Below are 56,062 nucleotides of genomic sequence, written 5' to 3'. Positions count from 1 at the left end.
GGCCGAGCCCACGATGGCCGGAAGGCTCAGCCCGCCGCCCGCGGCCAGGTTGGCAAGGTAGCCCAGGACGTTCATCGCCATGATCGCGATGAGGCCGAAGCGGGCCCAGCGCCTGCGGGCGGTCAGCTTGACCGTCAGGAAGGCCGTGAGCGCGAGGAGGGCGGCGCTCCACCCCGTGATCAGGTAGATCTGCGAGGTGTCCACCCCGGCCGGGGCGAACCCCGCGAAGAAGAGGATGAGGCCGGCGACCAGGGCCATCACCACGATGTAGATCCAGAGCAGGATCCGAGCGGTCCGAACCGGCCTGGGCATGGGGGTGGCTTCGTCCATGGCATGACCGTAGCCGCCCCCGAGGCTTTGCGAACGCTTCTTCCCTCCTGTCCGCTACCGGAGTCGCCCGGCCCGGCGGGCCGTCACCGCCGAGGCCAGCACCAGAAGGGTGAGCAGCGCCCAGTAGACCAGGCCCTTCCTGCCGTGGTCGGGCAGGTTCGCCGCCAGATAGACCAGACCGGGCGCCACGTAGACGGCCGCGGCCAGCGCCCACCGGCCGTCCCGCACGGCGACCGTGGCCAGCAGGGCCGCCGCCAGCGCCGTCACCTCCACCCCGGCCCAGAACAGCAGCCAGAGGATCTCCTCCCGGTACCCGAAGTTCACGTACTGCAGAGCCCAGCACCCGATCGGCACCAGCGCCCACAGCCACGACCGGGACGGCATCCGCCCGGGACGCACGGCGAGGACCGCCAGCCCGGCCACCACCACCCAGTACGGCGCGGGGTGCTCGGACCAGGGGCCGAAGTCGCCCACCCCGTGGGCCTGCAGCGCGGCCGCCGCGGCCAGCGGCAGCGCGAGCCGCACCCACCCCCGCATGATCGCCAGGACGAGCAGGACGGCGAGGGCCGTCCACACGGGGCGCACCAGATGGGGCAGCACGTGCACCTTGCCCGCGTACGTGCTCGCCGCCACGGCCAGCACGCCCACGTGCAGCCCGTCCGCCCACCAGGCCGTGCGCCCGCCGGCCTCCCTGACCCGGGCCGCGAGCCCGCCGCCGACCAGGTGCAGCACCTCCCGGGCCGGCGGCCACCGCCGCTCCCCGGTCGCCTCCATCAGGGTGGCGACCAGCTCCTCGCCACGCTCCCGGCGGTAGGCGGGCGGATAGGCCACCAGCAGCCGCCGCCAGGTGCGCTCAAGCGGATCGGCGGCCGATCCGGGGGCGGCCGTCATGCTCCGCTCACCGCGATCCTGCTCGTGACGATCGCGGCGGCGCGCTGGAGCCGGAGGGCCTCGGCGCTGACGGCGGCCACGCCCTCGTCGGTGATCCGGTAGTAGCGCCGCGCCCGCCCGTCGACGATCTCCTCGCGGTCGATCGTCACCAGGCCGGCCGCCGACAGCCGGTCCAGCGCCCCGTACAGGGTGCCCACCGCCGGCTTCACCCGCCCGGCAGACTGTTCGGCGGTCCGTTTGATGATCCCGTAGCCGTGCAACGGCTCTTCCAGGAGCGCGGCGAGGATGAAGTACGTCGCCTCGGTCATCTTCATGTCGGACACCATATATCGGCTACCGAAATATATCGGCCTACTTGACGAACCTCGCCGCGATCCGCTTGCCCGCGCGCTGGGCGGGCGCCTCCACCAGCCGGTACGTCAGCGCCGCGCAGCCGAGCAGCGCCCCCAGCACCACCACGCCCAGCCCGGCCCGGTACGGCCACGCGACGGCGGCCGGATCCGCCAGCAGCCCGTCCACGATCTCCAGCAGGATCGGGTGCAGCAGGTAGACCGAGTAGCTCACCATCCCCAGCCACGCCCACCACGCCGGCACCCGCCGCCCGGCCAGCAGCATCCCGGCCGCGAACGTGGCCCACGCCGCCACCACCGCGCTCACCCACGGCCACGGGACGCCGTCGCCGTGCCAGAGCGCCGCGGCCACGGCCGCGACCGGCACGCTCCCCGCCAGCGCCGCCGCCCGCCACGGCGCGACCTGCCCGTCCCGCACCCGGTACAGGGCCGTGCCGGCGAACATGGTGGCCAGGATCGTCAGGCTCTGCCAGGCCGGGATCCGCCCGTTCACCAGGATCAGCCCGAGCACCACCACCCCGAGCACCAGCGCCCCGGCCCGCCGCGCACCAGGACGCCCGCTCAGCACCCCCGCCAGCCCGCACCCCACCAGCGCGATCACGGCGAGCACGGTGCCGAGCGTCGCCCCGGCCCCGCGCGACAGCAGCACCGACGGCAGCACCCCGCCCAGCAGCACGGCCGCGGCCCCGAACCCGAAGGCGACCTCCGCGCTGCGCCGGTGCACCCCGGCCACGTACAGGGCGGTGACCAGGAGGTAGAAGGCCATCTCGTACGAGAGCGTCCAGAGCACGTTGAGCACGTTCGGCACGTTGAGCAGGTCCTGCAGCATGGTCAGATGCCCGAGCACCGCCGACGCCGGCCGGTCGGTGAGCCAGACGTGCATCGGGTCGACGCCGGAGACGGCCAGCAGCAGGGCCGCCGCCACGGCCACCGCCCACAGCGGGTAGAGCCGGAAGAACCGGCCGGCCCAGAACCCGGCCACGCTGCCCCGCCGCTCCAGCGAGGCGGGGATCACGTAACCGCTCACCAGGAAGAACACTATGACGCCATCAGATCTAGCGAGGGGACTGCCGGGTGAACCCGGCAGGGGAATCGCTTCCCTGTTATCGTTTCTTTGTTTGAAACGGGCAGGGCTTGTCCGTCGCCTACCTTGGCAGAGGGAAGCGAGAAGCCGCCTCCTTAAGGGGGGCGGAGGAGTCACAGATCCCGGCGTCGAACCAGGCTCCGGTGACGGCGCGCAGCGCGTCCAGGCAACCCAGGCGGCTCTCGCGCCCCGGAGCGGGCGCGAGCGTCTCCAGTGTCCCCGTGGAATTGGCCATCGCGGGCTGACGCTACCGTGCGATATGCCCCCTATGCCCGAATAACGGAGATCGAGCGAAGGGCGGGAGTTGTCCCGCCCATACCGATCACCCGTTCAGGGTCACATGTTGATCATGTGGCCGGCCAGGCCGTGGATCGCCTCCTTGACCGCCTCGCCCAGCGTCGGGTGGGCGTGCACGTTGCGGGCCACCTCGTGCACCGTCAGGTCCCACTGCTGGGCCAGCGTCAGCTCGGGCAGCAGCTCGGTGACCTCGGGGCCGATCAGGTGGGCGCCGAGCAGCTCGCCGTGCTCGTTGTCGCTGACGATCTTCACGAAGCCGTTCGCGTCGCCCAGGCCGTGCGCCTTGCCGTTGGCGGTGAACGGGAACTTGACCACCTTGACGTCGTGGCCCAGGTCGCGGGCCTGCGCCTCGGTGTAGCCGAAGCTGGCCACCTGCGGCTGGCAGTAGGTGGCGCGCGGGATCATCACGTAGTCGAGCTCCATGGTCTCGGCGCCCGCGATGGTCTCGGCGGCGATCATGCCCATCGACTCGGCGGCGTGCGCCAGCATGAGCTTGGCGGTGACGTCGCCGATCGCGTAGATGTGCGGCACGTTGGTGCGCAGGCGGCCGTCGACCGCGATCGCGCCCCTGTCGGTCAGCTCGACGCCGGTCTTCTCCAGGCCGTAGCCGTCGACGCGCGGCTGGAAGCCGATCGCCTGGAGCACCTTGTCGGCCTCCAGCACCTGCTGCTGCCCGTCGCGCGACACGGTCACCTTGACCGACGAGCCGGTGTCCTCGATGTTCTCCACCCGGGTGGAGGTGTGCAGCTCGATGCCGAGCCGCTTGTAGCGCTTGGCCAGCTCGGCCGAGACCTCCTCGTCCTCCAGCGGCACGATCCGGTCGAGGAACTCCACGATCGTGACCTTGACGCCGTAGTTGTGGAGCACGTAAGCGAACTCCACGCCGATGGCGCCCGCGCCCGCGATGATGACGCTGCCGGGCAGCTCCTCCGAGAGGATCTGCTCCTCGTACGTCACCACCCGCTCCGACAGCGACGTGCCGGGGATCAGCCTGGTGGTCGCGCCGGCGGCGATGATGCAGTTGTCGAAGGTGATCGTCTCGTCGTTCACCTGGATGGTGTTGGCGTCGAGGAACGTGCCTCGGCCGTCGTACTCCGTGATGGAGTTCTTCTTCATCAGGTAGTGGATGCCCTTGACCCGGCCGTCCGCGACCTTGCGGCTGCGCGTGAAGGCGGCGCCGTAGTCGAACGTGACGTCACCCTGGATGCCGAAGGTCTTGGCCTCCTTGGTGAAGATGTGGGCCAGCTCGGCGTTGCGCAGCAGCGCCTTGGACGGGATGCAGCCCACGTTCAGGCAGACGCCACCCCAGTACTTCTCCTCGATGACCGCCGTGCGCAGCCCGAGCTGGGAGGCGCGTACGGCGGCCGTGTATCCTCCCGGACCCGCGCCCAGGACCACGACGTCGTAGTGAGTGCTCATGGTTCGGACCATACCGCTCGCCGGAGGGCTCACCTGACCGTCACCCCCGCGGCTGGACGTCCACCTGGTAGGGCAGTGTCAGCTCGTCGGCGACCTTGCCCCGAATACCCCAGTTGACCTGCGGCATCTCGATGATTGTGATTTCCACGTCTTCTGGCTCGTACGGGAGCCGCTCGTAGATCGTCCGGATGAGCGCGCGCTTGGCGTCGTCGCTGCGGCCGGTGAAGCAGACGATCTCGATGATCAGGTATGAGCCGGAACGCTGGGGACAGACCAGGTCGTCGGCGTCCAGCAGCAGGAACCGGTGGAACCGCTTGTCCTCCGGCAGCCCCCACGCCTCGACCAGGCATCCCTGGAGCAGGTCGGAGACCTCCCGCTGCCGCCCCGCCCACACCTCACGCCGCCCGTAGACCTTCACCTGAGCCATGTCGGTCACTATAGAACCGTGATCCGCATACTGCTGGCCGACGACGAGGCCATGATGCGCGCCGGGGTGCGGGCCATCCTGGCGTCCGACCCGAAGCTCGACGTGGTGGCCGAGGCCGGCGACGGGCGCGAGGCGGTCGACCTGGCGATCAGCCACCACCCGGACGTCGCGCTGCTCGACATCCGCATGCCGGTGCTCGACGGGCTGGCCGCGGCGGCCGAGATGCGCAGGGCGGCGCCGGGCACGGCGGTGGTGATGCTGACCACGTTCGGCGAGGACGACTACATCGCCAAGGCGCTGGAAGTGGGCGCGAGCGGCTTCCTGCTCAAGTCGGGCGACCCACGCGAGCTGATCGCGGGCGTGCACGCGGTGGCCGGCGGCGCGGCCTACCTCTCGCCGAAGGTCGCCCACCGGGTGATCGCCCAGCTCGCCGGCGGCCGGATGGCGCGCGGCGCGCACGCCCGCGACCGGCTGGAGTCGCTGACCGAGCGCGAGCGCGAGGTGCTGGCCCTGGTCGGCGCCGGGCTGTCGAACGCGGAGATCGCCGGCCGCCTGCACATCGTCGAGGGCACGGTGAAGGCGTACGTGAGCGCGATACTCACCCGGCTGGGCGTCCGCAACCGGGTCCAGGCGGCGATCATCGCCTACGAGGCGGGATTGGTAGCCTGACACGTGATGTATCGCCTCGTGTTCACGCAGGTCTTGCGGCGGTTCGACGCCGAGGCCGTGCACCACCGGACCGTCAGGGGGCTGGCGTTGGTCGCCAGACTGCCCCTGCTCAAGCGCCTGCTCCACAGGGCGCTCGCCCCGCACGACCCGGCGCTGCGGATCACCGCGTTCGGCGTGCACTTCCCCGGCCCGCTCGGGCTGGCCGCCGGCTTCGACAAGGACGCCGCCTGCGCGGAGGCCGTGGCCGCGCTCGGCTTCTCGCACGTCGAGGTCGGCACGATCACCGCGCACGCGCAGCCGGGCAACCCGCGCCCGCGGCTGTTCAGGCTCGTACGCGAGCGGGCGGTGGTCAACAGGATGGGCTTCAACAACGCCGGAGCCCCGGCCGCCGCCCGCCGCCTGCGCCGCACCCGTGGGGTGCCCGCCGTGGTCGGCGTCAACATCGGCAAGACCAAGGTCGTGCCCGAGTCCGAGGCGGCCGCCGACTACGTCACCAGCGCCAAGGAGCTCGCGCCCCTGGCCGACTACCTGGTGGTCAACGTCAGCTCGCCCAACACGCCCGGCCTGCGCGACCTCCAGGCGGTGTCGCTGCTGCGGCCCCTGCTGAGCGCGGTCAAGGAGGTCTGCGACAGCACGCCGCGGCGCACCCCGCTGCTCGTGAAGATCGCGCCCGACCTGGCCGACGACGACGTCGACGCCGTCGCGGACCTGGCGCTGGAGCTGGGGCTCGACGGCATCATCGCGACCAACACCACGATCGCGCACGACGGCCCCACCGGCGGGCTGTCCGGCCGCCCCCTCAAGGCCCGCTCGCTGGAGGTGCTGCGGCGGCTGCGCGCCCGTGTCGGCGACCGGCTCACCCTGGTGTCCGTGGGCGGCGTCGAGGACGTCGACGACGTCTGGGAGCGCCTCCTGGCCGGCGCCACCCTGGTCCAGGGCTACACCGGCTGGATCTACGGCGGCCCGCTGTGGGCGTCCCGCATCCACCGCCAGCTCTCCCGCCGCGTCCGCCGCCACCGCCTGACCTCCATCACCGCCATAATCGGCCGCACGGCCCCTGCGGATTCCCGCCGTACGGACCCCGGATCCGGAGAGATCGGCCGCGCGACTTCCGGATCCGCGGCGACCGATCGTACGGACCCTGGATCTGGAGAGATCGGCCGCACGGCCCCCGACTCCGCGGAGGCCGGTCGTACGGTCTCCGACGACTCGCGGTGACCGGTCCGGTGGAGCTCGGCGGCGGGGTCGTGCTGCGTCCGCTGGCGCTCGACGACGCCGAGCCGCTCGCGGACGCGTACCGTCGCAACCGCGACCACCTGCGCCGCTGGGAGCCGAGGCGCACGGAGGAGTTCTTCACCACGGCGGGCCAGGCCGCGCGGGTGGCGGAGATGCTCAAGATCCGCGACGAGCACCGGATGTTCCCGTGGGTGCTCGCCGACGGCCCGCTGATCGTCGGCATCCTCAACGTGAACGACATCGTGCTCGGCGCCTTCCGCAACGGCCACCTGGGCTACTGGGTCGACGCCGCCCGCAACGGCCGCGGCCTGGCCACCGGCGCGGTGCGGGAGGCCTGCCGCGTCGCGGCGGAGTCGCTGGGGCTGCACCGCCTCCAGGCCGGCACCCTCCTCGGCAACCACGGCTCCCAGCGCGTGCTGCGCAAGTGCGGCTTCACCGAGATCGGCGTGGCCGAGAAGTACCTGCACATCGACGGCGAGTGGCGAGACCACCTGCTCTTCGAGAAGATCCTGCATGACGGCCCGCCCGGGTAGGACTGTCGGCACGGGCGGCTAACGTCCGAGCGTCGGATGCCGGACACGACGGCCGGGAGTTGAGTGGTGGCGCGCGCGAGACCCGACGAGGTCGAGGTCACGGTCGAGCAGCTCGTCCACGTCGGCGACGACGACTACACCGTCGCCCGGGTGAGCGCCGACGACATGCCCTCCTTCATCGCCTCCGGCCGGACGCTGGCCGGGGCGCAGCCGGGGGAGCGGCTGCTGCTCGCCGGCGAGTGGGGCGAGCACCCCCGCTTCGGCGCCCGCCTGCAGGTCCGCCGGTGCGAGCGGATCGCGCCCTCGACCGTCCGCGCCATCGCCCTCTACCTCGGCTCCGGTCTCATCCGCGGCGTCGGGCCGCGCCTGGCCCACGCCATCGTCAGCCACTTCGGCGAGGAGACGCTCAAGGTCATCGACACCGAGCCCGGCCGGCTGCGCGAGGTGGTCAACATCGGCGCCATCCGTCAGGCCCAGATCGTCGAGGCGTGGGCCGAGCAGAAGGCCGTCGCCGCCCTCATGGTCGCCCTGCAGGGCTTCGGGGTGAGCCCGCTGCTCGCCGCCAAGATCTACCAGGTGTACGGCGACGAGTCGCTGCGTGTCCTCACCACCGATCCCTACCAGCTCGTGGGCCGGGTGCGCGGCATCGCCTTCCAGAGCGCCGACCGCATCGCGCTGCGCTCCGGCGTCCCCGAGGACAGCCCGCAGCGCGTCAAGGCGGCCGTGGTCGACCGGATCGAGGCGGCCGCGGCCAGCGGCGGCCACTGCTTCGTGCCGCTGCGCGCGCTCGTCGCCCAGGTGGCCGCGCTGGTCGAGCAGGACGAGCCGAAGATCAGGCAGGCCGTCGACGCGCTCCACGCCGACCGCCGGGTGGTCGTCGAGGCGTCACCCTCCGACCCGGGCCGCCTGGTCGTCTACGGCAAGCAGGAACACAGCCGCGAGGTCGCGCTGGCCGCTCACCTCGCCCGGCTCGCCCGCGCCCCGTCCAAGCTGCGGCTGCGGCCCTTCCAGGAGGACGACCGGCTCCACGACGACCAGCGCGCGGCGGTCAACCTGGTGCTGACCAGCACGGTCTCGGTGCTGACCGGCGGTCCGGGCTGCGGCAAGAGCCACACGGTGGCCGCCATCGCCGCCACCGTGCGGGCGATGGGCGGCCGGGTGACGCTCACCGCGCCCACGGGCAAGGCGGCCAAGCGCCTGTCGGAGCTGACCGGGCTGCCCGCGATGACCGTCCACCGCATGCTCGCCCAGCAGCCGGAGGACGACGGCGCGCTGTTCCAGGAGCGGCCCGTCGAGGCCGACCTCATCGTGGTCGACGAGGCGTCCATGCTCGACCTGCAGCTCGCCACCCGGCTGGCGTCGGCCGTCCCGTCCGGCAGCCACCTGCTGCTGGTCGGCGACAGCGACCAGCTGCCCAGCATCGGCCCCGGCCGGGTGCTGGCCGACCTGCTGAGCGTCGAGGAGATCCCGCGCGTCCGGCTCACCCACATCTTCCGCCAGGCGCAGGGCAGCGGCATCGTCAGGGCCGCCCACCACGTGCGGGCCGGCGAGCTGCCCGGGCTGCCCGGCGGCGGCGGGTTCTGGTTCGAGGAGCTCGACGACCCGCAGGCGGTGGCCGACCGGGTCATCCACCTCGCCACCGAGGCCATCCCCCGCAAGCAGGGCATCCGCCCCGACCAGGTGCAGGTGCTCTGCCCGATGCGCAAGGGCGTCACGGGCACCGTCGAGCTGGGCCGCCGCCTGCAGGAGCGGCTCAACCCGCCGGGCGACGGGGTCGACGAGCACTGGTACGGCTCCTCGGTCTACCGGGCGGGCGACCGGGTCCTGCCCATCCGCAACAACTACGACAAGGGCGTCTTCAACGGTGAGACCGCCACGGTCACCGCCGTCGACCAGCGCGAGCGGCTGGTGGAGCTGCGCACCGACGACGGCCGCACGGTCGAGTACGCCTTCGGCGAGCTCGACGAGCTGACCCACGCGTACGCGATCAGCGTGCACCGCTCCCAGGGCAGCGAATACCCGTTCGTGGTCGCCCCGATCGTCGCCGAGTCCGGCGGCATCATGCTGCGCCGCAGCCTCCTCTACACGCTGGTGACCAGGGCCAAGTCGTGGGTGGTGCTGGTGGGCCGGCGCGAGGCCCTGGAGATGGCGGTCCACACCCTCGGCCGCAGACGCAACACCGCGCTGCCGCAGCGGCTGGCCCTCGCGCTGGCCTGACGGGTCAGATGCTGGGCCGGGTCGACTCGGGGTCGTGGGTCATGGCCTCGATGCGGTCCATCACCTCGTCGAGCCGGATGACGCCGGGGAGGTGCGGCCTGCGGCGCTGCCACGGGTGCGGCCCGGCCGGCGGGCGATACTCGACGCCGAGCGCGTCCAGCCGCCCCAGGTGGGCCTCCAGGCGGCCGGGGAAGTCGTCCTGGGCGCCCCAGGCGATGTCGGCCAGCGCGCACGCCCTGGGCCACATCCGGTAGTCGAGGGTGCGCGGGTCGGGCACGCGCTCCGTCCAGAGCTGCGCCTGCACGCCGATGACCCGCTCACGCTCCTGAGGAGCCCAGTCGTCCGGGGCGGGGTCGAACGCGGCCACGTCGGCCACGGTGATCGTCTCGCCGATGGCCAGCGGCTCGTCGGGCGAGGCCGCCTCCGCGTAGTCGAAGTAGAGCGGGAAGACCGAGGTGGCCACCACGTCGTGGCCCGCGGCGGCGGCGCGGCGGGCCACGCCCTGCCCGCGCCACGGCATGACGACCGTGTCCGGCCGCAGCCCGCCGCTCACGAACGCCTCGTCCCACACCACCGCGCGGCTGCCCCGCTCGGCCAGCGCGTCGGCCAGCCGCCGCAGGAACCACGCCTGCAGGTCGTTGACCGTGGCCAGGCCGAGCGACTCGCGGTAGGCGTCGATCTCGGGCGAGGCGGCCCACTGGTCGAGCACCACCTCGTCGCCGCCGATGTGCACGTAGGGGGTCTCGCCAAGCGCCCCCAGCAGCTCGTCGAAGATCGTGGTGAGGAACTCGACCGTCGGCGGCAGCGGCGACAGGATGGCGGGGGAGATGCCCCACCGGTCGAGCACGTCATGCGGCTCGCCCGTGGCGCCCAGCGACGGGTAGGCCGCCAGGATCGCCGAGGCGTGCCCTGGCACGTCGATCTCCGGCACCACGGTCACCGCCCTGTCGCGGGCGTAGGCGGCGATCTCGGCCAGGTCGTCCAGGGTGTAGTAGCCGCCGTGCGGGATGCCGTCGAACGCCTCCGGCTGACCGTACGGGTGCACGGCCGAGCGCGGCCGGTGGGAGGACATCTCGTGCAGCAGCGGGTAGGCCCGGCTCTCCACCCGCCAGCCCTGGTCGTCGGCCAGGTGGAGGTGGAGGCGGTTGAGCTTGTGCAGCGCCATGAGGTCGACCAGCCGCATGACCTCCCGCTTGGGGAAGAAGTGGCGCGCCACGTCCAGGTGGAGCCCGCGCCACGGGAAGCGGGGTTCGTCCTCGATCCGCGCCCCGGGCACGGTCCACGACGTCGCGGCACCGTACCGGAAGGCCTCGTCGGGCAGCAGCTGGCGCAGCGACTGGGCGGCGTAGAACGCGCCCGCCCGGCCGCCGGCGGCGATCTCGACGCCGCGCGAGCCCACCGTCAGCCGGTAGGCCTCGTCGCCGAGCGAGGGGTCGAGCCGCAGGTCGATCGCGCCGTCGTCGCCCGGCAGCAAGTCCAGCCCCGGCATCGCGGTGCGGACGGCGCCGATCAGGTCGGCCGGCCCCGAGACGGCGGCCCCGGCGGTCAGCTCGTAGGAGGCGGACAAGGGACGGCTGAGCTTCGGGCGAGGGATCATGACTTCAGATAGTGCTGCAAGCCGTTCGCCAGCGCCAGCGCGATCTTCTGGCGGAACGCCGGGTCGCGGAACTTCGCCGCCTCACCCGCGTTGCGCATGTTGCCGGCCTCGATGAAGACCTTCGGCACCGTCGACAGGTTGAGCCCGCCCAGGTCGCCGCGGTAGTCGAGCCCCTTCTTGCCGATGTAGGTGGAGTACGGCAGCCCGGTGCCCTCGCGGAAGGCGTCGCGCACGGCCTTGCCCAGCCTGGCCGAGGCGCCCACCACGGGGTCGACCGGGCCGCCGATCTTCTTCGGCATGATGACGTGGAAGCCGCGGTTTCCTGGGCTGGAGCCGTCGGCGTGGACCGAGATCGCGGCGTCGGCCTCGCTGCGGTTGCCGATCGCGGCCCGCTCGGTGATGCACGGGCCGACGCCGGTGTTGCTGGAGCGGGTGAGCTTCACCGTCGCGCCGCGGCTCCTGAGGATCTTGGCCATGCGCGTGGACACGTCCCAGTTGAAGGCCGCCTCGGAGTAGCCGCTGTTGGTGGAGGTGCCGGTGGTGTCGCAGGCCTTCCACTGGGTCAGCACGTTGACCTTGCGGTTGATTTCCTTCGGGGCGCGGGCGTTGCCTCCGTTGTGTCCCGGGTCGATGACGACGACCCTGCCGTCGAGCGGCCGCACGGAGGGGGCCTTCTCGGCGGGCCGGGCCGAGCCGGCCGACCGGGCGGGCTCGGCGGCCGTGGCGCTCGACGTGGGCCCGGCGTCCCGGCGCGCCATCTGGTCCGCCACGGGGGCACCGGGAACGGCGCCGCCGCACGCGGAGGCGACCAGGCCGCAGGCAGCGAGAAGAGAGGCGGGAAGCGCACGCATGCGCTCCAACTTACGGCAACCTCGTCCGCGGGGTGCGGAACGCCGCGAACCCGCTCACCACACGTGCTCGCCGACCTCCTGACGCTGGAGGAGGGCGGCCAGCTCCCGCGCGTCCTCGGCGTCCAGGCCGAGGACGACGCGGGGCCGGCCCCACGGGTGGTCGAGCGAGTGGGCGACGTAGCTGGCGACGGACTCCACGCCGACGTCGGTGCCCCGGCCCCGCCCGGCGCGCCACTGCGCCCAGGCGCGCTCGAGCTCGGCCGCGGCACGCTGGGCGCACGACACCAGTTCCGGATCACGCATGGCTGTCCCCCCGGATCAGATCGTGGCCGGACCGCAAGTCCGGCCACAATTAGCATGACCCTGGCGAGTTAACCGCCGGGCGGGGCGTCACGGAGCGTGTTGACCGACCTTTGACATCCTCTTAGGCAGGACCCGTGCTGCGCCGCACGATCAGCTCCGGTGTCACCTCGCGTAGCCGGGCGGCCTTGGCCGGCTCGGAGATGCGATCGCTCAGCAGCGCCGCGGCCGTCCGCCCCATCGCGCGCCGGGGCTGGTCGACCGAGGTCAGGGAGATGTGGTCCGACGCCGCCAGGTGGGTGTTGTCGTAGCCGATCACCGAGAGGTCTTCCGGCACCCGCAGGCCGAGTTCGGCCGCGGCGATCAGCACGCCGAGCGCGACCACGTCGTTGGCGGCGAATATGGCGGTGGGCCTCGGTTCGCGGGTCAGCAGGGCGAGTGCCGCCGTCCTGCCGCCGTCCTCCGAGGCGTCCGCCGCCTCGACCATGATGTAGGGCGCCAGCGAGTGCCTGCGCATGGCCACGAGGTAGCCCTCGCAGCGGGAGGGGCGCGGGCCCTCGATGTGCGCGATGCGCTTGTGCCCGGCCGCGACCAGGTGGTCGATCGCCAGGCGCGCGCCGTGCTGGTCGTCGTCGACCACGATGTCGACGCCGTCGAGCTCGATGTCACGTTCCCCGACGACCACCGTCGGGGTGTACGAGGTCGCCTCGATCAGGGTTTCGCTGGTGGGCGCGATGCCTAAGAGCACCAGCCCGTCGACCCGGAGTTCCAGGAAGGCCTCCACGGCCTCGTCCTCGAACGCCGGGTCCCACTGGCTGTTGCCGATCAGCATGCGCAGCCCGTCGCCGTGCAGGCTCTCCTGCAGGCCGTCGAGGAACTCGGCGTAGAACGGGTTGTGCAGGTCGGCGACGAGTGCGCCGACGAGGTGCGTGCGGCCTTCCACGAGGCTGCGCGCGACGGCGTTCGGCCGGTAGCCGAGTTCACGGGCCGCCTGCAGCACGGCCTGGCGCCGGTGCTCGCTCACGTGCGGGGATCCGCGCAGCACGAGTGAGACCAGCGATTTCGAGACGCCGGCTCGCTCGGCGACGTTGCGGATGGTGGGCCTTGGTCGAGGCAGCGCGTCTACCTCTCTCAGCTCGGTGATGGTCGATGACTTCACTGGCGGTCCTGGCATGTGTCTCCCCCGCGATGCGGATGTTGGGGCACCTGTACCACCAAACGATCGAGTTCGCCGCAGGGTACGGCCTGGGTTCCGGAAGCCCGTCATTGCCCGGATGTCCGCAGGTCGGCAAGGGATGAGGCCGGAGCGTTCAGAAGCTCGACGGCGTGCGACGACTGCGTTTCGACCGCGCGACGCTCAGTCGCGCATGGGTCCGCGCGCCTCGGCGGGCGGCGCGGGTGGCGTGGGAAGGAAACCGGGGAAGGATGGCGCCGGGCGGGCGGCGCCAACTCCCCTGTATGACGTCCGAGTCGTCACTGGGGTGGACCGGGCCACGCCGACCTGGCCCACCGTGAGAACCCCCCTGAGGTTGGTGACGACCCTGGTCTCACTCCGAGCGCTGCTGCGGAATCCCCGCCAGCAGTGCGCGAACCTCGGTCTCCCGGTAGCGCCGGTGACCGCCGAGGGTGCGGATCGACGTCAACTTGCCCGCCTTGGCCCACCGGGTGACGGTCTTGGGGTCGACCCGGAACATGGTGGCGACCTCGGCGGGCGTGAGCAGCGGCTCGGCCTCGGGTGTACGAGCTGACATTTGTGCGGCCTCTCCTCCGTGTGGACCGGCTTCGCGATCCTGCGACTGCCTTTGCGCGTGTCACGGATGTCCCTCTATGACCCAGAGCGTGCGGCTTTTCTGGGCCATATACGGCATCACCCGATGTGACCATACCGCCACGCAGAGCGATTGGCGAGCCCTTCTTTGACCCAACTGCCCGCCCCTGCGGCGATGTCACGCTCGGTGATTCTAGCGACACGTTTCGTGGTATCGCAGTGAAAACGGCAAACTACTCAGTTCGCAGAAGTGAGCAGCCGCGACTCATGACCTACTCATGCAGGTCAGACGGTCGTATTGGGGTTCAGTTGGAAGATTCCAGGAGTTGCATTGACTTCCAGCGAAGGATGACCCTCTGGTACATGGCATAGGCAAGCTCTTCTTGACCCGTGTCCAGCCCCGTCAGGGCCGCGGAAAGCTCCGCCACCGACTGGTCGGCCTGCAGCGCCTCGTCGTTCATCAGATGCACCAGGCCGCCGTAGTCGAGCTCCACCAGCGAGTGGGGGTGGAACTCCTCCAGCCACCGCGCCACGTCCTCCACGTCGAAGTTGGGCGCGGTGTCGCCGAGGTTGCGCCGCAGCACCTGCAGCGCCCGCGCGGCCCGCCTCCTGGCCTGGGCCATGGACGTGACGTAGATGAGGTTGCGCCCGGTGGCGGTCGTCACGTCCTGTCCGGGCACGGAGGCGCCGAGCACCAGCCAGCGCTCGTTGCCGTCGAACGGCACGAACCACGAGGGTGGCACGTGCCAGGCCGTGGTGCGGATGTGGGTGCGCAGTGCGTCGGAACCGGCGCCGCGCTTGTAGCGGTCGAAGTCGTCGGCCGTCTGCTCGGCGATGGCATTCGGGACGAACCGGTCCATCAGCTTCACAGGGACACTGCCCCGGAGCCTTGAGAAGGCCAGCCACGAGCGCAACCGGGTCTGCCAGGGGCAGACGTACAGACGGTCCTCGACACGCCGCAGGTAGGCGTTGGGGCTCTCCTGCGCGGGTACGACTTGAGGAGGCATGCCAAGCAGGCGCCTGACCGACTCCCCGTGCTCGGCTTGGAGCGCGTTGGCCCGGCGCGGACGGTCGCGAGAATCGGCATAGTCGGCCCAGACCTTGCGCTCGGATTCGGAGAACGCGGTCAGCGGCTCATAGACGCGGAGGTAGGCGGCATAGGGCAGCACGGAGGCATCGTGTCATGAAGCCAACCCGCCGTGCATCGTCGTGCCGACTACGCTTGAGTGATCTCCGCCGCGAAGGGGCGGCGGACCGGACAGGGAGTCACTACCGTGACCGACGTCTTCGGTGCGTCCCACAAGGACGTTCACGAGCAGGTCGTCTTCTGCGCCGACGAGCAGAGCGGCCTTCGCGCCATCATCGCCATCCACAACACCGCACTCGGCCCCGCTCTCGGGGGCACCAGGTTCTACCCGTACGAGAGCGAGCAGGCCGCCCTGGCCGACGTGCTCAACCTCGCCAAGGGCATGGCCTACAAGAACGCGCTGGCCGGCCTCGACCTCGGCGGCGGCAAGGCCGTCATCATCGGCGATCCCGCCCGCGACAAGAGCGAGCCGCTGCTGCGCGCGTACGGGCGCTTCGTCGAGTCGCTCGGCGGCCGCTACATCACGGCCTGCGACGTCGGCACCTACAGCGAGGACATGGACCTCATCGCCCGCGAGTCACGCTTCGTCGTGGGCCGCACCGTCGCCCACGGCGGCGCCGGCGACTCCTCCATCCTGACGGCGTTCGGCGTCTTCCAGGGCATGCGCGCCTCGGCCGAGCGGGTCTTCGGCGCCCCGACGCTGCGCGGCAGGCGGGTCGGCGTCGAGGGCGTCGGCAAGGTCGGCCACCGCCTGGTCAGCCTGCTCCGCGACGACGGCGCCGACGTGGTGATCTGCGACGTCAGCGAGCGGGCGATCGACCGCGTCAAGCGGCTCCACCCCGAGGTCGACGTGGTCGCCGACGCGCGGGAGCTGACCGCGGCGGACATCGACGTGTTCGCGCCGTGCGCGCTGGGCGGGGTGCTCGACGACGCCACGGTGTCCACGCTGCGCGCCAAGGTCGTCTGCGGCGCGGCCAACAACCAGCTCGCCCACTCCGGCGTGGAGAAGCAGCTCGACGAGCGCGGCATCCTCTACGCGCCCGACTACGTCGTCAACTCCGGCGGCGTGATCCAGGTGTCCGACGAGATCGGCGGCTTCGACATGGAGCGCGCCCGCGCCAAGGCGATGGGGATCTACGACACGACCCTGAAGATCTTCGCGATCGCGTCGGAGGAAGGCGTACCCCCGGCGGTGGCAGCGGATAGGCTGGCAGAGCGCAGAATGTCGGAAGTCGGGCGGATTAGGGGCATTTGGCTAGGGCGCTGACGCCCCGCGCTCATACGACGTACCGAGCTGGGCACAAAACAGGTACGGTAATAGGCGAACGATAGGCTGACGCCCGATGCAAGGGCGGCGTCAGCGTGTGGTGCGTTAGCGACGAGGGGTCGGGAGACGACCCCACACGAGGGGGTCGAGCCAATGGGGCGCGGCCGAGCAAAGGCCAAGCAGGTCAAGGTTGCTCGCCAGCTGAAGTACAACAGCGGTGGCACGGATCTCGACCGACTTCGCGACGAACTCGGGGTCGGAGACTCCAGCAACGACGACGCCGACGACCTCAACGACGAGCTGGCGGATCGCTATGCCGATTACGCCGACGACTACGGAGACGACGACGGCGGACGATCGTCCGGCCGCCGCTAGCCGTTCTCACTCTTCCCGTTGACCGTGGCGAGTGCCCGGCATCCGCCGGGCGCCCAGCCCGAAGCGCGCAAGCCCCACGGGCCACCCGTGGGGCTTCGTCACGCTCGCGTCGTGCCGGGTGAGAGGTGTACGTGTCCGGCGACACGGGATGGCCGGGCGCGATCAACCGGTAGCGCCCGGCACGCCGTGAGGCGTTCAGCGGTAGCGGGCGCGGCCCTCGCCGGGCACGACCTCGCCCAGCACCCACGCGGGCAGCCCGCGCCCTTCCAGCAGGCGGACCGCCTCGTCGGCGACCTCCGCCGGCACGATCGCCGCCATCCCGACACCCAGGTTGAACGTACGGTCGAGGTCGGCCTGCGCGATGCGGCCGTGGCCCGCCAGCACCTGGAAGATGGCCGGAGGCGTCCACGACGAGCGGTCGAGCACCGCGTCGAGATGACCCGGCAGCGAGCGGGACACGTTGCCCTCCAGCCCGCCGCCGGTGATGTGCGCGTAGGCGTGCACCTCGACCGTGCGGGCCAGCTCCAGGCAGTCGAGCGAGTAGATGCGCGTCGGCTCCAGGAGCTCCTCGCCCAGCGGCCGGCCCAGCTCGGGCAGCTCCGCGTCGAGGGAGAGGTCGGCCAGCTTGAGCACGTGGCGCACCAGCGAGTAGCCGTTGGAGTGGACGCCCGACGACGCCAGCCCCAGCACCACGTCGCCCTCGCGGACCCGGTCGGGACCGAGCATCGCGTCGGCCTCGACGACGCCCGTGCCGGCGCCCGCCAGGTCGTACTCGTCGGGCCCCATCGCGCCGGGGTGCTCGGCCGTCTCGCCGCCCACCAGCGCCGCGCCCGCCAGCCGGCAGCCCTCGGCCACCCCGCCGACGATCTCCGCGACCCGCTCGGGCACGACCTTGCCGCAGGCGATGTAGTCGGTCATGAACAGCGGCTCGGCCCCGCACACCACCAGGTCGTCGAGGACCATGCCGACCAGGTCGACGCCGATCGTGTCGTGCTTGCCGTAGCGCTGCGCGATCATGACCTTGGTGCCGACCCCGTCGGTCGACGTGGCCAGCAGCGGCCGCCGGTAACGCAGCAGCGCCGACGCGTCGAACAGCCCGGCGAAGCCGCTGGCGTCGTCGACCACCTCCGGGCGGCGCGAGCGGGCCACCTTGTCCTTCATCAGCGCGACCGCGCGCTCGCCCGCCTCGATGTCGACGCCCGCGGCCTCGTAGGTGGTCACGCCTTGCTCTCCAGGACGAACTTGCCGACGTTGTCTTCGTCGATCGGGATCGGGTAGGAGCCGTCGAAGCAGGCCCGGCAGAGCCGCTCGGCGGGGATCGTGGTGGCCTTGGTGAGCCCTTCGAGCGAGATGTAGCCGAGCGAGTCGGCGCCGAGCGAGGCCCGGATCTCCTCCACCGACAGCGAGCCCGCGATCAGCTCGGCGCGGGTGGCGAAGTCGATGCCGTAGAAGCACGGCCACGCGACCGGCGGCGACGAGATCCGTACGTGCACCTCGCTCGCGCCGGCCTCCCGCAGCATCTTCACGATGGCCCGCTGGGTGTTGCCGCGCACGATCGAGTCGTCGACCACGACCAGGCGCTTGCCCTCCACGACCTCGCGCAGCGGGTTGAGCTTGAGCCGGATGCCGCGCTGGCGGATCGTCTGCGACGGCTGGATGAACGTGCGGCCGACGTAGGAGTTCTTCACCAGGCCCTGGCCGTAGGGGATGCCGCTCTCCTGGGCGTAGCCCACGGCGGCGGGGGTGCCGGACTCGGGCGTCGGGATCACCAGGTCGGCCTCGACCGGATGCTCGCGGGCCAGCACCCGGCCCACCTCGACCCGGGTGACCTGCACGCCGCGCCCGGCGATGGTCGTGTCGGGGCGGGCGAGGTAGACGTACTCGAACAGGCAGCCCTTGGGCTCCGCCAGCGCGAACCTGCGCGAGCGGACGCCGCGCTCGTCGATCGTGAGCAGCTCGCCCGGCTCGATCTCGCGGACGAACGTGGCGCCGACGATGTCGAGCGCCGCCGTCTCCGACGCCACCGCCCAGCCGCGCTCCAGCCTGCCCAGCACGAGCGGGCGGATGCCCTGCGGGTCGCGCGCGGCGTAGAGCGTCGTCTCGTCCATGAACACCAGTGAGTACGCGCCCTTGACCTGCGGCAGCAGCTCGGCGGCGGCGTCCTCGACGGACCGGCTGCGATCCTGCGCGAGGAGCGTGGTGAGCACGTCGGTGTCGGTGGTCGCCCGGGTCGTGCCGGGCTCCAGACGCTGGGCCAGCGCCGGGGTGTTGATCAGGTTGCCGTTGTGGGCCAGCGCGAGCCCGCCCACGTCGGTCGAGCTCAGCGTGGGCTGCGCGTTCTCCCACACGCTGGAACCGGTCGTGGAGTAGCGGCAGTGGCCGATGGCCAGGTGGCCGCGGAGGGTGCCGAGCACGGACTCGTCGAAGACCTGGGCCACCAGGCCCATGTCCTTGTAGACGAGGATGCGGCTGCCCTCGCTGACCGCGATGCCCGCGGACTCCTGGCCGCGGTGCTGCAACGCGTACAGCCCGTAGTAGGTGAGTTTGGACACTTCCTCGCCTGGCGCCCAGACGCCGAACACGCCGCAGGCGTCTTTCGGCGCGCGGTCGTCGGGGTCCAGGTCATGGCCGAGCCGGCCGTCGCCCTTCAGCACGTAGTTCAGTCTAGGTCGGCCGGCTTCGTGCTCGCGCACCCGGGGTGCGTCCTCGCCGGACCGCGCCCGTTTGGACGGAAGATGACCGGGGGGTTACCCGTGTCGTCAGGTTTCAAGTGCCGCTCCTGCGAAAAGGTGAAGTATCCGGCATGCAGACCCCGTCGGGAGAGCGGAACGTGACCACACCTGGCGACCCGAACGACCACCCCGAACCGGACCGCCCCTGGTGGGCCGAAGGCGCCCCGGATGACCCCGCGGACGAGCGTCCTCAGGGGGCCGCCGGCGATGACGGCGGCCGGACGGAGGAGCCCGGCGAGGGTGAGGAACCTCTCGCTCCGAAGCCTCCCGTCGTGCCCGAACCCGACCGGCCCTCCCGCCCCGAACCGGGTCCCATAGAACCGGAACCCTCGCCCGGTCCGGGTCCCGTGGAACCTGAACCCTCTCCGGGGCCCGTTCCTGGGGAACCCTCTCCGGGGCCGGCGCCCGGGGGAGGGCCTGGGGAGCCGCGGCATCCGGACCTGCCCGAATCACCGGAGACGCCGCCACCCGCCCAGGTGCCCGACGAGAGTGACGCCGAGCGGACGGCGGTGTTCGAGGTCCCGCCCCGGGACGATGACAAGGGCCGCGCCTATCCCACCCCCGGCGGCACTCCGCCGTACCCCGGGTGGGAGGGCACCTCCGAGGACCAGCCCACCACCCCCGGTGCCCGGCCCCCGTCCCGCTACGAGGAGCCCGAGGACCGCACCCCGTCCCGCTTCGAGGAGCCCTCCACGGGTGAGCCCCTGCCGTTCGCGGAACCTCCGTACGAGAGCGGTCCCGACGTCCCCCGTCCCGGCCAGCCGGAAGGAGACGAGCCTCACGGCACGCGTCCGGATCGTCCGGAAGGCGAGTCCTACGGCGCGCACCGTCAGCAGCCCGGCAGCGGTCCGCAGGCCTACGGCGCCCACCGTGTCCCGCCGCCCGATGACACTCCCAGGTACGGCGAGGACTGGCCCGAGGGCGAAGCCGGTGCAGCTCCCGGCCAGCGCCCCGCCACCGGCGAGGGGCCGGGCCCACGCGGGGCCGAGCAACCGCCGTACTGGGCGCACGGCGAAGGCCGCGGGGCCTTCGCCGACAGCGGAAAGCATCCCGAGAGCGGAGAACCCACCGGCGGCCGTCCGCCCTCCGAGGGCCGACCCACCGCCCCCGGAGCCACCCCACCACACGAAGGAACTGCAGAAGGGGCCCCCGAGCCGCCCGGCGGACCGGAGCGCGGAGCGCCGCCTCACGGGGGGCCGGAGGGCGCGGAGTCGCCGTACGGCAGACCGGAGGGGGCGGAGTCGCCTCAGGGCGGGCCAGAGGGCACGGAGCCGCCGTACGGCAGACCGGAGGGGGCGGAGTCGCCGTACGGGAGGCCGGAGGGGGCGGAGTCGCCCTACGGGAGGCCGGAGGGTGGGGCGTCGCCTTATGGAGGGCCGGCGTCGCCGTACGGGGGGCCGTCGCCGTACGGGGGAGCCGGGGGCGGGCCGTACGGGGAGCAGGGGCCGGTGCCGGGGACGTCGCCGTCGAGTCCGTACGGGGGGCCGCCGGGTGGGGGACCCGGGTACGGCGAGTGGCAGGCCGCGCAGCCCGGGAGCGGGCTGGCGACCGCGTCGCTGGTGCTCGGGGTGGCGAGCCCGTTCCTGGTGTTCGTGTGCTTCATCGGCCTGCTCACGGCGATCCTGTCGATCGTGTTCGGCATCATGGCGCTGGTCCGGCGGGTGGGCAAGGGCAGGGCGATCACCGGGATCGCCTTCAGTGTGCTGGCGTTGCTGGTGTTCGGCGCGGTGTCCCTCTGGTTCTGGGACATCGTGCAGGATTGCGGCCGGTTGCCCCAGGGCCTCGCGGACCGGTGCTTCGAGGAGCGGATCCCGTGGATGCGGGGCCCGCGCTAGACCGGCAGGTGGGCTGACAGGTCGGCGCGGGCGCCGCTGGCCGAGACGGTGCCGGCGGCCACCGCTTCCGCCCAGGTGAGGCGGCCGGTGGCCAGCTCGATCCAGGTGCGCGGGTCGGTCTCGACGACGTTGGGCGGGGTGCCGCGGGTGTGGCGGGGGCCGGCGATCGCCTGGACGGCAGCGTACGGGGGGACGCGGACCTCGACGGTGCGGCCGGGCGCGGCGGTGACGAGCCGGTCGAGCAGGTGACGCACGACCAGACGGGCCGCTGAGCGGTCGGGCTGGAGGCCGCGGTCGTAGGCGGCGAGCACGGCGGCGACGAGCGCCCCCGTGAGGGCGTCGGCGGGCCCGTCGTAGGGCGGCCGGTCGAGCGCGACGAGCTGGTCGTCGAGGGCGGATCTCAGCTTCTCGGGGTCGATTCTGCGTGGTGGCACCGCCCCATTGTCCTCTGACGGGCAACGGTAAAGCGTTCATCGAGGCGGTGGCGTTCGTTCATCTCGGGTTGGTGCGGTGACCGTAACGTCCCGGCGGGAGAACCGCGCAACCTTGGAGGACCCTGTGGCGAACCTGTCGCCGCGCCGGCTGCTGCCGCTGCTTTCCACCCCGCACAAGGGTGGCCGATCCGCGATGACCTGTCAGTTCCGATGCGGCAACCAGTGCGCGCACGACGTGGCCAACACCAGCGGCAACCCGTACTTCGGCGAGGTGGCCGAGCAGGCGCTGTCCCGCCGGGGCGTGCTGCGCGCCGGTGCGCTGGGCGCGCTGGTGGCCGGCGCCGGCGTGACGATGGGGGCGGCCCCGGCGATGGCCGACCCGGGCAGGTCCGGCCCCCCGCGTGGCAAGGGCGGGCTCGGCTTCGAGCCGGTGGCGCCGAACAAGGCTGACGCGCTGACCGTGCCCAAGGGGTACAGGTCGTCGGCGGTGGTGCGCTGGGGTGACCCGGTGCTGCCGGGCGCGCCCGCGTTCGACTTCGACAACCAGACGGCCGAGGCGCAGGCCATGCAGTTCGGCTACAACTGTGACTACGTGACGCTCTTCGAGATGAACCGCAACCGCGGGCTGCTGTGGGTGAACCACGAGTACACCGACGAGAACCTGATGTTCCGCGGTTACACCGACGGGACGGCGGCCACCGAGGAGCAGATCAAGATTGCGATGGCGGCCCACGGCGGCTCGGTGGTCGAGGTGGAGCGGGTCCGCAACACGGGCGAGTGGAAGCTCGTCACCAACGGGCGCCGCTACAACCGGCGGATCACGGTGTCGACGCCGATGCGGTTCTCCGGTCCGGCCGCCGGCAGCGACCTGCTGAAGACGGCCGCCGACCCCAAGGGCGTCAAGCCGGTCGGCATGCTCAACAACTGCGCCGGCGGCACCACCCCGTGGGGCACGGTGCTGACCGCCGAGGAGAACTTCAACCAGTACTTCGTCAACGGTGACAAGGTCCCCGAGGCGCAGAAGCCGTACATCACCCGCTACAGCATCCCGTCGGGCACCGCGGGCCGCCGGTTCGACCGCGTCGAGGAGCGGTTCGACCTGGAGAAGCACCCGAACGAGGTCAACCGGTTCGGCTGGATCGTGGAGATCGACCCGTTCGACCCGGACTCGACCCCGATCAAGCGGACCGCGCTGGGCCGCTTCGCGCACGAGGCCGCGACGACGACGATCTCCCGTGACGGCCGCCTGGTCGCCTACATGGGCGACGACTCGCGCTTCGAGTACGTCTACAAGTTCGTCTCCAAGGGCCGCTACATCAAGGGCCACGACCGGCACAACCGCACCCTGCTGGACGAGGGCACGCTGTACGTCGCCAGGTTCACCGGCGACAGCCCGAAGGAGGAGCTCGACGGCTCGGGCAAGCTGCCGTCGGACGGCGCCTTCGACGGCTCGGGCGAGTGGATCCCGCTGGTGAGCGGCGACAGGTCGTTCGTCGAGGGCATGACCGCCGCGGAGGTGCTGGTCTACACCCGCGCCGCCGCCGACAAGGTGTCGGCCACCAAGATGGACCGCCCCGAGGACATGGAGCGCAACCCCGTCACCGGCGGCGTCTACATCGCGCTGACCAACAACTCCAACCGCACCCCGGCCCAGGTGGACGAGGCCAACCCGCGCGCCGCCAACAAGCACGGCCACGTGGTGGAGCTGATCGAGCAGCGCGACGACGCGGCGGCCAAGAAGTTCTCCTGGTCGGTCCCGCTGGTCTGCGGCGACCCGAACGACCCCTCGACCTACTTCGCCGGGTTCGACAAGACCAAGGTGTCGCCGATCTCCTGCCCGGACAACCTGGCCTTCGACCCCGACGGCAACCTGTGGATCTCCACTGACGGCAACGCCCTCGGCACCAACGACGGCCTGTTCGTGATGCCGGTCAAGGGCAAGGAGCGCGGTTACGTACGCCAGTTCCTCACCGTGCCGGTCGCCGCGGAGACCTGCGGCCCGCTGATCAGCGACGACCAGCTCAGCGTGTGGGTCGCGGTGCAGCACCCCGGCGAGGCGGACGGCGCGACGCCCGACCGGCCCGCCAGCCGCTGGCCCGACGGCGAGGGCAGCCAGCCGCGGCCGTCGGTGGCCGTGGTCTGGCACGAGCGCGGCAAGAAGATCGGCGCTTGACCTAAAGAGAGGTTCAGGTTTTAGCCTCCATGCCATGAGCATGGAAGTGACTGCCTGGCATCAGCTGTATTCACTGAACAACGAACCGGAGCGTCGCCAGATCTCGAAGGCGACGCTCCGCCGCGTGTGGGGGTTCGCCCGTCCGCACCGCCGGAAACTGACGCTGTTCCTGGGCCTGAGCGTGGTGATGGCGGCGCTGGCGGTGGCCCCGCCGGTGCTGGCCGGCCGGGTGCTCGACGCGATCGGCGCGGGCGAGCCGGTGGGCGTGGTGGTCGGCCTGGCGGGCCTGATCGCCGGTCTGGCCCTGGCCGAGGCGGGGCTGGGGCTGGTGGCCCGCTGGCTGTCGGCCGGCCTCGGCGAGGGCCTGATCCTGGACCTGCGCACGGCGGTCTTCGACCACGTGCAGCGCATGCCCGTCGCGTTCTTCACCAGGACGCGTACGGGCGCGCTGGTGAGCAGGCTGAACAACGACGTGATCGGGGCGCAGCGGGCGTTCACCGACACGCTCTCCGGCGTCGTGGGCAACGTGGTGACGCTGGTGCTGGCGATCACCGTCATGATCTCGCTGTCGTGGCAGATCACGCTGCTGGCGCTGCTGCTGCTCCCGGTGTTCGTGCTGCCGGCCCGCCGGATGGGCACCAGGATCGCCCGGTTGCGGCGCGAGGCCGCCGACCACAACGCGGCCATGGGGTCCCAGATGACCGAGCGGTTCTCGGCGCCGGGGGCGACGCTGGTGAAGCTGTTCGGCCGGCCTGTCAGGGAGTCGGCCGAGTTCGCGGCGCGGGCCGGGCGGGTGCGCGACATCGGGGTGCGCACGGCCATGACCCAGTCGGCGTTCATCACCGCGCTGACGCTGGTCTCGTCGCTGGCCCTGGCGCTGGTCTACGGGCTGGGCGGCTTCTACGCGCTGGCCGGGCGACTGGACGCGGGCTCGGTGGTGGCGCTGGCACTGCTGATCACCCGGCTCTACTCGCCGCTGACCGCCCTGGCCAGCGCCCGGGTGGACGTGATGAGCGCGCTGGTCAGCTTCGAGCGCGTCTTCGAGGTGCTCGACCTGGAGCCGCTGATCAAGGAAAAACCGGACGCGCGGGCCGTGCCCGAGGGGCCGGTGTCGATCGAGTTCGACGACGTGCGCTTCGCGTACCCGTCGGCGGACAAGGTGTCGCTCGCCTCGCTGGAGGAGGTGGCCGCGCTCGACACCCGCGGCGGCGTCGAGGTGCTGCACGGCGTCTCCTTCACCGCCGCGCCCGGCCAGACGGTCGCCCTGGTGGGCTCGTCGGGCGCGGGCAAGTCGACGATCGCCCAGCTCATCCCGCGGCTGTACGACGTGGACGCGGGCGCGGTGCGGATCGGCGGCGTGGACGTGCGCGACCTGGCCGCCGACTCCATCAGGGGGACGCTCGGCATGGTGACCCAGGACGGTCATCTGTTCCACGACACGATCAGGAACAACCTGCTGTTCGTCCGGCCGGACGCCGCCGAGGAGGAGCTGTGGGACGCGCTGCGCCGGGCCAGGCTCGGCGACCTGATCGAGTCCCTGCCCGACCGGCTGGACACGGTCGTGGGCGAGCGCGGCTACCGGCTGTCGGGAGGCGAGCGCCAGCGGCTGACGATCGCCCGGCTGCTGCTGGCCGGGTCGCGGGTGGTCATCCTGGACGAGGCCACGGCCGCGCTCGACTCCACCAACGAGGCGGCCGTGCAGGAGGCCCTGGCCGAGGCGCTCGACGGGCGCACCGCGGTGGTGATCGCGCACCGGCTGTCCACGATCCGCGCCGCCGACGTCATCCTGGTCATCGAGGACGGCCGGGTGGCCGAGCGCGGCACGCACGCCGAGCTGCTCGCCGCCGGCGGCCGTTACGAGGAGCTGTACCGCACCCAGTTCGCCGAGCCCGTCGTCGCCGTGTGAGCCCGCGGCTCAGCGGCGGGGGGAGCGGGCCAGGGCGGCCAGGGCGGCGCCGGCCAGGGCGACCGCGAACAGCACCGCGTACGTCCGCTGGAAGCCGGCCATGAGCTGGTCGAGCGCCACCGGTGAGAGCCGTGACAGCGTCCCCGCGTACACCTGGGCCCGGACCTCGGGGCCGACCGCGCTGCCGAGCACGCTCAGCGACAGCCCGACGCTGAGCACCACGCCGACGTTCATCACCATGAGCCGGAACCCGTTCACCACGCCCAGGCTCCCGCTCGGCAGCGCGCCCATCACCTGGGTGGTGTTGCCGGTCAGGAAGGTCCCGCTGCCGCAGCCGGCCACGAACAGCCCGAGCCCGATCACCCAGTACGGGGTGCCGGGGTCGGTCGCCAGCAGGAGCGCGCCGAGCCCGGCGGAGCTCATCAGGGCCCCGCCGATGCTCAGCGCGTACGGCGACACCCTGCGCCCGAGCGCGCCCACGATCGGCGAGGCCAGCCCCATGCCCACAGGCACAGGCAGCACGCTCAGCCCGGCCTCGAAGGGACCGAGTCCTCGGGCCGCCTGGAAGTAGAGCGCCACCACGAGGATCAGCGAGGCCCTGGCGACCGCGTTGCAGAAGGAGGCCAGGTTCGCGCAAGCCAGCATCCGCCCGCCGAACAGGCGCAGGTCGAGCACCGGGTGGGCGGCCCGCCGCTCCACGATCACGATCAGCGGCACCAGCAACGCGAACACGCCGGCCCCGGCCAGCACCACCGGGCTGGTCAGCCCGCCCGACCCGGCCTCCGACAGGGCCAGCAGCACCGCCGACAGGGCCGCGAACACCAGCGCGTTGCCCAGCGCGTCCACCGGGCGCCGGGGCCCGCGCGGCATCTTGCGCAGCGTGACCGCTCCCCAGACGACCGCGGCCAGCCCGGCGGGCACGTTGACCCAGAAGATCCACTGCCAGCCCGCGGTGGACGCGATCAGCCCGCCCAGCGTGGGCCCGGCGAGCTGGGCGACCGACAGGGTGCCCATGTAGACGCCCATGCCCTGGCTCAGCCGGTCGGGCGGGAACGCCTCGGTGATGATGACGGTGCCGTTGGCCAGGATCATGGCCGCGCCCACGGCCTGCAGCACCCGCATGGCGACCAGGAACCACACGTCCGGCGAGAACCCGGCCAGCAGCGAGGCCAGGGTGAACAGGGCGAACCCGGCCAGATAGACCTCCCGCCGGCCGAGCAGGTCGGCGACCCGGCCGAAGAACATCAGGCTCGCGGTGTTGGTCAGGAGGAAGGCCAGCAGGATCCATCCCGACTGGAACGGGGTGGCGTGGAAGTGGCGCACGACGGTGGGGAGCGCCACGTTGAGCGTGCTGCCGGCCATGCCGATGAGGATCAGCCCCAGACTGGTGACCGAGCACACACGCCACGCGTAACGTAACCGGGCCTGATCGGGGGAGACGGCGACCATGCCTTCCACTATGACGTACGACGTACGTCCGCGGTCAGCTGGGTGAGGGATATTCTAGAATTTGGTTCACCGAGCGCGTTTGCGCAGTCCCTCCAGGTCGTGGATGACCACCCGGCGCCGCCCGGTCTCGATCAGCCCGCGGTCGCGTAACGTGCGCAGCGCCTTGCTGACCGCCTCCCTGGACGCGCCCGTCCACCCGGCGAGCTCGTCCTGCGACAGCGGCAGCGCCACCCGCACCCCGCTGTTGGTCTTCTCGCCGTAGCGCTCGGCCAGCTCGATCAGCCGGGTCGCCACCCGGCCTGTGGTGTCGAACGCGCCGTACTCGATGCGCTTGCGGTCGGAGTCGCGCAGCCGGTCGGTGACCATCCGCATGAGCAGCACCGCGATCCGCCCGTGCTCCTGGAGGAAGCCGGGGAAGTCGCGGACGACGATGCCGGAGATGGGCTCCAGCGCCGTCACCGTGGCCGAGCGGGGCGAGCCGTCGATGCTCGACATGTCCCCGAGCAGCCCGCCCGCCCCGCGCACGGCCAGCACCACCTCGGTGCCGCCGCTGGTGTGGGAGGACACCTTGACCCGGCCCTCGGTCAGCACGAGCACCCAGTCGGAGGTGTCGCCTTCCGACATGACCGTCGCCCCGCGGTCCCACCTGCGCGGCCGGCCGGCCGCGCGCAGGGCCTCGATCTCGTCGTCGGTGAGCATGGAGAGGAACTCGCCCGGCTCTGCCTTCATGCGCCCGATTATGTCCGTACGACGAGCGTCGTAGCTATCGCATTGACGTGAGAACGTACGCCTCGACGAGTTCCTGCTTACCCTTCAGGCTCAGCTTGCCCAGCGGCCGCACGGTCACGCCGTCGCCGAGCCCCTTGAGCGTGGCCGAGCCGATCACCACCGTGCCGGGTTCGGCCAGCGACTCCAGCCGGGAGGCCACGTTCACGCAGTCGCCCATCGCGTTGAAGCCGCGCAGCTCCGGGCTGCCGATGTTGCCCACCAGCGCCGGCCCGGTGTTGACCCCCACCCGGAACGTCGGCCACGGCTCCTGGCCGGTCCGCCGCCACGCCATCTCCTCGGCCACCTCGGCGGCGGCCCGCTGCATCGCCAGCGCGGCCGCGCAGGCGGCCCTGGCGTGCCCTTCCTGCGTGGCCGGGGCGTTGAACAGGGCCAGCATCGCGTCGCCGACGAACTGCACGATCGTGCCGCCGTTGGAGAGGACGCACGGCACCGCGGCCGTGTGGTAGCGGTTGAGCATCTCCACGATCTCGCCCGGCGCGACCCGTTCGGAGAACGAGGTGAACCCCTTCAGGTCGGCGAAGAGCGCGGTGACCTCCTTGACCTGGCCGCCCAGCTCGGCCTGGGCCGGGTCGGCGAGCAGCGCGTTCGCCACGTCGGGCGACATGTACTGCCGGAAGAGCGTGTGCAGCTCGCTGTAGAGGCGGGCGTTCTCCAGCGAGATGGACAGCTGCCCGGCCAGGGTGGCGGCCAGCGCCTCGTCCTGCTCGGTGCGGCCGATCGGCACCTCCAGCACCCCGGCCAGCCGGTTCTTGACGGTCAGCGGGAAGGCGATGCGGCCGTCCCCCCTGACGGGGACGTCGCCGGGGAACTCGTACGAGCGCGACCCGATCTGCGCCTGACCGTCGGACACCAGCCCGATCCGCACGTCACCGTACGCCTGCCTGACCCGGTCCAGCGCCGCGGCCAGCAACGCCTGCTCCGGCAGGCCGACGCGGGTCTGGGCGCTCACGTCGACGAGCGCGCCCAGCCGCTCGGACAGCTCGCGCTCGTCGGCCAGCGCCCGGCCCGCCCGGTCGAGCACCGCCGCCTGGCCCTCGCTCAGCCGGAACTTGCCCGACAGCCGGGAGGCGGCCAGTGGCTCGCCCCGCCGCACGTGCTCGACCAGCTCCTCCAGCGCGCGGTCGTAGTCGCGCTGGATGCGCCGCACGGTCGCCGAGAGCGCCACCGAGTCGAACAGCCCCGCGCTCGACCCCTCCCGCCTGAACTGCAGGTAGGCGCTGTAGGCGACGAACCCGAAGGCGAACGTCAGCAGGACGTGCCACTCCCACCAGGTCAGGTGCCAGTTGAGCTGCGGCATCCCGGCGATCATGCATTCGGCCAGCAGCGCGTACGCCGTGATCAGGCTGATCAGCATGGCCGACGGCCGCCGCCGGTGGAGCACGAACATCATCACGGCGGCCGCCGCGTAGAGCGCCAGCCCCGGCACCGACAGCCACACCACCCAGACCACCGGGTCCGTGAGCGGCGGCCGGCTGAGCGGCGTCACGTCAGGGACCAGCGAGGCCAGCCCCCACAGCGCCATGAACCCGAAGAGCACGCCGCGGATCACGTGCTGCGCCCTGAACACCTGGCCGGCCGCCCGCTCGCCCAGCGGCAGCGCCGAGGCGAACGCGAACCCGGAGGCGATCGTCAGCCCGACCGTCTGCCCCAGGTCGAAGCCGAGCGACCCGGTGGGCAGGATCACCTTCGGGGTGGCCAGCCCGTGCAGGAAGAAGAAGCCCGCGCTGCTGATGAACACCATGGAGACCAGGAACAGGCGGGCGTCCTGCCGCTTGCGCGAGGCCTCGCTGATGAGTGTGCCGAGCCCGACGTTCAGCCCGGCGACGATCACGATCATCCAGAAATGGCTGGGGTTGTGCTGCCACTCGACGTTCAGGTGCGGCTGCGCGAGCAGCAGCCAGAACCCGAGCAGCGGCAGCGAGAGGTGGATCACCCAGACGACCCCGCGCACCGGCTGGGTGGCGGGAGGAAGGTAAGGCGCGGGCGTCGGCACGCCCTGATTATCCCCGCGGGACCGGGCCTGCCAATGCGTCTTTTTACGCGCATCAACCTTCATGACAGGTCAAGTAACGTCAGAACATATTGTCACGCACTGTTTCGTAATCGACACGTTATGTGAGAGCTGTCATCCATTGGAACGGTTGACGCGTGAGAACCATGAGCAACATCCGTACCTGAGAGGGACCATTCGATGAAGATTCTGCGCGTGGCCGCGGTGGGCGCGCTGGCCGCCTCACTTCTCACCGTGGGGGGCGCCGCCACCGCCTCTTCCGCCACCACCGCCGCCGCGGCCGGCGAGGTCACGGCCTGCGTGCACAAGAAGTCGCGGTACGTCCGGATCATCAACGCGTCCGGCAAGTGCAAGCCGGCCGAGATCCGGATGAAGATCGGCGGTGGCGAGACGGTGACCCAGACCGCGGTCACGTCCGGTCCCAAGGGCGACACCGGGGCGCAGGGCCCCAAGGGTGACACCGGCGCCCAGGGGCCGCGCGGCATGCGCGGCCCCCAGGGCAAGCAGGGCGCCCAGGGCCCGAAGGGCGACACCGGGCCGCAGGGCCCGAAGGGGGAGCAGGGCCCGAAGGGTGACACCGGCCTGGCCGGTCCCAAGGGTGACAGCGGCCCGGCGGGGCCGAAGGGTGAGAAGGGCGACAAGGGCCCCAAGGGTGACACCGGGCCGGCGGGTCCCCAGGGCAAGCAGGGCGTCCCGGGACCGAAGGGCGAGAAGGGCGAGCCGGGCAGGGACGGTAAGGACGGCGGCGGCAGCTTCACGACCTACACCAAGACCCAGCAGTTCTCCCGCAACGGCGCCAGCGCCAACTGCCACCAGGGTGACCTGGCGACCGGCGGCGGCTTCGCCGTCAGCTCGGGCACGCAGGTCATCGCCAGCGCCCCCACCGGCCCCGGCACCTGGACCGTCACGATCCAGGGCCAGGGCCAGACGAGCGGCACCGTCTACGTGGTGTGCCTGAAGAAGAGCTCCTGACACACCGAAAGGGCCGGTACGGGGCGCGTACCGGCCCTTTCTCGCGTCCGGTCTCAGCCGAAGAGCGCCGGCAGCGTGGCCGCGTGCGTCTCCCGCAGCTCCTCGACCGGCACCTCCAGCACGCCCTCGACCACCAGCGACGTCCCGCCGGTGACGCCCAGCCCGTAGCACGGCACGTCGTGCTCGGCGCAGAGCTTGGCCAGGTCGTCGAACGCCTCCGGCCGCACCACGACCAGAGCCCTGGCCGCCGACTCGCTGAACAGCTCGGTGAACGGGTCGCCGGTGAGCGTCACCCGGGCGCCCACGCCGCGCGCCATGCAGGACTCCGCCAGCGCGATGGCCAGGCCGCCGTCGGACAGGTCGTGTGACCCCTCCAGCAGGCCCCGCGCGGCCGCCGTCACCAGCACCCGGCCCAGCCCCTGCTCGGCCTCCAGGTCCGCCTCGGGCGGCAGGCCGCCCAGGTGGCCGTGCTCGACGTGCGCCCACTCCGAGCCGCCGAACTCGGCCCGCGTCTCACCCAGCAGCGCCACCCGCAGACCCTCGCCGGTGAACCCGGTCGGCACCCGCCTGGCCACGTCGTTGATCACGCCGAGCACGCCGACCACCGGGGTCGGATTGATCGCCGTCGACCCGGTCTGGTTGTAGAAGGACACGTTGCCGCCGGTCACCGGCACGCCCAGGATCCGGCAGGCGTCGGCCAGGCCGCGCACCGCTTCGGCGAACTGCCACATCACCTCGGGGTCCTCCGGCGAGCCGAAGTTGAGGCAGTTGGTGACGGCCAGCGGCCTGGCGCCGGTGACGGCCACGTTGCGGTACGCCTCGGCCAGCGCGAGCTGCGCCCCCGCGTACGGGTCGAGCTTGGCGTAGCGGCCGTTGCCGTCGGTCGACAGCGCGATGCCGCGGGTGGTCGGCTCGGCCCCCTCGATGTCCTCCGCCACACGCAGCATCCCCGCGTCCGCGGGCTGGGCGAGGACCGTGTTGGAGCGTACGTACCGGTCGTACTGGCCGGTCACCCACTCCTTCGACGCCAGGTTGGGCGAGCCGAGCAGCCGCAGCAGCGTCGCGCGCAGGTCGGACGGGCGCTCCAGCCGGTCGGGGGTGTCGGCGTTGAGCGCCGCCTGCCCCGACGGCTCGTGGTAGGGGCGCTCGTAGACCGGGCCGTCGTCGGCCGCGGTGCCCGGCGGGATGTCGACGATGACCTCGCCGTTCCAGGTCATCACGAGCCGGCCGGTGTCGGTCACCTCGCCGATCACGGTGGCGGGGACGTCCCACTTCTCGCAGATCGCCATGAACGCCGGGATGTCGGAGGGCCGGACGACGGCCATCATCCGCTCCTGCGACTCGCTCATCAGGATCTCCTCCGGGCGCAGGGAGGGATCGCGGAGCGGGACCAGGTTGAGGTCGACGTCCATGCCGCCGGTGCCCTTGGCGGCCAGCTCCGTGGTCGCGCAGGACACGCCGGCCGCGCCGAGGTCCTGGATGCCGACGACCACGTCGGCCGCGTACAGCTCCAGGCAGCACTCGATGAGCAGCTTCTCCATGAACGGGTCGCCCACCTGGACGGCCGGCCGCTTGGCCTCGGACTCGTCCTCGAACGTCGCGCTGGCCAGCACGCTCGCGCCGCCGATGCCGTCGGGGCCCGTCGAGGCGCCGAACAGCACCACCTTGTTGCCCGGCCCCGGCGCGGTCGCCAGCTTGATCTGGTCCTTGCGCAGCAGGCCCACGCAGAGCGCGTTGACCAGCGGGTTGCCGATGTAGCACGGGTCGAAGACGACCTCGCCGCCGATGTTGGGCAGGCCGAGGCAGTTGCCGTAGTGGCTGATGCCCTCCACCACGCCGGGCAGCACCCGGCGGGTGTCGGCCTGGTCGGCGCCGCCGAACCGCAGGGAGTCCATCACCGCGATCGGGCGGGCGCCCATCGACATGATGTCGCGGACGATCCCGCCGACGCCGGTGGCCGCACCCTGGTGCGGCTCGACGTACGAGGGATGGTTGTGCGACTCGATCTTGAACGTGGCGGCCCAGCCGTCGCCGATGTCGACCACGCCCGCGTTCTCGCCCATGCCCACCAGCAGGGCGTCGGAATGCGGGGCCTTGGTGGCGAACTGCTTGAGATGCACCTTCGACGACTTGTACGAGCAGTGCTCGGACCACATGACGCTGTAGATGGCCAGCTCGGAGCCGGTCGGGCGGCGGCCCAGGATCTCGCGGACCCGGTCGTACTCGTCCTGCTTCATGCCCAGCTCGGCGAAGGGCATCGGCTCGTCGGGGGTGACCTCCGCACGCTTGACGGAGTCGGTGCTCATGCGTCCACCAGCTTCTTGAGAATGGAGGTGAAGAAGCCGAGGCCGTCGGTGCCCGGCGCGCCGACCAGCTCCTCGACCGCGTGCTCGGGATGCGGCATCAGGCCGACGATGTTGCCCGCCTCGTTGCGCACCCCGGCGATGTCGTTGAGCGAGCCGTTGGGGTTGCCGCCCACGTAACGGACCACGACCCGCCCGGTGGCCTCCAGCTCGGCCAGCGTCTCCGGGTCGGCCACGTAACGGCCCTCGCCGTGCTTGACCGGCAGCGTGATCTCCTGACCGGCCGCGTACGCGTTCGTCCACGCCGTGTCGGCCGTCTCGATTCGCACCCGCTGGTCGCGGCAGACATAGTGGAGCGAGGCGTTACGCGTCAGCGCGCCCGGCAGCAGATGGGCCTCGCACAGGATCTGGAACCCGTTGCAGGTGCCCAGCACCGGCAGCCCCGCCCGCGCTGCGGACACGATCTCCTCCATCAGCGGCGCGAACCGGGAGATGGCCCCGCACCGGAGATAGTCGCCATAGGAGAACCCGCCCGGCAGGAAGACCGCGTCGACCCCCTTGAGATCCCGGTCGGCGTGCCACAGCGGCACCGGCTCCCCGCCCACGAGGCGCACGGCCTTGGCGGCATCCTGGTCGTCGAGTGTGCCTGGAAACGTCACTACGCCCACGCGGGCAGCGCTCATGACTGTCGTCCCCTCCGAGGAGTTGCGCAGCCGCCATCTCCGTGGCAGGCGGCGGTCACCTCAGGCTATCTGGTGCGCCCCGATGCTCCTCATCAACCTCCGCCCTTCGTACGCCCACCCTAGGCCCTCGCTCCGCTCGGACGCCCTTCCAGAGGGCTACCGCCCGACGCCCCACAAGCGGCCATAGGCATCAGGAGATCCGGGACCCGGCGTCGAACGCGCGAGCGGACGAAAACAGCAGTTGATCATGGACGTTTCTGACATGAAGCGGGGGACGATCCTGATATTGCTCTGCGGACGTTTCCCGCCCAACGCGTGCAGAGCCAGGTCAGGCGGGGCTCCTCGGTGGACGTGGACTCGCTCGTACATCGCGATCTCAAGGACATCATTCGCCGACGTCCGGCCAGTCCCGGTCGTCGATCCCTGACCGCAAGAGGCGGTCGCTCAGGAAACCGGGGGTTGAACGGAGCTTTCTGCTGCTGCGGGTTAGCGGGTCTGGCGGGGGGCAGCCGAAGGGGGAGGCGTCCATCGAAGGAGGGGCATCATGGTCGTCAAGCCCGCTGAGGACGAGCACCCCAAGCAGTTCACCCTGCCCATGCTCGGCACGATCACCGTGCCGGAGGGCCCGCACCTCGCCTTCTACGTGGTCCTCGTCTCCATGGGGGCGCTGGGAGTCGTGGAATGGCCCGTGGTGGCCATCGTCGGCGTGGGCCATCTGCTGGCCAGCCAGACCCGCTTCCCCAGGCTGCAGCAGGCCGGAGAAGCCGTCCAGTCAGCGTGAGCCGGGCGGGCGCTCAGCCCACGTGGCCCAGCGCCAGAGCCACTCCAGAGGCCCTTGGCGGTAGCGGCGCAGCCAGAGGGCGGAGAAGAGCCACTGGGCCGCCAGGACGGCTCCCGCGGTGAGGAACGCCACCTGCGAGGACTCGCCGATCGGCAGGCCGAGGAGGTGGGCGGCGGCCAGGACGAGGACCGTGGCGGTCAGGTAGTTGGTCAGGGCCATCTTGCCCAGCGGCGCGAAGAGGACCCGCAGCACAGGTCGCAGCGGTGTTCTGAGCAGGACCAGGAGGGCGCACACGACCACGCCGGCGACCAGCAGATCGGCCAGGCCGGTCGCGAAGGACGGACCCGCCCCGGGCCTCGTCCACAGTGCGGCGGCCGCCCCCGCCGCGAAGACCAGCCCCAGGAGGAGCGGCCACAGGGTGGACCGCTCGATGTGCTCGATCACCCCGTACCGGACCAGCGCCGAGCCCAGCAGGAACAGCCCGGCGATCAGCAGGGGCCCGCCCCCGGCGACCAGCGCCGCGGGGATGAACACGGCGGCGAGGCCCGCCACGGCCCACCGGGGCAGCCAGGAAGAAGGCAGCAGCACCAGCAGGCCGACGACGGCGTACTTGGTCAGGATCTCGCCCGGCCACAGCAGCATGTGCAGCAGGCCGATCGCGAGCAGCGCCGCGAGCCGGCGCAGGAGGACCAGCCACGGGCGGTCGGCGCGGTCGGCGGCGGAGTCCAGCAGCAACGAGAACCCGATGCCGAACAGCAGGGAGAAGATCGGCAGCCCGAGCCAGGGGTCCCAGTCGCCCAGCGGCTGGGTCACGACGGCGGTGCCGCCGGTGGCCATCAGCTGGATGTTGGCGAGCAGGATCTCGCAGAGGGTGAACCCGCGGAGCACGTCGAGCGCGATGATGCGGGGCCGCCCGGACGCGGGCGCGGCGGGCGTGAGTGGGTGGCCGGGAAGGCGTTCTGGGGGGAGTTCTGCGCTTGGCATGGGGCCTCATCCTGCAGGGCCACCGAGAGGACGACACCGGCCGGAAGCAGGATTCACGGCGTTTGTGATCATACTTTCGGCCGGTTCGGCGCGAGACGCCGGGCGCTGTCAGTAGCTGTCGCTCCAGCGGTACCAGTGGCCCCGCAGGTGCTCGAAGGACGAGGCGACCGACGGGTTGGAGTCGTCCACGGGCGCCTGGTCAGGACTCCACACGTAGCCGTACGGGTCCACTCCGGGCCCGTGCTCGCCCACCTGGAAATAGACCCGGTCACCCTTCCGGAAGATGGCCTGGAACTCGGTCTCCCCGACCTTCCGCGGCCGGACCGCATCGTCAGGACCGGTCGTCCGGGCCACGCGCTCCATCGCGGTGAGGGATCGTACGACGTGTCGGTCGTCGCCGTGCCCGCAGGACGTCAGCGATAACAGCGCGACGCAGGCGAGCAGCTTTTTCACGCGGTGATGATGATCAGACCGCGGCGAGCTCGCGGGAGCGGGCGGGCTCTTCGTTCTCCCAGGCGAGCTGCTTGCGCAGGTGGACCGTCGTGCCCCGGCCCGGCGTGATGCCGAAGGAGATCTCGTCGACCACCGAGCGCATGATGAGCAGGCCGCGGCCGTTCTCGGTGTCGGGGGGCGGGAAGCGGAGCGGCATCGACGGCAGGCCGCCGCCGTTGTCGGCCACGCGCACGTCGCAGCGGCCGTAGCCGATCGACGCGGAGACCTCGTAGCGGTTGGCGGGGCCGCCGTGGCGCACCGCGTTGGAGCATGCCTCGGAGACAGCGAGCAGCATGTCGGCGATGCACGACTCACTCACGTGCAGCGAACGCATCGCATCGCCAAGCACTCGCCTGACCATCGGGATGCCGATCGCATCCCGTGGCAGTGCCAACGAGAACTCAATGTCCACCGGACTCCTCCGGGCTCCGGAATGTCACCTGGAGTAGGTTTCCCCGTGAAATCGGGGCTAACCGCAAAATCACGCGGTTGTTATTTACTGTTGGCATGCCCGTGGCATTGTGGTACGCCGGAATGCGGCTTTAGCCACGTCAGGCCCTATGTGAAATGTGCTGTCCTACTCTTCCACTCTGACCGTGAAGTCCTCGATCACGGTGTTGGCGAGAAGAGTCTCGGCCATCTTTCGGACGTCCGCAATGGCCGCCTCGTCGGCGGGGCCGTCGAGCTCCAGCTCGAAGCGCTTGCCCTGGCGCACGGCCGACACACCGGAGAAGCCCAGCCGGGGCAGCGCTCGGGCGACCGCCTGGCCCTGCGGGTCGAGGATCTCGGGCTTCAGCATCACGTCAACGATCACGCGCGCCACTGCGTTCCTCCTGGGTACGGCGGGGTTGGCAAACCACAGCCTACCGGCGTGTGTTCGCCGCCAGAACGTGGGGAACGGGGAGGGCATGGGGCTTGCGCGAAGGACTGTGACGTCTGCCACCATGGCCTCAAGCGCGTACGAACCACCATCACACGGTCCGACGCACCCAAAGGCCGGTCAGAGGTGGAAAACCCATCGACACCGGTCCCGATTGCACAGGAGTGGCACGTGACCATCGACGCCTCTCGTGGTGCCGAAGCACCCCCGGAGCTCGTCCAGCTACTCACCCCCGAGGGCGAGCGGGTCCAGCACCCCGACTACGACATCGACCTGACACCGGAAGAGGTCAGGTCCCTCTACCGCGACCTCGTCCTCGTGAGGCGCGTCGACCTGGAGGCCGTCGCCCTGCAGCGCCAGGGCGAGCTCGGCATCTGGGCCTCGCTGCTCGGCCAGGAGGCCGCGCAGATCGGCTCCGGCCGGGCGCTGACCGACGCCGACATGGCCTTCCCCACCTACCGCGAGCACGGCGTGGCGTGGTGCCGCGACGTCGACCCGGTCAAGCTCCTGGGCCTGTTCCGCGGCGTCAACCACGGCGGGTGGGACCCGAAGGAGCACAACTTCCACCTCTACACGATCGTCATCGGCAGCCAGACGCTGCACGCCGTCGGCTACGCCATGGGCATCCAGCGCGACGACGCCGACGCCGCGACGATCGTCTACTTCGGCGACGGCGCCACCTCGCAGGGCGACGTGAACGAGTCGTTCATCTGGGCCAGCGTGTTCAACGCGCCGATCGTGTTCTTCTGCCAGAACAACCAGTGGGCCATCTCCGAGCCGCTGGAGAAGCAGACCCGCATCCCGCTCTACCGCAGGGCGTCCGGGTTCGGCTTCCCCGGCGTCCGGGTCGACGGCAACGACGTCTTCGCCTGCCTCGCCGTCACCCGCCAGGCGCTCAAGAACGCCCGCGAGGGCCAGGGGCCCATGCTCATCGAGGCGTTCACGTACCGGATGGGCGCCCACACCACCACCGACGACCCCACCCGCTACCGCGTGGCCAGCGAGCTGGAGGCGTGGAAGCTCAAGGACCCGATCGAGCGCGTCAAGGCCTACCTGTTCAAGAACGAGCTGGCCGACCAGGAGTTCCTCGACGCCGTCGAGGCGGAGGCCGACCAGCTCGGCGCCGACCTGCGCCGGCGCTGCCTGGCCCTGCCCGACCCCGAGCCGACGGCCATCTTCGAGCACGTGTACGCCGAGCCGCACGCCCTGATCGACGAGGAACGCGCCCAGTTCGCCGCCTACCTGGAGGGGTTCGAGCGATGACGGTGATGAGCCTGTCCAAGGCGCTCAACGAGGGCATGCGCAAGGCCATGGAGGACGACCCCAAGGTCCTCATCATGGGCGAGGACGTCGGCAAGCTCGGCGGCGTGTTCCGGGTGACCGACGGGTTGCAGAAGGACTTCGGCGAGGACCGCGTGATCGACACGCCGCTGGCCGAGTCCGGCATCATCGGCACCGCGATCGGGCTGGCGCTGCGCGGCTACCGGCCGGTGTGCGAGATCCAGTTCGACGGGTTCGTGTTCCCGGCCGCCGACCAGATCATCACCCAGCTGGCCAAGATGCCGATGCGCTCGCTCGGCGCGATCAAGCTCCCGGTGGTCGTACGGATCCCGTGCGGGGGCGGCATCGGCGCCGTCGAGCACCACAGCGAGTCTCCCGAGGCGTACTTCACGCACACCGCCGGGCTGCGCGTGGTGGCCTGCTCCAACCCCGCCGACGCCTACTCGATGATCCAGCAGGCGATCCGCTCCGACGACCCGGTGATCTTCTTCGAGCCCAAGCGGCGCTACTGGGAGAAGGCCGACGTCGACACCGCCGACACCGGCTGGTGGACCCCCATGGACAAGGGCCTGGTGGTGCGCCCCGGCACCGACCTCACCCTGCTGACCCACGGGCCGATGGTCAAGACCTGCCTGGAGGCCGCCCAGGCCGCCGAGGAGGAGGGCCGCTCCCTTGAGGTGATCGACCTGCGCTCGCTCAACCCGCTCGACCAGCCGCTGGTGATGGATTCCGTACGGAAGACCGGGCGGGCGGTCGTGGTGCACGAGGCGCCGGTCAACAACGGGTTCGGCGCCGAGCTCGCCGCCAGGATCACCGAGCGGTGCTTCTACCACCTGGAGTCCCCGGTGCTGCGGGCCGGCGGCTTCTCCACCCCCTACCCGCCGTCCAAGCTGGAGGAGCACTACCTTCCCGACCTGGACCGGGTGCTCGACGCCGTCGACCGCGCCTTCGCGTACTGACAGGGGGTTGTGCAGATGAGACGCGAGTTCAGGCTCCCCGACGTCGGCGAAGGGCTGACGGAGGCGGAGATCGTCCGCTGGCGCGTCCAGCCGGGCGACGAGGTCAAGGTCAACCAGATAGTCGTCGAGATCGAGACGGCCAAGTCCATCGTCGAGCTGCCCATCCCGTGGGACGGCGTGGTGGCGGCCCTGATGGCGGAGGAGGGCCAGACGGTGGACGTCGGCGTCCCCGTCATCGCGGTCGACACCCTGGAGGAAGCCGGCACCCAGGAGAGGCTGGCGGAGGATCTCGTCCCCAGCCCGCCCGAGGAGGGCGCGGTCGAACCCGGCGCCCATGGCAGCCCCGCGCCCAAGGAGGAGCGCCAGGCGGTCCTCGTCGGTTACGGCGTCAAGACCGGCACCACCCGACGCCGTCCCCGCAAGACGCCCACCCCCGCCACGATCCCGGCCCCTCCCGTGGCCAACCCCGCCAGGACCGCCACCCCGGGCGCGGGCGAAACCGCCGAGGCCGAGGAAGCCGCGCCTGCGGCGCCGGGCCGGGTGAGCGTGCTGGCCAAGCCACCCGTCCGGAAGCTGGCCAAGGACCTGGGGGTGGACCTCACCACCCTCACCGGCACCGGCCCCCAGGGGACCATCACCCGCGAGGACGTGCACGCGGCCGTCGCCCAGGTGACCCCCGCGGAGACCCCGGACGAGGAGCGCGTCCCCGTCAAGGGCGTGCGGAAGATGACCGCCCAGGCCATGGTCGGCAGCGCCTTCACCGCTCCGCACGTCACCGAGTTCCTCCAGGTCGACGTGACGGAGACGATGACCGCCGTCCGCCGCCTGCGCGCGATGCCCGACTTCGCCGAGGTCAGGGTCTCGCCGCTGCTCCTGGTGGCCAAGGCCGTCCTGGTCGCGGCCGCCCGCCACCCGATGATCAACTCGGTGTGGGACGAGGCGAGCCAGGAGATCGTGGTCAAGCGCTACGTGAACCTGGGCATCGCCGCCGCCACCCCGCGCGGCCTGCTGGTGCCGAACATCAAGAACGCCCACCGGCTCCCGCTCCCCGCCCTGGCCCGCGCGCTCAACGAGCTGGCGGAGACGGCGCGGGAGGGCCGCACCCAACCGGCGGAGATGGCCGGCGGCACGATCACGATCACCAACGTGGGCGTGTTCGGCGTCGACACCGGCACCCCGATCCTGAACCCGGGCGAGAGCGCCATCCTCGCCTTCGGCCAGGTGCGGGACATGCCGTGGGTGGTCGACGGCGAGCTGGCGGTGCGCAAGGTGACGACGCTGGCCCTCTCCTTCGACCACCGGGTCGTCGACGGCGAGCTGGGCTCCCTGTTCCTGCGCGACGTCGGCGCCATGCTGGAGGACCCCCTCCACATGCTGGCCTGGAGCTGACACCCGTCATCGGATCGCCTCCTCCCTCGCCGGTCTGAGCAGCGGCGGGTGGAGGAGGCGGGCGTCGCCGGCCCGGTAGAGCCTGGCCCGGGGGCCGCCGCGCGTGCCGCCGGTCTCGGTGGTCTCGCCGGTGCCCTCGACGAAGCCCGGCACCGAGAGGACCTTGCGGTGGAAGTTGCCCGCGTGCAGCCGCGTCCCCCACACGGTCTCGTAGATCAGCCGCAGCTCGGAGACGGTGAACGTGGCGCCCGCGAACGCCGTGGCCAGCGGCGTGTACTCCAGCTTGGCGCGGGCCCGTTCGACCCCGTCGGCCACGATCCGCGCGTGGTCGAACGCCAGCGGGGGCAGGTCGTCGACGGCGTGCCAGCCGGCCGTCGCCGCGTCGGCCCCGGCCCGGGGGTCGGGCAGGTCGGGGGCGAAGGCGAGGTACGACACGGACACGACCCGCATGCGGGGGTCACGCGCCGGGTCGCCGTAGCTGCCGAGCTGCTCGATGTGGGCGGGCCGGGTGCCGAGCCCGCGCTCCTCGGCCAGCTCCCGCGTCGCCGCCTCCGCCAGGTCCTCGCCGGGCCCGAGGAACCCGCCCGGCAGCGCCCAGGATCCCGCGTACGGCTCGGCGTCGCGCTCGACGATGAGCACGTGCAGCCGCCGGTCGCGGATGGTCAGCGCCACCACGTCGACGGTCACCGCGACCGGCGCGTGCAGCCGGAAGGTGAGAGAGTCTTCCATGCACCATCGTCTTTCTCAGTACGAGTAAATCTCGGAGTGAGAATAATCAGGCGGTCGATCGTTGTCGATAGGGTTCGCCCATGATTCGTCACGTGGTGCTGTTCACCTGGTCACCGGAGGCAACCGAGGAGCAGAAGGCCGCGGTCGCGGCCGAGCTGCGCGAGCTCCCCGGCCAGATCCCCGAGATCCGCTCCTACCTGCTGGGCCCCGACGCCGGCATCAACCCCGGCAACCACGACTTCGCCGTCGTCGCCGACTTCGACAGCGAGGACGACTACCGCGCCTACCGCGACCACCCGCGCCACCAGGCGGTGATCGCGGAGCACATCAAGCCCATCCTGGCGACCCGGGCCGCCGTGCAGTTCGGCTGTTAGATCTCCGGCGGGTGGTTCTCCCGGTGCATCAGCCGGCCCTCCGAGGTCTGGCCGCGCCTGGGCGCCAGCACGATGCTCAGCACGACGCCGACCCCGCCCACGATCATGAAAATGAGACCGATGACGTCCATGTGGACGCTGTCGCCGAACACGTCGGGCTCGATCGCGAACCTCAGGATGGCGCCGAGCGTGAGGAAGAAGATGCTGACCCCGACACCCATCACGACCTCCAGACGGCAAACAGTGCGTACGCCCACGGTCATACCCGAGTATGGGCGATCACTACCTCGCCTGGAAACGCGGGACGCCCGCTCCGTGTCCGGAACGGGCGTCCTGGGCTGGAGAACCTTTAGAAAGCCTCCTCCGGAAGCTCCATGAGCTCCAGGCCGGTGCCGGCGAGCACGCGGCGCTCGGCGGACAGGCGCGGCAGCACCGTCTCCGCGAAGAACCCGGCGGCGGCGACCTTGCCCTGGTAGAACGGGTCCTCGCCGTCGGCCAGCTTGGCCAGGGCCACCTCGGCCTGGCGCAGCAGCAGCCAGCCGATCACCAGGTCGCCCAGCGCCAGCAGGAACCGCGTGCTGTTCAGGCCGACCTTGTAGACCTCCTGGGGCTTCTCCATCGAGCCGAGCGCCCAGCCCGCCATGGTGTCGCCCATGACCTTGACCTCGGCCGCGGCCTCGGCGAGCAGCTTGCGCTCCTCCTTGAGCCGGCCGTTGCCGGCCTCGGAGGCGGCGAACTCGTTGATCTCGGTCAGCAGCTTGCCGATGGCCGAGCCCTGGTTGCGCAGGATCTTGCGGAAGAACAGGTCCAGGCCCTGGATCGCGGTCGTGCCCTCGTACAGGGAGTCGATCTTGGCGTCCCTGATGTACTGCTCGATCGGGTAGTCCTGCAGGTAGCCCGAGCCGCCCAGGGTCTGCAGCGAGCGCGACAGCAGCTCGTACGAGCGCTCCGAGCCGACCCCCTTGACCAGGGGCAGCAGCAGGTCGTTCATCTCGTGCGCGTGCCGGTCGTCCGGGTCGATCTGGACGGCGTCCTGGAAGGTGGCCGTGTAGAGCACGAGCGCCCGCATGCCCTCGGCGTAGGACTTCTGCAGCATGAGCTCGCGGCGCACGTCCGGGTGGTGGGTGATGGTGACCCGGGGCGCGGTCTTGTCGGCCTGCCTGGTCAGGTCGGCGCCCTGCACCCGCGACCTGGCGAACTCCAGGGCGTTGAGGTAACCGGTGGACAGGGTGGCGATGGCCTTGGTGCCGACCATCATGCGGGCGTGCTCGATGACCATGAACATCTGCTTGATGCCCTCGTGCACCTCGCCGACCAGCCAGCCGATCGCCGGGTGCTTCTCGCCGAAGGTGAGCTCGCAGGTCGTGGAGACCTTCAGGCCCATCTTGTGCTCGACGTTGGTCACGTACACGCCGTTGCGCTCGCCGAGCTCGCCGGTCTCCAGGTCGACGTGGTACTTCGGCACCAGGAACATCGACAGGCCCTTGGTGCCGGGGCCGTGGCCCTCGGGCCTGGCCAGGACCAGGTGGAAGATGTTCTCCGTCATGTCCTGCTCGGCGCTGGTGATGAAGCGCTTGACGCCCTCGACGTGCCAGGTGCCGTCGTCCTGCCGTACCGCCTTGGCGCGGCCCGCGCCGACGTCGGAGCCCGCGTCGGGCTCGGTGAGCACCATGGTGGCGCCCCAGTTGCGCTCGATGGCCAGCTCGGCGAAGCGCTTCTGCTCGGGGGTGCCCACCTTCCACAGGGTGTAGGAGAAGCTGGGGCCGGCCGCGTACATGTAGAGCGCGGGGTTCGCGCCGAGCACCAGTTCGGCCGTCGCCCAGGCGAGGCTGCGCGGGATGCCGGGGCCGCCCAGGTGCGGGGGCAGGTCGAGGTGCGCCCAGCCGCCGTCGATCAACGCCTTGTACGACTTCTTGAAGCCTTCGGGCAACGTCACCGAGCCGGTCGCGGGGTCGAACACGGGCGGGTGGCGGTCGCCCTCCTCGAACGAGTCGGCCAGCACGGTGGTGGACAGCCGGTTGACCTCGTCCAGGATGCTGCGCGCGACGTCCTCGTCGATCTCCGCATAGGGACCGCTGCCGAGGATCTCGCGGCGCCCGAAGACCTCGAAGAGGTTGAATTCGAGGTCACGAAGGTTGCTCTTGTAGTGGCCCATGGGTGCAGCTCTCCTTGAACCGGTGCGTTTCTCTACTGGCCAGTAACCTTACTAGGAATGCTACCCGCGGGTAACCAGAGATATGCATGGCATGCTCGACTCCATGGACGCCGATGAACTCGCCGCGCTGTGGCGAGAGCGCCTGGGATCCTGGGCCATTCCGGAGGAGATCCTGGCTGCCGCGCCGGCCGATCCCTGGTCCTATCCGCTGGCGCGCTTCACCAGCCGCACCGACAGGGCGCTCGCCGAGCGCGACGACGGCCCCACGCTGACCCGGATGTCGGAGGCGCTGCCCGCCGGGGGCACGCTGCTGGACGTCGGATCCGGCCCTGGAGCCGCGTCCCTGCCGCTGCACGAGCGGATCGGTCACCTGTACGCGGTCGACACCTCGGGCGAGATGCTGGAGGAGCTGGCGGCCCGCGCCGACAAGCTGGGCGTGCCCGCCACCACCGTCGAGGGCCGCTGGCCCGACGTGGCCGGGCGGGTGCCCGAGGTCGACGTGACGGTGGCCGCCCACGTGGTCTACAACGTGCCCGACCTCGACCGCTTCCTGCGGGCGCTGGACGAGCGGACCCGCGGCCGGGTGGTGCTGGAGCTGCCGAACCGTCACCCGATGAGCTGGATCTCGCCGCTGTGGGAACACTTCCACGGCATCGTCCGCCCGGTGCGGCCCATCGCGGAAGACTGTGTGGCGCTGGCGGCCGCGCTCGGCTTCGACGTGCACGTCGAGGAGCGCGAATCCCCGCTGGAGCGCTTCGACTCGCTGGAGGAGCTGGCGGCGAGCGCCTGCCACCGCATCTGCCTGGAGCCGGCCAGGGCCGAGGAGGTCGGGCGGACGGCGCTGGAGCTCGGCATGTGGCCGCTGCCCCGCGACCGCTGGGTCACCGTCTGGTGGGACCGACCGGTTTGACGCGGTCGCCGGTGCCGCGATTGGGTGGACGACATGATCGAGCTTCAGTGCGTGAGCGTCGACTGTGCCGACCCGTACAAACTCGCCTCGTGGTGGGGTGAGGCCCTCGGGCTCCCGCTCGGCGAGGGCGACGTCCCGGGTGACGACGAGGTGATGCTGGAGACCGGCCGCTACCCGTTCCTGCTCTTCATCCGCGTCCCGGAGGGCAAGCAGGTCAAGAACCGGCTCCACCTCGACGTCAGCGCCACCGCGGGCAGCACCCGAGAGCAGGAGGTCGAGCGGCTGCTCGGGCTCGGCGCGACCGTGTACGAGGACCACCGCACCGAGGACGGCAAGGGCTGGGTCACCATGCTCGACCCGGAGGGCAACGAGTTCTGCGTGTGCCGGAGCCAGGCCGAGCGCGAGGCGTGAGAGGTCATCGCGTCAGGGCGCGTCCCTTGAGTGTCGTCGTCAGGATGCCCGCGATGACGTACACGAGCAGGCCGTGCCACCCGGCGTCGAAGAGCCCGCCGAGCCAGTGCGCGTCGTCGAAGACGAGCTGCACCGGATAGTCGAGCACCGCGGCCATGCCGGCGGGCATCAGCGCGAACTTCCACGGATGGTTCAGCCCCCACTGGCGTGCCTGGCGGGTCACGCGGTCGCCCTCGTTCGGCTTGGTCACCGCGCCGATGGAGGCGATGAGCGCGAACAGGGCGATGCCCAGGCCCAGCGCCCACGACAGGTCACCGCCGCCGGTCATGAGGCCGGTGCCGAAGCTCGCCGCGGCGATCGCGCCGCCGCCGACGGCGGCGGCCTTCCACGGGGCACCGCGCAGCGCCGCACCGGACAGGGAGACTTCATCGCGTCGGGTGATTTCGTTCATGTCCTCAGCGTGCCTTTCGGCGTCCCTTGCCCACATCGGGGATGCACCCTGATTTCGACCCTGGTACGAGGGTGTTGGCATGATGCGGGCCATGAGCGAAGTCGTGATCGAGCGGTTCGGCGCGGACGAGTGGGAGCGGTTGAAGGCGGTCCGGTTGCGGGCGCTGCGGGACGCGCCCGACGCCTTCGGGTCGTCCTACGAGAGGGAGAGCGGGTTCACACCCGATACGTGGCGGGAGCGGCTGTCCGGGTCGTGGTGGCGGGTGGCCGTCGCGGAGGGCGGCGACGTGGGGCTGGTCTGCGTGCGGGTCGAGGAGGGCCGGGCGCACCTGCTGTCCATGTGGGTCGCGCCGGAGGCCAGGGGCCGCGGCGTCGGCTCGCGGCTGGTGGACGCGGCGATCGGGCGGGCCCGGGAGGAGGGCCTGGACGAGGTCGAGCTGTGGTGCGTCGACCACAACACCGCCGCCAGGGCGCTCTACGCGGGCAAGGGGTTCACGCCCAGCGGGAAGGCCATGGGCCTGCCGTCCAACCCCGACATCCCCGAATCCCACTATGTCCTGTCACTGCTCTTCCGGACGGCCCGTGCGGACGACGTGCCCGCGATCGTGGCCATGCTGGCCGACGACCCGCTGGGGGCCGAGCGCGAGGGCGACCCCGGCGACCCGCGCTACCTGGCCGCCTTCGAACGCATCGACGCGGACCCGTGGGACGAGCTGATCGTGGCCGAGCGCGACGGGAAGGTGGTCGGGACCATGCAGCTGACCTACCTGGCCGGGCTGTCGCGGCTGGGCGCCGAGCGCTGCCAGATCGAGGCCGTGCGCGTGGCCGCCTCGACCCGGGGGCAGGGGCTGGGCCGGAAGATGATCCAGTGGGGGATCGACCGGGCCCGCGCCCGCGGCTGCGCGATGGTGCAGCTCACCTCCGACAAGTCACGCGACGGCGCGCACCGCTTCTATGACGCGCTCGGCTTCACCGCCTCCCACGAGGGCTACAAGCTCTCGCTGAGCTGATCGAGCATCCACCTGCACCACTCGGCCCGGTGGCGCTCGTACCCGAGTCCGCAGCGCAGTGCCGCGTAGTTGCCCCAGCGCGGGTCGCCGAACCCGGGCGGCCCACCGATGGCCTCCTCCTCGCGCTCGTACTCGGCCAGCCGCGCCTCGTGCTTGGCGAGCTGGTCCGCGAAGAGCCGGCGCAGCGCCGCCGGGTCGGCGAGCGCGGCGGCGTACGTCTTGAGCACCAGCTCGTCACGCTCGGGCCGCTCGCGCGGCGGATCGGTGATCCACCCGCGCAGCGCGGCGGTGCCCTCGCCGGTCAGGCGGTAGATCTTCTTGTCCTGCGGCCCCGGCCCGGCCTCCGTCTCGTAAGACACCAGCCCTTCGGCCAGCAGCTTCTGCAGCTCGGTGTGGATCTGGCTGTGGCCTGCCGTCCAGAAGTACGACAGCGGCCTGCGCATGGACGCGGCGATGTCGTACCCGGTGCGCTCGCCGCGGGCCAGCACGGCGAGGATCGCGAATCCCAGCGTTGAGGTCATGGTCCGTCCAGGGTATTGTGCCGGAGACTATGTCAGAACTGACATAGTTTCCGATGGAGAGGGGCGGCCATGCGGGTGATCGCGGGCTCGGTGTTACTCGTCTTGGCGTTGACCGCTTGCGGGGGCACGGACCGGGCCGCACAGCCGGCGCCGAGTCCGCCCGTGGCCACTCCGACGCCCACCACGCCCGCGCCCACCCCCACGCCCACGAAGACCAAGGCCAAGGGGCCGAACGTGAGCGGCTGCTACACCCGCGACGATGGCGAGATCTTCACGTACGGGGACGGCCTGCCGGGCGTCATCACGGGCGACGGCGAGATCGGCGTGGTCATCTCCTACGAGAACAACGGCAACGTGTGCACCTGGCGCCCGCTCTCCGACCGGCTGGTCGCCGCCGGCTACCGCGTGCTGCTCTACGCCAGGAAGTTCGACGCCAGCCCCGAGGACACCGCGCTGGCCATGGCACGCAGGCTGGCCAAGAAGGGCGCCGAGCGGGTGTTCTTCGCCGGCGGCTCCATCGGCGCCACCACCGCCGTCCCCGCCGCGACGAAGTTCGGCGAGCGCGCGGCCGGGGTGATCGCCCTGTCCGGCGCCATCGACGCCGAGGACGCGGCCGAGCTCACCGTGCCGTTGCTCCAGATCGGCACCGAGAACGACGGCTACGGCGGCGCCGACGACCTCCAGGCGGCCCATGACGCCGCCACCCGCGCCCCCGACCGGCAGATCCATGTCATCCAGGGCGAGAGCGTGCACGCCTCAGAGCTGTTCCGCGGCTCCTACGGCGGCGAGGTCATCGACCGGATCGTCGCGTTCATGGACCGGCACAGGGGATGAGCTCCACCCGGTTGTCGTGGTAGACCGCGCCCCTGCCCAGGTCGGCGTCGCGCTCCTCGACCACCGCGTTCGCGTTCGCGCCGCCGGGGCTGAGCTTGGGCCAGCGCCCCTTGGGCGAGGCCACCACGCCGGGCGCCACCCGGTCGCTGACCTCCACGTCGGCCAGAAACTCGCCGAAGGCGTTGCGCACCCGTACCCGCTGCCCGTCCGACAGCCCGCGGGCCGCCGCGTCGGCCGGATGCACCAGCACCACCGGGTCCTTGGCCCGCCGCAGCAGCTCCGGGTTGTTCGCGAACGTGGTGTTCAGGAAGGTGTGCGGCGCCGGGGTGATCAGCACCAGCCCGCCGTCGGTCCGGGAGGACCGCGACGGCACGTACGCCTTGCCGCGCGGCGGGAAGCGCATCCGGCCGGACCTGGTCGGGAAGCCCTCGGCGAACGGGGTGAAGGGCTCGGGGTAGTTCATCCGCACCCAGCCCTCCTTGCGCAGCCGGTCGACCGTGATGCCCTCCAGCGACGGATGGCCGCTCGACAGCAGGTCCTCGGCCAGCTCCAGGTCCGAGTCGAACAGCGACGGCTCGGTCATCCCCATGTGCGCGGCCAGCCGCCGGAACGTCTCGGTGGTGGACAGGCACTCGCCGGGCGGGGACGCCGCGGGCTCGTTCCACAGCAGGTAGAGGTGGCCGTAGCCGGCGTGCAGGTCGAAGTGCTCGGTCTGCATGGTGGCGGGCAGCACGATGTCGGCGTAGTCGACGGTGTCGGTCGGGAACTGCTCCACCACCACCGTGAACAGGTCCTCGCGGGCCAGGCCCGCCCGCACCGCGTTGCCGTCGGAGGTCGAGCCCGCCGGGTTGGCCGCGTACACCCACAGGCACTTGACCGAGTCCGGCTTGGCCAGCTCCGAGCCCAGCCGGGTCATGGTGAGCGTGCGCACCGGGCCGGGCAGCAGGTCGTCGCGGGTGTCGATGGAGAGGTGCGCGTGGCCGCTGGTCGAGTAGGCCACCCCGCCGCCGGGGTGGCGCCAGTCGCCGGTCACGCCGGGGATCGCGGCGATCGTGCGCAGGGCGGTGCCGCCGCCCGCGTGCCGCTGGATGCCCATGGTGGCGCGGATGGCGGTGGGGCGGGTGCGCGCCAGCCTCGTCCCCAGCCTGTGGACCGCCTCGGCCGGGATGCCGGTGATCTCCGCCACCCGCTCGACCGGATACTCCAGGATCTCCTCCCGGAAGCTCTCCCAGCCCTCGGTGTGCGCGGCCAGGAACTCCTCGTCCTGGGCGCCCTCGGCCAGCACCACGTTGAGCAGGCCGAGCGCGAGCGCCGCGTCCGTGCCGGGCCGGATCGCCAGGTGCTCGTCCGCCTGGTCGGCCGTGCGGGTGCGGATCGGGTCGATGGCCACGACGTGGGCGCCGTCCGCGCGCGCGTCCTGGATGAACTTCCACAGGTGGTGGCCGCTGGTGAGCGGGTTCGTGCCCCACAGCAGGATCAGCTTCGCCTGCGCGAAGTTCTCCGGGTCCATGCCGCCGGGGGTGCCATTGGTCAGCGTCAGCCCGGAGTTGCCGGCGGTCGAGCAGATGTTCAGCCAGTGACGGGACGCGCCCAGCATGTTCCAGAATCGCCGCCCCGCCACGCCCTCGCAGCCCTGGAGGTAACCGAGCGACCCGGTGCCGAGGTAGGGCCAGATCGCCTGGCCGCCGTGCTCCTCGACGATGCCGCGCAGCCGTACGGAGATCTCCTCCAGCGCCTCGTCCCAGCTGATGCGCTCGAACCGGCCCGACCCCTTGGGCCCGACCCGTCGCATCGGGTAAAGGATGCGGTCGGCAGCCCTGGAGTGTTCCAGATAACGGTTGACCTTCACGCACAGCGCGCCGCGGGTGTAAGGATGATCGGGATTGCCGCGCATCGAGACGGCCTGGCCGTCACGCACGGTGACCACCCAGGAGCAGGTGTCAGGACAATCGAGCGGACAGGCCCCCAGAACCCTCAATTCACCTGGCATAAGAGACAGACTACGGGCAAGAGGTCGGGTACCCGATGCCCGATCCCAGGTGACGATTCGGGACACTAAGGCCGCAAGAACGTACGGTCCCGCGAGGAAGGTGCAGAATCGCTGTCGGTGGCCGAAATCAATGAACACGAGGACGCGGAGGGATCTCCCGAGAGGAGCCCGTCCGCCGCCGGAGCGCGCGCCGAGCCTGACGTGTACGTCGTCGAGCCGCTCCTGCCGCAGCGCCTGCGCCGCCCCTCCGACCTGCTGCGCCTGCTGGCCACCCTGGCCGCGCTCGGCGCCGTGATCCTGCTGGCCCTCGTCGCCAAGCAGACCCTGTACGGACTGGAACGGGACGTCACGGAGGGCACCACCCTCGTCCCGCTGCTCAGCCGGATCGCCACGTTCATCGGCGGCGCCGCGGTGCTCATCGTGCCCGTCGCCTTCGCCGTGGAGCGCGTCTTCCACCGCGACGGCCTGCGCGTCGCCGAAGGGCTGATCGCCGCCATCATCGGCATGGTCGGCGCGTTCCTGACGGGCCAGTGGCTCCTCGCGGGCAACGCCGACGACCTCAGCCAGCTGCTCACCGGCGGCCGCAGCATCGAGCCGCTCAACACGCTGCTCACGTCCGTCCTCGCCTACACCACCGCGGTGCGCGTCTCCCGCCGGCCGACCTGGCGCGCGCTCATGTGGACGGTGATCGCGCTCTACATCCTCGCCCTCTACTCCGGCAGGCAGATCACCCTGCCGGGCGCCATCGTCACCGTCCTGGTCGGCATGGCCATCGGCTACGCCACCCTGTACGGGATCGGCAGCCCCAACACCAGGCCGCCGGGGAACGCGGTGGTGGCGGCCCTGCGCAAGCTGTCGTTCGCGCCGGTGTCGGCCCGCCGCATCGAGGACGACCACCAGGGCAGCCGCCGCTACTCCGTCGGGCTCGCCGACGGCGCCCGGATCGACGTCACCGTGCTCGACCGCGACCGCCAGGTGGCGGGCCTGCCGTACCGGCTGTGGCGGCGCTTCCGGCTCAGCACCGAGACCAGGCGAAGAGCCATCCGCTCGCTCCGCGCCGAGCTCGAACGGGAGGCCCTGATGGCGTACGCCGCGCAGGCGGCGGGAGCCAGCACGCCCAGGCTGCTCGGCACCAGCGAGATCGGCACCGAAGCGGCGCTGCTCGCCTACGAGCACATCGACACCCGCCCGCTCGACGAGGTGCCCACCGAGGAGATCGACGACGACATCCTCCACCAGATCTGGGAGCAGGTGTCCCTGCTGCAGATCCAGCGCCTCGCCCACCGGCGGCTCACCGGCGAGGGCATCCACCTCGACAAGGCCGGCCGGGTCGTGCTCACCGACGCCCGCAGCGGCGAGATCGCCGCCGGTGACCTGCTGCTCCGGCTCGACATCGCCCAGCTCCTGGTCTACCTGTCGCTGCGCGTCGGCGCCGAGCGGTCGGTGCGCGCGGCGAACGCGGTCATGGGCACGGAGTCGCTCGCCGCGGCCATGCCGCTGCTCCAGCGCATCGCGCTGACCCGCGAGACCCGCTCGGCCCTGGCCAAGGACAAGAACCTCCTCGGCGTCATCCGCGAGCAGATCGTCGCACTCGAACCCGAGGTCAAGGTCGAGGAGATGCGGCTGGAGAGATTCCGGCCGCGCACCCTGGTCACCATCATCGCCAGCACGCTCGCCGCCTACTTCCTGCTCTCCCAGCTCAGCCAGGTCAACCTGGTGCAGGTGGTCGTCCAGGCCAACTGGGCCTGGTCGGTGCTGGCACTGGTCGCCTCGTTCGTCAGCTTCGTGGCCGCCGCGGTCATGCTCAGGGGCTTCGTGCCCTACTCCCTGCCGCTGTGGCGGACCACGCTCGTGCAGTTCGCGGCCTCGTTCGTGAAGCTCGTCGCGCCCGCCGCCGTCGGCGGCGTCGCCATCAACACCCGCTACCTGCAGAAGCGCGGGATCGCGCCGGCCCTCGCGGTGGCCAGCGTGGGCGCCTCGCAGCTCGTCATGCTGGCCTTCCACATCGGGCTGCTGCTGCTGTTCGCCTACATCACCGGCTCCAACACCGCCAGCACCTTCACCCCGTCACGCGGCCTGGTCGTGGCGCTGCTGGCGGTCGCCCTGCTGGTCGTGGTGCTGCTGGGGGTGCCGCCGCTGCGCCGCCTGGTGACCCGGCGGATGAAGCGGCTGTTCTCCAACGTGCTGCCCCGGCTGCTGGACGTGCTCCAGTCGCCGCGCAAGCTGATCGAGGGCTCGATCGGCACCCTCATGATCACGCTCACGTTCGTGCTCTGCCTGTACGCGTGCGTGCACGCCTTCAACTGGGAGATCGGCTTCACCACCGTGGCGGTCGTCTACCTCACGGCCAACGCCATCGGCTCGGCCGCGCCCACGCCTGGTGGCCTGGGCGCGGTCGAGCTGTCGCTCACGGCGGGCCTGACCGTGGCCGGGGTGCCCGCGGAACTGGCGACCTCGGCCGTGCTGCTCTACCGGCTGCTCACGTTCTGGCTGCCGGTGCTCCCCGGCTGGGCGGCGTTCACCTACCTTCAGCGGCACGAGGCGCTGTGATCGCGTCGATCGCCTTCAGCTCGTCCTCCGTGAACACCGGGCCCTCCACGCACGCCACGTTGTCCTCCAGCTGACGCACGCTGCTCGCGCCGATCAGCACGCTCGTCACCCGCGGGTCCCTGAGCGTCCACGACAGCGCCATCTGGGCCAGCGTCTGGCCCCGCTCCCCGGCCAGCTCGTTCAGCGAGCGGGCCAGCTCCGCGTCGATCCGGTCGGGGCTGAGGAACCGGCTGGTGGCCGCCCGCGAGTCCGCCGGCACGCCCTGCAGATAGCGGTCGGTCAGCAGGCCCTGCGCCAGCGGCGAGTACACGATGCACCCCATGCCCGCCTCCTCCAGCACGTCCAGCAGCCCGTCCTCGATCCATCGGTTGATCATCGAGTAGGACGGCTGGTGGATGAGCAGCGGCGTGCCCAGCTCCCGCATGATCCTCGCGGCCTGCGCCGTCCGCTCCGCCGGATAGTTGGAGATGCCCGCGTACAGCGCCTTGCCCGAGCGCACCGCCCGGTCCAGCGCCCCCATCGTCTCCTCCAGCGGCGTGTCGGGATCCGGCCGGTGGCTGTAGAAGATGTCGACGTACTCCAGGCCCATCCGCTCCAGCGACTGGTCCAGGCTGGCCAGCAGGTACTTGCGCGACCCCCACTCGCCGTACGGGCCGGGCCACATGTCGTAGCCGGCCTTGGTCGAGATGATCAGCTCGTCCCGGTACGGCCTGAAGTCCCGCCGGAAGATCGCGCCGAAGTTCCGCTCCGCCGACCCGTACGGCACCCCGTAGTTGTTGGCCAGGTCGAAGTGCGTGACGCCCAGGTCGAACGCGCGGCGCAGGATCGCCCGCGAGTTCGACAACGGGCGGTCGTCGCCGAAGTTGTGCCAGAGCCCCAGCGACACCGCCGGCAGCCTGAGCCCGCTGCGCCCGCTCCGGTTGTACGGCTGCCGCTCGTAGCGCCCCGGATCGGCCAGATAGGTCATGCCGTGCCCCTCTCCACTATCCAGGAGAGCGCGAACGCCTCCTCCCGCCAGGCGTCGTAGCGCCCGCTGCGCCCGCCGTGGCCGGCGCCCATCTCCGTCTTGAGCAGGAACGGCCCGCCCGCGGCCGTCTCACGCAGCCGCGCGATCCACTTGGCCGGCTCGTGGTACAGCACCCGCGTGTCGTTCAGGCTGGTGATCGCGAGGATAGGCGGGTACGTCCTGCCGTCGACGTTCTCGTACGGCGTGTACCCCTTCATATAGGCGTACACCTCCGGATCGTGCAGCGGATCGCCCCACTCGTCCCACTCGATCACGGTGAGCGGCAACGACGGATCCAGGATGGTGTTGAGCGCGTCCACGAACGGCACCTCGGCCACCACGCCCGCGAACTCCTCCGGCGCCAGGTTCACCGCCGCGCCCATGAGCAGCCCGCCCGCCGACCCGCCGCGCGCGATCACCTTCGAGCTCCACCCGGCCTGCTTGACGTGCCGGGCCACGGCCACGAAGTCGGTGAACGTGTTCCGCTTCCTGGTGAGCTTGCCGTCCTCGTACCAGCGGCGGCCCATCTCACCGCCGCCGCGCACGTGCGCGACCGCGAACACGAACCCCCGGTCGAGCAGTGACAGCCTGGGCACCGAGAACGCCGGGTCGATGGACGTCTCATAGCTGCCGTACCCGTAGAGCACCGTCGGCGCCGGGAGCGTGCTGTCCTTGCGCTTGACGATCGAGACCGGCACCTCGGTGCCGTCCTCGGCCGTCGCCCAGTCACGGAACTGCTCGTAGTCGTCCGGGTCGTAACCGCCCAGCACCGGCCGCCGCTTCAACAGGATCAGCTCGCGGGTGGCCAGGTCGTAGTCGTAGACGCTGGCGGGGGTCACCATGCTGGTGTAGGCCAGCCTGAGCCGGTTCGTCACGAACTCGGGGTTGCCGGCCGGCCCGACGTCGTACAGCGGCTCGGGAAACTCGATCTCGTACGGGGGCTCGCCGTTGTGCGGCAGCACGCGGAGCCCGGTCAGCCCGTCACGGCGGAAGTGCAGCACGGCGTGCCCGGCGAACGCGTCGATCTCCAGCAGGCGGGTGTCGTCGCGGTGCGGGACCAGCGGGGTCCACTCGCCGGGGTCGTCGAGCGGCGCGGTGGCCAGCTCGAAGTCGCGCGCGTTCTCGTTGTGCAGCACGTAGAAGAAGCCGCCCGCGTGGTCGACGCCGTACTCGACGCCGGTCTTCCTGGGCCGCACGAGCTGGAACTCGCCGGACGGCGTCGCCGCGTCGAGGAGGCGCACCTCACTGGTGATCTTGCTGCCCGCGCCGAGCACGAGGTAGCGCTCGCTGCGCGTCAGCGCGATGCCGACCCAGAACCGCTCGTCGTCCTCCTGGTAGACGAGGGTGTCCTCGCCGGTGCCCAAGGTGTGGCGGTAGACCTGGAACGGCCGCCAGGCGTCGTCGACGCGGGTGTAGAAGAACGTCGAGCCGTCGGCCGACCAGGCGCCGCCGTAGAAGATGCCCTCGATCTCGTCGGGCAGCAGCTCACCGGTCCGCAGGTCCTTGAAGCGGAGCGTGAACCGCTCGTCGCCGGTGAAGTCGGTCGAGTAGGCGAGCATCGTGCCGTCGGGGGAGACGGCGCTGGTGCCCATGGACAAGAACGGGCTGTCGCCGGCCAGCTCGTTGCCGTCGAGGAGGGTCTGCTCGTGGTCCAGGCGCTCGCCGACGGTGATGTCCGGAGGCGTCTCGCTGTCGGCGGGCACGCGGCACGACACGGCGTACTGCTTGCCCTCCTCGGTGCGGGTGAAGTACCACCACGCGCCCTTGCGGCTGGGCACCGACAGGTCGGTCTCCTGGGTGCGGCCCTTGATCTCCTGGAATATTCGCTCGCGCAGCTCCGTCAGATGAGAGGTCTCCTGCTCCAGGTAGGCGTTCTCCGCCTCCAGGTAGGAGATCGTGTCGGGGTCGTCTTTGCCGGCCAGCCACGCGTACTCGTCGATCACGGTGTCGCCGTGATGGACGCGTTCAGCCGGGATCTTCTTCGCCACGGGCGGCGTGTAGCTGCTCACGTGGGGAGTCTATGGTCGGCCGTGATCGATTCGTGGCCTACGTGGCGGGTGAACGCGGCGTGAGCACTCGGAGGCGCTGCTAATCTTATGGAGTCGGCGCGTCCGGCGACATTCCTCCACCTTTAAAGGATTCGAGTCAATTTGACACGGATTCGAGGGGGTGCGAAGATAAAGACGAAGCGAAACGCCCGCAAGCGTCCGTTTCTTGAGAACTCAACAGTGTGTTAAAAGCCAGTGCATGATGCACAACCCCGTCATGTTTTTTCATGTGACGGATTCCTTTTTGGTTGGGATTCAAATTCATTTTATGGAGAGTTTGATCCTGGCTCAGGACGAACGCTGGCGGCGTGCTTAACACATGC

At 71.2% G+C, this 56,062-nt stretch carries 52 protein-coding genes, 1 rRNA gene and 1 pseudogene (1 of these 54 cut by a window edge); 22 read left to right on the top strand and 32 right to left on the bottom strand.

Annotation, left to right across the window (positions count from 1 at the left end; all coding sequences use genetic code 11):
* From ACZ6YG_RS33720 to ACZ6YG_RS33695, 6 genes are all read right to left on the bottom strand, one after another.
* On the bottom strand, positions 1-330 hold the 5' portion of the coding sequence (locus ACZ6YG_RS33720) for a hypothetical protein (RefSeq protein ID WP_466020236.1). Its footprint begins 15 nt before the window's first position; the window shows 330 of its 345 coding nt (coding positions 1-330); the start codon lies at positions 328-330; its stop codon lies beyond the left edge, outside the window.
* Between the two features lie 54 nt (positions 331-384).
* Positions 385-1,221, bottom strand: coding sequence for a hypothetical protein (locus ACZ6YG_RS33715; protein ID WP_466020235.1), 837 nt, complete (start codon positions 1,219-1,221; stop codon positions 385-387).
* Entirely contained in the window at positions 1,218-1,535 is a 318-nt protein-coding gene (locus ACZ6YG_RS33710) for a PadR family transcriptional regulator (protein WP_261808926.1), read from the bottom strand. The genes ACZ6YG_RS33715 and ACZ6YG_RS33710 overlap by 4 nt, the downstream gene beginning before the upstream one ends.
* Positions 1,536-1,572: 37 nt before the next feature.
* Positions 1,573-2,610: an acyltransferase family protein gene (locus tag ACZ6YG_RS33705; protein WP_466020234.1), complete on the bottom strand. Its 1,038-nt coding sequence runs from the start codon at positions 2,608-2,610 to the stop codon at positions 1,573-1,575.
* A gap of 381 nt (positions 2,611-2,991) precedes the next feature.
* On the bottom strand, positions 2,992-4,371 hold the full coding sequence (lpdA, locus tag ACZ6YG_RS33700; RefSeq protein ID WP_466020233.1) for a dihydrolipoyl dehydrogenase: 1,380 nt from the start codon (positions 4,369-4,371) through the stop codon (positions 2,992-2,994).
* A gap of 40 nt (positions 4,372-4,411) precedes the next feature.
* Complete coding sequence (locus ACZ6YG_RS33695) at positions 4,412-4,798, bottom strand: tautomerase family protein (RefSeq protein WP_148035196.1); 387 nt, start codon at positions 4,796-4,798, stop codon at positions 4,412-4,414.
* Positions 4,799-4,816: 18 nt separating this feature from the next.
* Here ACZ6YG_RS33695 and ACZ6YG_RS33690 point away from each other — a divergent pair, with 18 nt between their 5' ends.
* The 4 genes from ACZ6YG_RS33690 (at position 4,817) to recD2 (ending at position 9,453) form a co-directional block, all read left to right on the top strand.
* Positions 4,817-5,467: a response regulator gene (locus ACZ6YG_RS33690; protein WP_148035195.1), complete on the top strand. Its 651-nt coding sequence runs from the start codon at positions 4,817-4,819 to the stop codon at positions 5,465-5,467.
* Between the two features lie 3 nt (positions 5,468-5,470).
* Positions 5,471-6,685, top strand: a complete 1,215-nt coding sequence (locus ACZ6YG_RS33685; protein ID WP_466020232.1) for a quinone-dependent dihydroorotate dehydrogenase — start codon at positions 5,471-5,473, stop codon at positions 6,683-6,685.
* Positions 6,682-7,236, top strand: coding sequence for a GNAT family N-acetyltransferase (locus ACZ6YG_RS33680; protein ID WP_466020231.1), 555 nt, complete (start codon positions 6,682-6,684; stop codon positions 7,234-7,236). The genes ACZ6YG_RS33685 and ACZ6YG_RS33680 overlap by 4 nt, the downstream gene beginning before the upstream one ends.
* A 66-nt stretch (positions 7,237-7,302) precedes the next feature.
* On the top strand, positions 7,303-9,453 hold the full coding sequence (gene recD2 / locus ACZ6YG_RS33675) for an SF1B family DNA helicase RecD2 (RefSeq protein ID WP_466020230.1): 2,151 nt from the start codon (positions 7,303-7,305) through the stop codon (positions 9,451-9,453).
* A gap of 4 nt (positions 9,454-9,457) precedes the next feature.
* Here the strand turns inward: recD2 and ACZ6YG_RS33670 are convergent, their stop codons facing one another.
* From ACZ6YG_RS33670 to ACZ6YG_RS33645, 6 genes are all read right to left on the bottom strand, one after another.
* The gene (locus ACZ6YG_RS33670; RefSeq protein WP_466020229.1) at positions 9,458-11,050 is read right to left on the bottom strand and encodes a beta-N-acetylhexosaminidase; all 1,593 of its coding nucleotides are present in this window, start codon (positions 11,048-11,050) and stop codon (positions 9,458-9,460) included.
* Positions 11,047-11,901 (bottom strand): N-acetylmuramoyl-L-alanine amidase, encoded by an 855-nt coding sequence (locus tag ACZ6YG_RS33665; protein ID WP_364229741.1) that lies wholly within the window; start codon positions 11,899-11,901, stop codon positions 11,047-11,049. The genes ACZ6YG_RS33670 and ACZ6YG_RS33665 overlap by 4 nt, the downstream gene beginning before the upstream one ends.
* A 54-nt stretch (positions 11,902-11,955) precedes the next feature.
* On the bottom strand, positions 11,956-12,204 hold the full coding sequence (locus tag ACZ6YG_RS33660; protein WP_148035189.1) for a hypothetical protein: 249 nt from the start codon (positions 12,202-12,204) through the stop codon (positions 11,956-11,958).
* A gap of 121 nt (positions 12,205-12,325) precedes the next feature.
* Complete coding sequence (locus ACZ6YG_RS33655; protein WP_261808923.1) at positions 12,326-13,360, bottom strand: LacI family DNA-binding transcriptional regulator; 1,035 nt, start codon at positions 13,358-13,360, stop codon at positions 12,326-12,328.
* A gap of 388 nt (positions 13,361-13,748) precedes the next feature.
* A complete protein-coding gene (gene bldC / locus ACZ6YG_RS33650; protein WP_013133571.1) occupies positions 13,749-13,952 on the bottom strand; it encodes a developmental transcriptional regulator BldC in 204 nt (67 codons plus the stop codon).
* A gap of 322 nt (positions 13,953-14,274) precedes the next feature.
* Positions 14,275-15,138: a DUF8083 family protein gene (locus tag ACZ6YG_RS33645; RefSeq protein WP_148035188.1), complete on the bottom strand. Its 864-nt coding sequence runs from the start codon at positions 15,136-15,138 to the stop codon at positions 14,275-14,277.
* A 105-nt stretch (positions 15,139-15,243) separates the two neighbouring features.
* Between ACZ6YG_RS33645 and ACZ6YG_RS33640 the strand changes: the two genes are divergently transcribed.
* Both ACZ6YG_RS33640 and ACZ6YG_RS33635 read left to right on the top strand, forming a co-directional pair.
* Positions 15,244-16,323, top strand: a complete 1,080-nt coding sequence (locus ACZ6YG_RS33640) for a Leu/Phe/Val dehydrogenase (RefSeq protein WP_148035187.1) — start codon at positions 15,244-15,246, stop codon at positions 16,321-16,323.
* 153 nt (positions 16,324-16,476) lie between these two features.
* Positions 16,477-16,698 carry a DUF3073 domain-containing protein gene (locus ACZ6YG_RS33635; protein WP_148035186.1) on the top strand — a complete coding sequence of 74 codons (222 nt, stop codon included), beginning with the start codon at positions 16,477-16,479 and terminating at the stop codon, positions 16,696-16,698.
* Positions 16,699-16,893: 195 nt separating this feature from the next.
* Here ACZ6YG_RS33635 and purM read toward each other — a convergent pair whose 3' ends face one another.
* Complete coding sequence (purM, locus tag ACZ6YG_RS33630; protein ID WP_148035185.1) at positions 16,894-17,919, bottom strand: phosphoribosylformylglycinamidine cyclo-ligase; 1,026 nt, start codon at positions 17,917-17,919, stop codon at positions 16,894-16,896.
* The gene (gene purF / locus ACZ6YG_RS33625) at positions 17,916-19,352 is read right to left on the bottom strand and encodes an amidophosphoribosyltransferase (RefSeq protein ID WP_148035184.1); all 1,437 of its coding nucleotides are present in this window, start codon (positions 19,350-19,352) and stop codon (positions 17,916-17,918) included. Before purF ends, purM begins: the two co-directional genes overlap by 4 nt.
* Positions 19,353-19,906: 554 nt before the next feature.
* On the opposite strand from purF, the gene ACZ6YG_RS33620 reads away from it, so the two are divergent.
* The gene (locus tag ACZ6YG_RS33620) at positions 19,907-21,265 is read left to right on the top strand and encodes a DUF4190 domain-containing protein (protein ID WP_466020228.1); all 1,359 of its coding nucleotides are present in this window, start codon (positions 19,907-19,909) and stop codon (positions 21,263-21,265) included.
* Here ACZ6YG_RS33620 and ACZ6YG_RS33615 read toward each other — a convergent pair.
* Complete coding sequence (locus ACZ6YG_RS33615) at positions 21,262-21,699, bottom strand: sterol carrier family protein (protein ID WP_466020227.1); 438 nt, start codon at positions 21,697-21,699, stop codon at positions 21,262-21,264. The two genes, ACZ6YG_RS33620 and ACZ6YG_RS33615, sit on opposite strands and share 4 nt — an antisense overlap.
* A gap of 124 nt (positions 21,700-21,823) precedes the next feature.
* Between ACZ6YG_RS33615 and ACZ6YG_RS33610 the strand changes: the two genes are divergently transcribed.
* Together ACZ6YG_RS33610 and ACZ6YG_RS33605 are read left to right on the top strand one after the other, a co-directional pair.
* Positions 21,824-23,872, top strand: coding sequence for a PhoX family protein (locus tag ACZ6YG_RS33610; protein WP_466020226.1), 2,049 nt, complete (start codon positions 21,824-21,826; stop codon positions 23,870-23,872).
* Positions 23,873-23,906: 34 nt separating this feature from the next.
* Complete coding sequence (locus ACZ6YG_RS33605) at positions 23,907-25,778, top strand: ABC transporter ATP-binding protein (RefSeq protein WP_219546699.1); 1,872 nt, start codon at positions 23,907-23,909, stop codon at positions 25,776-25,778.
* 9 nt (positions 25,779-25,787) lie between these two features.
* Here ACZ6YG_RS33605 and ACZ6YG_RS33600 read toward each other — a convergent pair whose 3' ends face one another.
* From ACZ6YG_RS33600 to ACZ6YG_RS33590, 3 genes are all read right to left on the bottom strand, one after another.
* Positions 25,788-27,227 carry an MFS transporter gene (locus ACZ6YG_RS33600; RefSeq protein WP_148035180.1) on the bottom strand — a complete coding sequence of 480 codons (1,440 nt, stop codon included), beginning with the start codon at positions 27,225-27,227 and terminating at the stop codon, positions 25,788-25,790.
* A 66-nt stretch (positions 27,228-27,293) separates the two neighbouring features.
* Entirely contained in the window at positions 27,294-27,956 is a 663-nt protein-coding gene (locus tag ACZ6YG_RS33595; RefSeq protein ID WP_148035179.1) for a Crp/Fnr family transcriptional regulator, read from the bottom strand.
* A 34-nt stretch (positions 27,957-27,990) separates the two neighbouring features.
* Entirely contained in the window at positions 27,991-30,009 is a 2,019-nt protein-coding gene (locus tag ACZ6YG_RS33590; protein ID WP_271275689.1) for an adenylate/guanylate cyclase domain-containing protein, read from the bottom strand.
* Between the two features lie 198 nt (positions 30,010-30,207).
* On the opposite strand from ACZ6YG_RS33590, the gene ACZ6YG_RS33585 reads away from it, so the two are divergent.
* A complete protein-coding gene (locus ACZ6YG_RS33585; protein ID WP_466020225.1) occupies positions 30,208-30,999 on the top strand; it encodes a hypothetical protein in 792 nt (263 codons plus the stop codon).
* Positions 31,000-31,052: 53 nt separating this feature from the next.
* Here ACZ6YG_RS33585 and purL read toward each other — a convergent pair whose 3' ends face one another.
* Positions 31,053-33,305, bottom strand: a complete 2,253-nt coding sequence (gene purL, locus ACZ6YG_RS33580; RefSeq protein ID WP_466020224.1) for a phosphoribosylformylglycinamidine synthase subunit PurL — start codon at positions 33,303-33,305, stop codon at positions 31,053-31,055.
* A complete protein-coding gene (gene purQ / locus ACZ6YG_RS33575) occupies positions 33,302-33,985 on the bottom strand; it encodes a phosphoribosylformylglycinamidine synthase subunit PurQ (protein WP_466020223.1) in 684 nt (227 codons plus the stop codon). The genes purL and purQ overlap by 4 nt, the downstream gene beginning before the upstream one ends.
* Positions 33,986-34,529: 544 nt before the next feature.
* Between purQ and ACZ6YG_RS33570 the strand changes: the two genes are divergently transcribed.
* The gene (locus tag ACZ6YG_RS33570) at positions 34,530-34,766 is read left to right on the top strand and encodes a hypothetical protein (protein ID WP_466020222.1); all 237 of its coding nucleotides are present in this window, start codon (positions 34,530-34,532) and stop codon (positions 34,764-34,766) included.
* Here ACZ6YG_RS33570 and ACZ6YG_RS33565 read toward each other — a convergent pair.
* From ACZ6YG_RS33565 to purS, 4 genes are all read right to left on the bottom strand, one after another.
* Positions 34,758-35,750 (bottom strand): DUF418 domain-containing protein, encoded by a 993-nt coding sequence (locus ACZ6YG_RS33565; RefSeq protein WP_466020221.1) that lies wholly within the window; start codon positions 35,748-35,750, stop codon positions 34,758-34,760. The genes ACZ6YG_RS33570 and ACZ6YG_RS33565 overlap by 9 nt on opposite strands.
* Positions 35,751-35,858: 108 nt before the next feature.
* Positions 35,859-36,203, bottom strand: a complete 345-nt coding sequence (locus ACZ6YG_RS33560; RefSeq protein ID WP_466020220.1) for a hypothetical protein — start codon at positions 36,201-36,203, stop codon at positions 35,859-35,861.
* A gap of 13 nt (positions 36,204-36,216) precedes the next feature.
* The gene (locus tag ACZ6YG_RS33555; RefSeq protein ID WP_219546758.1) at positions 36,217-36,603 is read right to left on the bottom strand and encodes an ATP-binding protein; all 387 of its coding nucleotides are present in this window, start codon (positions 36,601-36,603) and stop codon (positions 36,217-36,219) included.
* A gap of 216 nt (positions 36,604-36,819) precedes the next feature.
* Positions 36,820-37,065: a phosphoribosylformylglycinamidine synthase subunit PurS gene (gene purS, locus ACZ6YG_RS33550; protein ID WP_219546690.1), complete on the bottom strand. Its 246-nt coding sequence runs from the start codon at positions 37,063-37,065 to the stop codon at positions 36,820-36,822.
* A 228-nt stretch (positions 37,066-37,293) separates the two neighbouring features.
* Here purS and pdhA point away from each other — a divergent pair, with 228 nt between their 5' ends.
* From pdhA to ACZ6YG_RS33535, 3 genes are read left to right on the top strand one after another with little or no spacing between them, the layout of a single operon-like run.
* The gene (gene pdhA, locus ACZ6YG_RS33545) at positions 37,294-38,385 is read left to right on the top strand and encodes a pyruvate dehydrogenase (acetyl-transferring) E1 component subunit alpha (RefSeq protein ID WP_148035169.1); all 1,092 of its coding nucleotides are present in this window, start codon (positions 37,294-37,296) and stop codon (positions 38,383-38,385) included.
* Complete coding sequence (locus tag ACZ6YG_RS33540) at positions 38,382-39,362, top strand: alpha-ketoacid dehydrogenase subunit beta (protein ID WP_148035168.1); 981 nt, start codon at positions 38,382-38,384, stop codon at positions 39,360-39,362. The genes pdhA and ACZ6YG_RS33540 overlap by 4 nt, the downstream gene beginning before the upstream one ends.
* 15 nt (positions 39,363-39,377) lie before the next feature.
* A complete protein-coding gene (locus tag ACZ6YG_RS33535; RefSeq protein ID WP_466020219.1) occupies positions 39,378-40,751 on the top strand; it encodes a dihydrolipoamide acetyltransferase family protein in 1,374 nt (457 codons plus the stop codon).
* A 6-nt stretch (positions 40,752-40,757) separates the two neighbouring features.
* Here ACZ6YG_RS33535 and ACZ6YG_RS33530 read toward each other — a convergent pair whose 3' ends face one another.
* A complete protein-coding gene (locus ACZ6YG_RS33530) occupies positions 40,758-41,480 on the bottom strand; it encodes an NUDIX hydrolase (RefSeq protein ID WP_466020218.1) in 723 nt (240 codons plus the stop codon).
* An 80-nt stretch (positions 41,481-41,560) separates the two neighbouring features.
* Here ACZ6YG_RS33530 and ACZ6YG_RS33525 point away from each other — a divergent pair, with 80 nt between their 5' ends.
* On the top strand, positions 41,561-41,854 hold the full coding sequence (locus tag ACZ6YG_RS33525) for a Dabb family protein (RefSeq protein WP_148035165.1): 294 nt from the start codon (positions 41,561-41,563) through the stop codon (positions 41,852-41,854).
* Here the strand turns inward: ACZ6YG_RS33525 and ACZ6YG_RS33520 are convergent.
* Positions 41,851-42,075 (bottom strand): hypothetical protein, encoded by a 225-nt coding sequence (locus ACZ6YG_RS33520; protein WP_148035164.1) that lies wholly within the window; start codon positions 42,073-42,075, stop codon positions 41,851-41,853. The two genes, ACZ6YG_RS33525 and ACZ6YG_RS33520, sit on opposite strands and share 4 nt — an antisense overlap.
* 128 nt (positions 42,076-42,203) lie before the next feature.
* A complete protein-coding gene (locus ACZ6YG_RS33515) occupies positions 42,204-44,009 on the bottom strand; it encodes an acyl-CoA dehydrogenase (protein WP_466020217.1) in 1,806 nt (601 codons plus the stop codon).
* A 103-nt stretch (positions 44,010-44,112) separates the two neighbouring features.
* Here ACZ6YG_RS33515 and ACZ6YG_RS33510 point away from each other — a divergent pair, with 103 nt between their 5' ends.
* Positions 44,113-44,919, top strand: a complete 807-nt coding sequence (locus tag ACZ6YG_RS33510) for a class I SAM-dependent methyltransferase (protein ID WP_271275699.1) — start codon at positions 44,113-44,115, stop codon at positions 44,917-44,919.
* Positions 44,920-44,952: 33 nt separating this feature from the next.
* Positions 44,953-45,330, top strand: a complete 378-nt coding sequence (locus tag ACZ6YG_RS33505) for a VOC family protein (protein ID WP_148035161.1) — start codon at positions 44,953-44,955, stop codon at positions 45,328-45,330.
* A 4-nt stretch (positions 45,331-45,334) separates the two neighbouring features.
* Here the strand turns inward: ACZ6YG_RS33505 and ACZ6YG_RS33500 are convergent, their stop codons facing one another.
* Complete coding sequence (locus ACZ6YG_RS33500; RefSeq protein WP_187281476.1) at positions 45,335-45,781, bottom strand: hypothetical protein; 447 nt, start codon at positions 45,779-45,781, stop codon at positions 45,335-45,337.
* Positions 45,782-45,860: 79 nt separating this feature from the next.
* On the opposite strand from ACZ6YG_RS33500, the pseudogene ACZ6YG_RS33495 reads away from it, so the two are divergent.
* Positions 45,861-46,274: pseudogene (locus tag ACZ6YG_RS33495) on the top strand (GNAT family N-acetyltransferase); the annotation flags it as partial.
* Between the two features lie 117 nt (positions 46,275-46,391).
* Entirely contained in the window at positions 46,392-46,790 is a 399-nt protein-coding gene (locus ACZ6YG_RS33490) for a GNAT family N-acetyltransferase (protein WP_261809097.1), read from the top strand.
* On the opposite strand, the gene ACZ6YG_RS33485 is transcribed toward ACZ6YG_RS33490, so the two are convergent.
* Positions 46,769-47,311 carry a PadR family transcriptional regulator gene (locus ACZ6YG_RS33485; protein ID WP_148035159.1) on the bottom strand — a complete coding sequence of 181 codons (543 nt, stop codon included), beginning with the start codon at positions 47,309-47,311 and terminating at the stop codon, positions 46,769-46,771. The genes ACZ6YG_RS33490 and ACZ6YG_RS33485 overlap by 22 nt on opposite strands.
* Positions 47,312-47,473: 162 nt before the next feature.
* Between ACZ6YG_RS33485 and ACZ6YG_RS33480 the strand changes: the two genes are divergently transcribed.
* Positions 47,474-48,145: an alpha/beta hydrolase gene (locus tag ACZ6YG_RS33480; protein WP_466020216.1), complete on the top strand. Its 672-nt coding sequence runs from the start codon at positions 47,474-47,476 to the stop codon at positions 48,143-48,145.
* On the opposite strand, the gene ACZ6YG_RS33475 is transcribed toward ACZ6YG_RS33480, so the two are convergent.
* Entirely contained in the window at positions 48,123-50,135 is a 2,013-nt protein-coding gene (locus tag ACZ6YG_RS33475) for a molybdopterin-containing oxidoreductase family protein (RefSeq protein ID WP_466020215.1), read from the bottom strand. The two genes, ACZ6YG_RS33480 and ACZ6YG_RS33475, sit on opposite strands and share 23 nt — an antisense overlap.
* Before the next feature lie 117 nt (positions 50,136-50,252).
* On the opposite strand from ACZ6YG_RS33475, the gene ACZ6YG_RS33470 reads away from it, so the two are divergent.
* Positions 50,253-52,685, top strand: coding sequence for a lysylphosphatidylglycerol synthase transmembrane domain-containing protein (locus ACZ6YG_RS33470; protein ID WP_261808920.1), 2,433 nt, complete (start codon positions 50,253-50,255; stop codon positions 52,683-52,685).
* Here the strand turns inward: ACZ6YG_RS33470 and mgrA are convergent.
* Both mgrA and ACZ6YG_RS33460 read right to left on the bottom strand, forming a co-directional pair.
* On the bottom strand, positions 52,654-53,652 hold the full coding sequence (gene mgrA / locus ACZ6YG_RS33465; protein WP_148035156.1) for an L-glyceraldehyde 3-phosphate reductase: 999 nt from the start codon (positions 53,650-53,652) through the stop codon (positions 52,654-52,656). The genes ACZ6YG_RS33470 and mgrA overlap by 32 nt on opposite strands.
* Entirely contained in the window at positions 53,649-55,700 is a 2,052-nt protein-coding gene (locus ACZ6YG_RS33460; RefSeq protein ID WP_466020214.1) for a S9 family peptidase, read from the bottom strand. The genes mgrA and ACZ6YG_RS33460 overlap by 4 nt, the downstream gene beginning before the upstream one ends.
* Positions 55,701-56,004: 304 nt before the next feature.
* Here ACZ6YG_RS33460 and ACZ6YG_RS33455 point away from each other — a divergent pair.
* A 16S ribosomal RNA gene (locus ACZ6YG_RS33455) occupies positions 56,005-56,062 on the top strand; the annotation flags it as partial.

Source organism: Nonomuraea sp. NPDC054003 (assembly GCF_055585125.1).
The sequence above is the reverse complement of the archived record's forward strand: the minus strand, read 5'-3'. Positions and strand labels throughout refer to the sequence as shown.

Bases quoted from the DNA above. Each gene is read 5' to 3' on its own strand.
- ACZ6YG_RS33490 (WP_261809097.1), top strand. From the start codon at position 46,392: ATGCTGGCCGACGACCCGCTGGGGGCCGAGCGCGAGGGCGACCCCGGC.
- ACZ6YG_RS33530 (WP_466020218.1), bottom strand. From the start codon at position 41,480: ATGGAAGACTCTCTCACCTTCCGGCTGCACGCGCCGGTCGCGGTGACC.
- ACZ6YG_RS33505 (WP_148035161.1), top strand. From the start codon at position 44,953: ATGATCGAGCTTCAGTGCGTGAGCGTCGACTGTGCCGACCCGTACAAA.
- ACZ6YG_RS33695 (WP_148035196.1), bottom strand. From the start codon at position 4,798: ATGGCTCAGGTGAAGGTCTACGGGCGGCGTGAGGTGTGGGCGGGGCGG.
- ACZ6YG_RS33555 (WP_219546758.1), bottom strand. From the start codon at position 36,603: ATGGTCAGGCGAGTGCTTGGCGATGCGATGCGTTCGCTGCACGTGAGT.
- ACZ6YG_RS33520 (WP_148035164.1), bottom strand. From the start codon at position 42,075: ATGGGTGTCGGGGTCAGCATCTTCTTCCTCACGCTCGGCGCCATCCTG.
- mgrA (WP_148035156.1), bottom strand. From the start codon at position 53,652: ATGACCTATCTGGCCGATCCGGGGCGCTACGAGCGGCAGCCGTACAAC.
- ACZ6YG_RS33665 (WP_364229741.1), bottom strand. From the start codon at position 11,901: ATGCGTGCGCTTCCCGCCTCTCTTCTCGCTGCCTGCGGCCTGGTCGCC.
- bldC (WP_013133571.1), bottom strand. From the start codon at position 13,952: ATGTCAGCTCGTACACCCGAGGCCGAGCCGCTGCTCACGCCCGCCGAG.
- ACZ6YG_RS33535 (WP_466020219.1), top strand. From the start codon at position 39,378: ATGAGACGCGAGTTCAGGCTCCCCGACGTCGGCGAAGGGCTGACGGAG.
- ACZ6YG_RS33475 (WP_466020215.1), bottom strand. From the start codon at position 50,135: ATGCCAGGTGAATTGAGGGTTCTGGGGGCCTGTCCGCTCGATTGTCCT.
- ACZ6YG_RS33710 (WP_261808926.1), bottom strand. From the start codon at position 1,535: ATGAAGATGACCGAGGCGACGTACTTCATCCTCGCCGCGCTCCTGGAA.
- ACZ6YG_RS33500 (WP_187281476.1), bottom strand. From the start codon at position 45,781: ATGAACGAAATCACCCGACGCGATGAAGTCTCCCTGTCCGGTGCGGCG.
- ACZ6YG_RS33570 (WP_466020222.1), top strand. From the start codon at position 34,530: ATGGTCGTCAAGCCCGCTGAGGACGAGCACCCCAAGCAGTTCACCCTG.
- ACZ6YG_RS33485 (WP_148035159.1), bottom strand. From the start codon at position 47,311: ATGACCTCAACGCTGGGATTCGCGATCCTCGCCGTGCTGGCCCGCGGC.
- ACZ6YG_RS33660 (WP_148035189.1), bottom strand. From the start codon at position 12,204: ATGCGTGATCCGGAACTGGTGTCGTGCGCCCAGCGTGCCGCGGCCGAG.
- ACZ6YG_RS33510 (WP_271275699.1), top strand. From the start codon at position 44,113: ATGGACGCCGATGAACTCGCCGCGCTGTGGCGAGAGCGCCTGGGATCC.
- purQ (WP_466020223.1), bottom strand. From the start codon at position 33,985: ATGAGCGCTGCCCGCGTGGGCGTAGTGACGTTTCCAGGCACACTCGAC.
- ACZ6YG_RS33585 (WP_466020225.1), top strand. From the start codon at position 30,208: ATGAAGATTCTGCGCGTGGCCGCGGTGGGCGCGCTGGCCGCCTCACTT.
- ACZ6YG_RS33525 (WP_148035165.1), top strand. From the start codon at position 41,561: ATGATTCGTCACGTGGTGCTGTTCACCTGGTCACCGGAGGCAACCGAG.
- ACZ6YG_RS33605 (WP_219546699.1), top strand. From the start codon at position 23,907: ATGAGCATGGAAGTGACTGCCTGGCATCAGCTGTATTCACTGAACAAC.
- ACZ6YG_RS33540 (WP_148035168.1), top strand. From the start codon at position 38,382: ATGACGGTGATGAGCCTGTCCAAGGCGCTCAACGAGGGCATGCGCAAG.
- ACZ6YG_RS33600 (WP_148035180.1), bottom strand. From the start codon at position 27,227: ATGGTCGCCGTCTCCCCCGATCAGGCCCGGTTACGTTACGCGTGGCGT.
- lpdA (WP_466020233.1), bottom strand. From the start codon at position 4,371: ATGAGCACTCACTACGACGTCGTGGTCCTGGGCGCGGGTCCGGGAGGA.
- ACZ6YG_RS33595 (WP_148035179.1), bottom strand. From the start codon at position 27,956: ATGAAGGCAGAGCCGGGCGAGTTCCTCTCCATGCTCACCGACGACGAG.
- ACZ6YG_RS33565 (WP_466020221.1), bottom strand. From the start codon at position 35,750: ATGCCAAGCGCAGAACTCCCCCCAGAACGCCTTCCCGGCCACCCACTC.
- ACZ6YG_RS33715 (WP_466020235.1), bottom strand. From the start codon at position 1,221: ATGACGGCCGCCCCCGGATCGGCCGCCGATCCGCTTGAGCGCACCTGG.
- ACZ6YG_RS33670 (WP_466020229.1), bottom strand. From the start codon at position 11,050: ATGATCCCTCGCCCGAAGCTCAGCCGTCCCTTGTCCGCCTCCTACGAG.
- ACZ6YG_RS33635 (WP_148035186.1), top strand. From the start codon at position 16,477: ATGGGGCGCGGCCGAGCAAAGGCCAAGCAGGTCAAGGTTGCTCGCCAG.
- ACZ6YG_RS33515 (WP_466020217.1), bottom strand. From the start codon at position 44,009: ATGGGCCACTACAAGAGCAACCTTCGTGACCTCGAATTCAACCTCTTC.
- purL (WP_466020224.1), bottom strand. From the start codon at position 33,305: ATGAGCACCGACTCCGTCAAGCGTGCGGAGGTCACCCCCGACGAGCCG.